We start from the raw sequence: 45,510 nt of genomic DNA, 5'->3' as shown, positions 1-45,510 counted from the left end.
AATTCTTTTGAACTCATTTGATGATCTGTTTGAGTCAACCTATAGCAGGACAAGACAGTGTATTTTCTCATTTTAGACTTTCTGTTCTCAGGTATCGATTCTCAATAAAAGAAGTACTTTCACTTTAACTAATTGGAAACCAATTATAAATATATAAATCGTGATAAGGTGAAGGCGGAGTGAAGTAAATTCTGTTTTAGCACAAAACACCACCGAAATTCATAAAAATCGACCTAGATGTTTTTTTCAAACACCTTGATGTTTTTCAAAAACATCAGGTTGATTGAAAACGAAGATACGGTCGATTGTTTGCAAACGATAGGAGTTTGCAGACAATCGACCGTATGTTAATTTGTATTTGATACTTATTGATTTATCAGAAATAAAAAAACTCCTGTAATTGTTTGGATTACAGGAGTCTACCGATATAAAGTAAATTAAGTTACTTAGCTAAAGCCTGAGCCACATCAACAGCACAAGCCACTGTGCAACCTACCATCGGGTTGTTACCGATTCCTAAGAATCCCATCATTTCCACGTGAGCAGGAACTGATGAAGAACCAGCGAACTGGGCATCAGAGTGCATACGGCCCATAGTATCGGTCATACCATAAGAAGCCGGTCCGGCTGCCATGTTGTCCGGGTGAAGTGTACGACCTGTACCACCACCTGATGCTACTGAGAAATATGGTTTGCCTGCAAGCACGCGCTCTTTTTTATAAGTACCTGCAACCGGATGTTGGAAACGAGTCGGATTAGTAGAATTACCTGTGATAGATACATCTACACCTTCTTTCCACATGATTGCCACACCTTCACGAACGTCGTCAGCACCATAGCATTTTACTTTTGCACGAGCACCGTCAGAGTAGGCTATTTCGCGAACTACTTTCAATTCTCCTGTAAAATAATCAAACTGAGTCTGAACATAAGTAAATCCGTTGATACGAGAAATGATTTGAGCAGCGTCTTTTCCAAGACCGTTCAAGATACAACGGAGAGGTTCTTTGCGTACTTTGTCTGCTTTTGCAGCGATTTTGATAGCACCTTCGGCAGCAGCGAATGATTCGTGACCTGCGAGGAATGCGAAACATTTGGTTTCTTCGCGAAGCAACATAGCAGCAAGATTACCATGACCGATACCTACTTTACGATCGTCGGCTACTGAACCAGGGACACAGAATGCCTGAAGACCGATACCGATAGCTTCGGCAGCTTCGGCAGCATTTTTGCAGCCTTTCTTTAATGCGATAGCAGAACCTACTACATAAGCCCACTTTGCGTTTTCAAAACAGATCGGTTGAGTTTCTTCACAAGTTTTATAAGGATCAAGTCCAGCAGCTTCGCAGATAGCGTTAGCTTCTTCAATGTCTTTGATACCGTTAGCGTTCAAAGCAGCAATAATGCCTTTGATACGACGGTCTTGACTTTCAAATTTTACTTCTCTAATTGCCATATTCTTTCCTCCTTATATTATTCGTGACGTGGATCAATGTGTTTAACTGCACCCTGTTCTGCTGTTACGCGTCCGTAAGTTCCGGTAACTTTTTTCAATGCTTCGTTAGCATCTGTACCTTTCTTGATTTCGTCCATGAATTTGCCCATGTGAACGAATTCGTATCCGCAGATTTCATCATTCTTATCCAGATAGATGTTTTTGATATAGCCTTCTGCCATTTCAAGGTAACGAGGACCTTTAGCCAAAGTTCCATAAAGTGTACCTACCTGACTGCGAAGTCCTTTACCCAGGTCTTCCAATCCGGCTCCGATAATCAAACCACCTTCAGAGAAAGCAGATTGAGTACGTCCGTAAACAATTTGAAGGAACAATTCACGCATTGCTGTATTGATAGCATCGCAAACAAGGTCGGTATTCAAAGCTTCAAGAACAGTTTTTCCCGGAAGAATTTCTGCTGCCATAGCGGCTGAGTGAGTCATACCGGAACATCCGATTGTTTCAACCAATGCTTCTTGAATGATACCATTCTTAACGTTAAGAGTTAGTTTACAAGCGCCCTGTTGAGGAGCACACCAACCGATACCGTGTGTCAAACCGGAAATATCAACGATTTCTTTTGATTTTACCCATTTTCCTTCTTCGGGAATTGGAGCCGGTCCGTGATTAGGACCTTTCTTCACAACACACATGTGTTCTACTTCTTGTGAATAAGTCATATTCGCTTTTTTTTAGTAATAGAATAAAAAACTTTCGTAACCACTTTGCATTTGGAAAAGACGCATCTTTTCTTAAAACGCCCACAAAGGTAGTCGTTTTATTCTTTTGTACAACCAGTAGTCTGTGACTTTTTTATAGAAAAGGCTTAAATAAAGTTGTTAAAATAAGGTTTTGTAAAGTAGAGTTTGCAAATTACTTTAAAGCTGTTTGTCTTATAAATTGTAAATCTTATGAGTGGTCAGTGTAGAAGAAAAGAGTATTAAAAGCCTGTGTCTTCTGATATTATTGACAGCTATATAAGAAGAAAAACTAAGGCTTTTAATACTCTTATTGTATCATCTTTATAAATGAAGAGTAGCTTCTCTGCGTTTTAGAACAATATTTTTTTACTTTTCGTAGTGCCGTCTTTCATGAAGTATCTCACTATATTGAAACCTTTTTGAGGAACTTGGAGTTTTATGCCGGAGATAGAGTAATACTCTGTTTTAATAATCTCTGAATTGTCTGTCTCGGCAGTACTAATACCTGTGCCTGATGAATGACGCTCGATAGAAAATATAAGTAAGCCGCTCGTTGTAGAGAATGTCACGCTTCCGTTTGTTGTTACAGTGAATGTTTGCTTGTCGCGGGTTGTGATTAATGCTCCGGTGGCCGGTGATGCATTATCTACCGTCCATCCTCTTTCTTCCGTATTTGTAGAGCTGAAATCTATTGTAATTTCATCATTTGCATTACATTCCGGGATAGTAATGGTTAGTTTTCCCCCGTTTAGTTGCAGGTTACTGCCATTGCTTGTTTCAGCATGGTTGATCCTGATTTTATCTTTAGCGTAAGATCCAAAAATAAGTCCTTCCGTTTCATAGATAGTAGTGCTATTTGCAGATAGAGTTCCGGACATTGTTATTTCGTTCGAATATCTTGTTTCGCTTATTGTATTCCAATTACTTGCATCCGATGCCAGGTTTGTTAAAGTAGCATCACTCCAAGAAGAAAAATCCCAAATAGCTGATTTTGAACTTTCTTTAATTAATAATGTATATGTGGCAATAGCGCCATTTTCAGCTGTAACAGTAAAAGTGACAGTTGCCGGTAATGCAGTTGGTAATGTAATATTGCTTACGCTGGCTTTGTTGTCATTTGCTGTGGCAATAATAGATGAGACAGTTGCACTTTCTTCAAGTATGACACTGTAAGAGTAGACTCCTTTGCTGACAGGAATATTTATATTGTTAACACTGAGACTGCTTAGTGATGTATCTGTACTTTTACCATCTACGGTTGTTATTACTCCTTCGTTTTCTTTAACAATCAGTGTTGCTCCTGCACCATAATCACCTGTTACCGCATCTTTTACATTGCTTGCGGGAATGGCAGATATTGCAGTTGCATAGTTTGGAGTAAATGCTGTTCCTGTGCCTGTATCGGAAGGTCGGGAACAATTATTGAAAATGCTCCCTGTTTCAGTGACCTTGAATGCTGCACCTTTGGCTGTGTAATCATACCAAGGATTTTGTTTGCCGTCGAACATACAGTTTTCAATATATAAACTGGACTCGTTTCCGCATTGTACAGTGTTTGCTCCTGATTTGGGTTTATAATAGCAGTTGATTAGATGTACTTTCCCAAAGCGTACACGAGGCATACGGCCTGCACAACTTTCCCACATACAAAATTGAAATGTTGTATTTAAATGGTTGCGGTCGCCTGTCGCGTCATCGCTTGATCCCCATAAATTGGAGAAACGGTGATCATTTGAACCACCAGAACCACCGGCCATTGGATCAATAAGATAACGGAAACGGCACCAAGTGACGGCAATATTGTCTGAAGCGTTTTTACAATCGAAATTACCGTCTACGCCATCTTGAAAATCACAATGGTCTACCCAAATATAGGTCGCTTTGTCGATACAGAGATTATCATTGCCATCCACATCATAAGCTCCCGCACTTTTAAAAGTCACATTACGAATAATAACATTGTTAGACCCTTGACTGAGATAGAGTATTCCGGAGCCGGATTGCGTACGGTTATTATTATAAAGGTAGGAACCGGGTAAACCTAAAATGGTTTTATTCTTTGCTACGACTTTCAACATACTGTTGACTTCAATTGCTCCTTTGATATAAATAATGGCTTTATCAGTTGTCTTCAATGCGTTGGATAGTTCTGAACGGGTAGTAACCGTGATGTTTCTTCCTCCTTCTCCTCCTGTTACTTTTTCTCCAAAACCAACAGGCTTATTTAAGTCATATGGTGATAGTTGAGCATACGCTTGTGAGCCGATAAGGCTTAAAATAATTCCTAAGAAGTACGTATAAATGTTTTTCATGTCAATAACTAAAATTTGTTTTCTGCAAATTTACATCTGATGTCTCTAACAAAGTGTTTATATTTTGGTACATGTATGGTATTTTTTGACTGAATAACTTTATCTTTGTCGCTAAACAGAAAATATTGATAGATGGAAACGACAAAGATACAGATCTCGGATGCAGCTTTAAAGGCTGCGGCTGAACAGGGTATGGATGAGTTTATACAAGTTTTTACGGATAAATACCTAGAGGTGCTTGGTGGAGAATTAAAAGCCGAGACTATGGGATTGCTGAATGGCTGTCAACATTCATTGCTTGGCTATCGTTTTTTTCGTGAAGAAGTGATGGATGGAGGGTTCGTTCAGTTAATACAGAATGGTTACGGCCCGTATATTTTTGAGAATCCTTTTGCAAAAGCAATGCGCTTGTTTGGCTTGACTGATTTCTCAAAGTTGATATACGAAGCGAAAGAAATTTATGATAAGAATAAAGAGGATTTGACAAAAGATCGTTCTTATGATGATTTCATGGCTATGTATGAACAATATGAGGCTTTTGATGATTTGGAAGAAAAGTTTCTTGACATGGAGGAATTAGTCACGGCTACTCTTGCTGAATATGTCGATGAACATTTGACAGACTTTGCCGAAATCTTATAGAAAGTTCTTTCTTATTGAGAAAAATAGTGCTTTTCATTGCCTTGATGGATTGAAAATGCCTAAGGGGGTGTTGCCATACACTTAAGGGAGCGTGGGCTTATAGCTACTGGAGTGCAAGGTAACGCTCCCTTGTACGTTTTTTTGTTTGTACGTTTTGCTGTCTTTTGGATGCTATATAGATTTACTTTACTTCAAGAAAGACTATTCAGTCTATAAAATGTCACTATTTTGTTTCATTTGATAAATATATTTTTTATATTTGTGGGGAACGAAGTAAATTATCTCCCTTGTTGATAGATGAATGAAAGATTAATAGTATGAAACATCGTCTACTTTTATTCGGATCTTTGGTAATGGTTATTGTTGTATTGGCCGGATGTAAAACGGTATACAATAGTGATATTTCGTCTCGTCCCAATCTGTCCTATCTGTATTTCGTTTCTGCTAGTAAATATCAGGGTGGGGTAGAGGTCTGTGTGGATAATGAAACGAGATTTAAAGCCGAAGTGGTTAAAGATAGAAAATCTGCTATTAAAAATAATACTTATGAGGTGACTACGGGTAAACGAAATATAGTAGTGATTTACAACGGTAATGTAATATATGAACAGGATGTCTTTTTGGCAACATTGGAAGCCAAGAAGATAGTGCTTCCATGAAAATTATCTTTTATTCATGGTGATAAGGCCCTCCGTTTAGGATTGTCATAGCTCTATAGAGTTGTTCTGCAAAGATAAGGCGTACCATTTGATGTGAAAATGTCATTTTAGACAACGAGATCTTTTCTTGAGCAATTTGATATATTTTAGGAGCGAATCCATAAGGTCCTCCGATAATAAAGACAAGCCGTTTGTTTACATGGTGCATTTTCCTTTCAATCCAATTAGCAAACTCTACTGAACGGAACTCTTTTCCAAACTCATCGAGTAAGACTATGACATCTCCCGGTTGAATAGCTTTTACTATTAATTCACCTTCCTTGTCCTTTTGTTGATCTTCAGTCAAGCTCTTGGTGTTTTTTAACTCCGGAATAACTTCAATGTCAAACGGAATGAAATGTTTCGTACGTTCCAAATAGTCGTTAATCGCAGTTACATAATGTTTCTCGACGGTGCGTCCCACCACAATGAGTGTTATTTTCATGAAATACTTATTCTTGTTTTAAAGAGTTTATCATGCAAAAATAAGAAAAACATTAACTTAAAGTGGAAAACAGTATGGTTATTTCGGAATAATATATACCTTTGCGATACATAAATGCCTAAAGTTATGAAAAAAAGAGTGTCTTTAATGCTCGTCAGCTTCATGATATTTGTGGCTGCTGCAATAGCTCAGGAGGTTCCGGCAGGCTTAACTAACGCTTTTAAACACGGAAGTGCGGATGAGTTATCTTCTTTTATGGGGAGTCATGTCGAGATAATCCAACCGGATGGAACAAAAGATTATGATAAGGATGGAGCAAAGCAATTCATGGCAACTTTTTTTGCAAATAATAAAGTAAAGGGATTTAATATTAATCATCAGGGAAAACGTGATGAATCGGGGTTTATTGTTGGTACACTTGCAACTTCGGAAGGAACCTATCGGATAAACTGTTTCTTTAAAAAAACGGATAATAACTTTTTAATACACCAAATAAGAATAGATAAAACCAATGAATGAGCTAATTGATAAATTAATAGATCTTGCTTTTGCCGAAGATATAGGTGATGGAGATCACACTACCTTATCATGTATCCCTGCTACTGCAATGGGGAAATCCAAACTTTTAATAAAAGAAGCCGGTGTGCTGGCCGGAATTGAGATAGCAAAGGAAATCTTTCATCGTTTTGATCCGATCATGAAAGTGGAGGTTTTTATTAATGATGGCGAGGAAGTAAAGCCGGGTGATGTGGCAATGATTGTAGAGGGAAAAGTTCAATCTTTGCTGCAAACAGAACGTTTGATGCTGAATGTTATGCAGCGAATGAGCGGAATTGCTACCATGACACGTAAATATGTGAAACAATTGGAAGGGACGAAGACGCGCGTGTTGGATACTCGTAAGACTACTCCGGGTATGCGTATGTTGGAAAAAATGGCTGTAAAGATAGGTGGTGGGGTTAATCACCGTATAGGCTTATTTGATATGATTCTTCTAAAGGATAATCATGTGGATTTTGCCGGAGGTATTGATAAAGCGATTAATCGTGCAAAAGAATATTGCAAGAGTAAGGGAAAGGACTTGAAGATTGAAATTGAAGTCCGAAACTTTGATGAAATACAACAAGTCTTAAATATTGGTGGTGTAGACCGCATAATGCTGGATAACTTTACTCTGGAGAATACGAAGAAAGCAGTAGAGATGATTGCCGGTAAGTATGAAATAGAATCTTCAGGCGGTATTACGTTTGATACACTTCGCGATTATGCCGAATGTGGTGTGGATTTCATCTCTGTAGGTGCTTTGACTCACTCAGTAAAAGGCCTTGATATGAGTTTTAAGGCTTGTTAATAAGACTATTTTGTTACTCTGATGTTATTCGGTTAACATCAGAGTGACTACTTCAATAATTTCTTTCCTAATATATGCTTTCTTTAACTGTTGATGAATTTGAATGTCAGTTTAAGATTTTATACCGTCCGCTAAATTTATATGCAATGCGGATGTTGAATAGTGTCGACGATTCCGAAGATATAGTGCAACAGGCTTTTGTGGATGTGTGGGAGAAATCATTGACAGGAGTTGTTATTGAAAATCCTAAAGCTTATCTTTATAGGGCGGTAAGAAATCGTTGCTTAAATTACTTGTCTATTATAAAACAAGAATTGCCGGAAGAAGAATTAGAGGGAGATATTCCGGATACCTCACAAGAAGAAATGATAGAACGTTCTGAAAGGGATGCGAGATTGTGGAAAGTGATAGATGAACTTCCTCTCGAACGCCGTAAGATATTCTTGATGTGTAAACGTGATGGAATGCGTTACCAAGAGATTGCTGCTGAACTCCATATCTCAATAAAAACAGTAGAAAATCAGATGGGAAAAGCTCTTAAAACACTTCGGGAAATGGCCTACCGTATTTATCTTTTCTTTTTTGGATAATTTCTTTTATTAATGATAGGGGTTTTTCTTTTCTTCTTGTCTTAAAGATAGACAAGAGGTAAGGAATACTATTATGAGTAAGATTGACAATTGTATTTTAGCTAAATATCTGAGCGGTGAGGCATCAGAAGAGGAATGTTTATTGGTGGAACATTGGATGGATGAATCTCTTTCTAATAAGAAAGAAGTGGAAAATTTACGTGAAGGCCTTACATTTGTTTCATCCTTTTATGTTGATGGTAAATTAGATAGTGGTAAAGCTTGGAATCGGGTTTATGCCCGTATAGGTAAACCCCGTATTATTCTTTTTTATAGAAAAGCGTATCGTGTGGCTGCGGTGGCTTTAATGTTAATATTAGGTGGCTTTGCTTTATATTGGTTTACTCATCCCTCTTCCGAATGGATCGTTGTAAATTCGATTATAGATAAAGATATTGTTTATCTTCCGGATAGTACAGAGGTTATACTAGCAAGAAATTCGTCTTTGCGGTATGACAAAGCGGTTTACGGCTGTAAATATCGTGCGGTTCAGATGAATGGCAAAGCTTTTTTTCGTGTACGGCGTGACCCTGCTCATCCTTTTACTATAGTCTCGAATCAGACAAATGTGAGGGTACTCGGTACTGCTTTTCAGGTTGAAACGAATATGCAAGAGTCTGAAGTATGGGTAGAATACGGTAAGGTTGCTTTTTCCGCAAAAAAATCCGGTAATAATGTGATACTTACTGCAGGTATGTCAGCCAAATATAGTTCGACGGATAACAAGATTGTGTTGCAAACAAAACCGGATACTAATGAATTATCATGGGTAACAGGTGTTCTTCGTTTTAATGAGACGTCTTTGATACAGGTGGTTAGTACATTGGAGAAACATTATCATGTTCTGTTAAAACCTGTGGGGAATATAGATAAACAATTGACTGCTACATTTAATAATATGCTTTTGCCGGATGTCCTGAAAGTGATAAATGAAACCCTTGATGTAAAATTAGAAATTAAACAGTAATTTATGTATTGGAAATTAGGAAAAGTACTTTGTATGATCGCTATATTTCTTTTGCCTTTCATACGAGTTAATGCGCAAAATCTTTCTAAAACAGTGCATGGAACCATTTCTCTTTCTGTAAGAAATATGCCTTTACGAGAGGTTTTGGTTCTAATAGAGCAACAGTCGGATATTTCTTTTTCTTATGAGTCTTCTCTTTTTAAGAATGTAAAACCGATTACTTTTCGTGCGATACAAGAACCTTTTGATGAATGTTTGGACCGTTTGTTTCGGCCGCTTTCGTTGCAATGGCACAGCAATGGTAAATACATTATTTTAAAGAAAATGCTGAGAACTCATACTTACACAATCAGTGGCTATGTAACCGATGAATCCGGTGAAACTTTATTGGGTGCTACTTTGCAAGACAGATTAACTAATAGAGGTACGGCGACGAATAATTATGGATTTTACAGTCTTAGTCTGCCACAAGGAAACATTGAATTGTTTGCTTCTTATGTAGGCTTTCGGGAGAAAGAAATAACTTTTAATTTAAAACAGGATACGGTAATCTCTTTTTCTTTACCGGAACGAGCAACTTTACAAGAAGTAGTGGTAGAAGGGGAAAACAGACATTCTTCATTATTAAGTGCTCAAACAGGAAAAGTGCAACTTAGCGGTGCAGATATACGGGACGTACCCTCTGTATTCAGTTCTCCGGATTTGGTGAAACGACTACAAATGTTACCCGGAGTTGCTTCCGGTACGGAGTTAATTGCCGGAATGTATGTGCGTGGAGGTAATTCAGATGAAAATTTGTTTCTGATAGATGGTAATCCTGTGTATCAAATAAATCATTTGGCCGGACTTTTTTCTGCTTTCAACAGTGATGCAATTAAGACAGTGGATTTCTATAAAAGTAGTTTTCCGGCACGTTATGGAGGAAGGCTTTCTTCTGTTGTGGATGTTCGTACGAAAGATGGTGATATGAAACATTTTCATGGAGTTTTCTCTGTCGGATTAACAGAAGGGCGTATCCAATTGGAAGGACCGATAATTAAAGATAAAACTTCTTTTAATATAGCATTACGACGTACATGGTTAGATGTGTTGACTGCACCGGTATTTGCTATTTTGAATGCTAAAAGTAAAGAAGATAAATATTTTTTTCGTTATGCTTTTCATGATTTGAATGCAAAGATTACCCATCATTTCTCTTATCGTAGCCATCTTAATCTTAGTGTTTATTCGGGTAATGATGTATTTAAGACGACTGATAAATATGATTTGAATGATGCTGAGAGTGTGAATAATTATAATCAACATACATCTATGAAATGGGGTAATATAATTGCTTCTTTGAATTGGAATTATGAATTCAATAATCATCTTTATGGTAATATTTCTGTCGTTAGTTCGCGTTATCGTTCCCGTATGAATGATTATGAAAAGTTTTTAGATGGAAAGAAAAATGATAGCTCATGGTTGAATACGAAGATTTCTGACCGTGTAAATCAGACAACGATACAAGATTTGGGGTATCGTGCGGATTTTGATTATCGTCCGTCCTCTTTCCATCATATCCGTTTCGGTTCGGATTATTTATATCATATCTTCAGTCCGCAAGAGAATAGGGATGTTACAGTGTCTGTAAACGGAGGAAAAGATAAACAATTGGAATCGAACTCTAATGTACCTTCAATTCATGCGCATGAATTTTCTCTTTATGTTGAAGATGAAATGGATTTGTTTCGTTGGTGGAGGATGAATATCGGTGTACGTGGTACATTGTTTAGTGTGCGGCAACAGACTTATTTATCGGTACAACCTCGTTTTTCTACGCGTTTTCTGCTTTCGAATAGGCTTTCATTGAAAGTTTCTTATTCAAAAATGAATCAATATGTACATATGCTTTCAACTACTTATCTTAACTTACCTTCTGATCTTTGGGTACCGGTTACGAATAATATCCGTCCGATGCTTTCGCGACAAATATCATTAGGCCTGTATTATAAACTTCCATGGAATATTGAAGCCTGTGTAGAAGGGTATTATAAAAATATGCAACATGTGATAGACTATAGGGATTCTCCGCGTTTTTCTCCTGCATACGAGGGATGGGAAAAGAAAGTGGTTGAAGGAACTGCTCGTGGATATGGTCTGGAAGTGTCGTTGAAACATTCGGTCGGACGTATTTCAGCAGAAGCTTCTTATGCGCTTTCATGGGCTGAACGTCGTTTTGCACAGCATAATGAGGGAAATTGGTACCCTTCTAGATTTGATAACAGGCATAAGTTTAATCTTAGTTTGGCATATCGTTTTAATAAGAAATGGGAAGCCTTTGCTGCTTGGACTTATGCGACTGGTAATTGGGTTACTTATCCTTTGGAACAATATAATGGAGGTGCTACTTATGAGCATTTCAATAATATCCGTATGCCGGCTTATCATCGTTTAGATGTTGGTGTAAATCTTTATACTCGTACAAAAAGAGGTAATGAAGGAATCTGGAACTTTAGCCTTTATAATGCTTATTGTCGTTTTAACCCGTTTTTGTTAGATGTGAAAACGTTGGAACATTATGATGAAAAGGGGGGATATCATTGGGATGGAATTAAGTCTCGTACAAAGGGGGTTATTCCTATTATTCCATCATTCAGTTATACACTTAAATTTTGAGAATACATGATGAAAAAGATATATTTATATATTGCAACGCTTTTTGTTTTTGTGTCTTGCTATCAGGATTTTGATTTGGAATCTTATCGTACTGCACCGAAAATAGTAATGAAAGGTAATGTTATATCTGAAACAGATGGAGTGTATATTCATCTTAGTGAAAGTTGGTTTGTCACGGATAAACCGAAAGCAGACTCCTTGATTGGGGCGACGGTGTGTTTATATGTGAATGATTTACCTGGCAAACAAATGCAATATGCAGGAAAAGGAATATATTACGGTCAACATAAGAAGTTTAACCCGGGGGATTGCGTTCGTGTTGTTGCTTCGGCTAAGGGATTCTCTGATATTCAGGCAGAAACGACATTACCATCATTAACTACATTGGAACATGTAAGTTTTGTACCTGAAAATAATACTAATGGTAGTGTAAATATGAATATTTCTGCAACTTTTACGGATATTTCAAATGTGAAAAACTATTATGGATTGCTTGTTTATGCAGAAACTGCATATTGGGATGAAAATGAAGAATTACCCTGCTTTTATCCTTATACTACAACGATTAATAAAGAAAATGAACCACTTTTTACTTCTTCATATTCTATTCTTGATGATATGTTTATGGATGGAAGTGATTCGCAAGCATCCGGTATTATGATTTTTGATGATGAAAAGATAAGCGGACAAACATATACCTTTCATATAAAAGAAAGTAATTTTCTTACCGGAATGATGGAGTCTTGTGATTCTGTAAATATGGTATTACCGAAAATGGATGAAGGTTATTATAGTCATGAATATATCCGGTATGCCATTGAGTTTTATACGTTGTCTGAAGAGTATTATAATTATCTCCGTTCTCTTGAAATGCTACGGGATGATGACCTAGCGAATAGTGGATTTGCTCAACCGGTAAAGCCTTATTCAAATGTGCTTGGAGGATTGGGTTATCTGGGAGCATATAGCCGTTATAAAACGGAATATTTTTATTTTAAAAGAACCTATAATTGGTAAATAGACCGGAAGGTAATGAACCTTTCTGCATTTTTTTTGTTTTATTCCAATAATGTAATGTTGTGAATATATGAATAGAATATGCAGTTTGTTAGGCATTCAATATCCAATTATTCAAGGAGGAATGGCTTGGTGTTCCGGTTGGAGGTTGGCTTCAGCAGTAAGTAATGCTGGAGGATTAGGACTGATAGGTGCAGGAACAATGTATCCGGAGATTCTTCGAGAACATATACAGAAATGTAAGAAGGCGACAAATAAACCATTTGGAGTAAATGTTCCATTAATGTGTCCGAGAGTAGAAGAAATCATGGATGTGATTGTGAAAGAGGGAGTAAATATTGTTTTTACTTCAGCTGGAAATCCCCAAACATGGACTTCTTTTTTGCATGAGAAAGGCGCTAGGGTAGCACATGTTGTTTCAAGTGCTCGTTTTGCAACGAAAAGTGAGGAAGCAGGTGTTGATATTATTGTTGCAGAAGGTTTTGAAGCCGGAGGGCATAATGGATTAGATGAAACGACTACAATGTGTCTTATCCGTGAGGTAAGAGCTGTTACACATTTGCCTTTGTTGGCGGCAGGAGGTATTGCCAGCGGCCAGGCTATGATGGCAGCAATGGCACTTGAAGCTGATGGAGTGCAAATAGGAACTCTTTTTGCTTTAACTGAAGAAAGTTCTGCTCATGAGAACTTTAAGGAAAGATGTTTGCAACTATCTGGTGGAGATACTGGTGTAGGTATACGCCATTTTGCTCCGATACGAATGGTGAAAAATCAATTATATATAGAATTGGATAAGGCGGAAAGCCAAGGTGCAGAAAAGGATGAACTGGATCGTATCATGGGCAAAGGCAAAGCTCGCATGGGTATTTTTGAAGGTAATTTAGATAATGGAGCTTTGGAGATAGGGCAAGCTGCTTCACAATTAAAGAACTTGAAGTCTGTAAATCAAGTTATGAGAGAACTCCTGGATGATTATGTCAATGCCTTTGTGTATATACTTGATAACTCAGGCTTTGTTGAAGGTTTGAAAAAATAAAATGAGTAAGAAATGATTAACCCGATGATTGAATGTCACCGGGTTAATTTATAGTGATTTATAGATTAATCGGTTCATATTTCAGACCGAATGCTTCTGCTACCGCACGGAAAGTAACTTTTCCTTCTACGACATTTAATCCATCTGCTAATCCCGCATCTTCGCGACAAGCTTGCTGCCAACCTTTATCTGCAAGGCGGATGGCATATGGCAAAGTTGCATTAGTTAATGCTAGAGTAGAAGTTTGTGGCACAGCGCCCGGAATATTAGCAACGCAGTAATGTATTACGCCATTGATATCATATATAGGCTCTGAATGGGTTGTAGGACGTGAACTTTCAAAACATCCTCCCTGATCTATTGCTACATCTACTAAGACGGTTCCCCGTTTGATTAATTTTAGCATATCACGTGTAATGAGGTGAGGGGCTTTAGCTCCGGGAACCAATACGGCTCCGATAACCAGATCACTTCTTGATAGTTCTTTTTCAAGGTTGTGAGCTGAAGAGAAAAGAGTCTTTACATTCTTAGGCATTGTTTCAGCCAATTGACGAAGTTTAGGTAGGGAGATATCCATAATCACGACATCAGCTCCCATTCCTGCAGCCATTAGTGCGGCATTTGAACCTACGATACCTCCTCCGAGGACAACTACGCGGGCCGGTTTTACGCCTGGAACGCCTCCAAGCAATCTACCTTTTCCTCCTTGTGGCTTTTCTAAGAAACGTGCGCCCTCTTGAGTTGCCATACGTCCGGCAACTTCTGACATAGGAATAAGTAATGGTAATGTTCCATTCCATGTCACTGTCTCATAGGCCAGGCAAATAGCTTTACTCTTAATCATGGCGTGTGTCAGAACTTCATCAGAGGCAAAATGGAAATAAGTGAAAACCAACTGTCCGGCACGAATAAGGGAATATTCTTGTTCGATAGGCTCTTTCACTTTGATAATCATTTCGGCTGTAGCGTACACATCTTCAATGGAAGGAAGAATTTTAGCTTCGGCATTTTCATATTCTTCGTCTGCGAAGCCTGAGTTAATACCAGCTGTTTTTTGTACAAATACTTGATGTCCTCTTTTTGTTAGTTCTTTTGCGCCGGCGGGAGTAAGCGCCACGCGATTTTCATTGTTTTTAATCTCCTTAGGAATTCCAATTAACATAAGCGTTAAATTTTAAGGTGTTATACGATTCCAAATATACGAATTTGCATGTTAAGTTGTAACACTTTGATGCAGAAATTTTCATATTTATTTTGTAAGTTTGTGCCCATCATGAATAAAACTCCGATGAAAAGATATATAATTGCCATTTTGCTATCATGCTCAGTTTTGCATGCACAAGAAATAATGCATGAAAAGTTTGCTTCACCTTTTGATTTCCCTTTGTCGTTGAGTGCCAATTTTGGCGAATTAAGAGCTAATCATTTACATGGAGGACTTGACTTTAAGACACAGGGAGTAATAGACAAACCAATACATTGTATCGCGGATGGTTATGTCTCAAGAATTACGGTTTCTTCAGGAGGGTATGGTAATGCTTTATATATAAGCCATCCGAATGGATATACATCGGTATATGGACATCTTAATTCTTTTATTCCTGCTATATCTCGTTATGTAGAGCAATATCAATATGATCATGAAACTTTTGCAGTAGATATAGTACCTGATTCTACAATGTTCCATTTTAAATGTGGGGAAATTGTTGCTATGAGTGGGAATACCGGATTCTCGTTTGGACCGCATTTACACATGGAGATAAGAAAAACAGCATCAAATGAACCGGTAGATCCGTTAGCTTTTTATCTTACTAGGATAAAAGATACCCGACCTCCTGTAGCCAATTCCATAACATTCTATCCGCAGGTAGGACGAGGCGTTGTTGAAGGAAGTGTGCAGAAAAAAACTTTTTCTGTTGTTTCCTCATCCGGAGCTTCTTGTCTGGAACATATTATTGAGGCATGGGGAGATATTGGGATTGGATTATCGGCGAATGATTATATGGATGGAACACATAATAATTATGGTGTGCAGTCTGTGGAACTGTTTGTCGATACGATGAAAGTTTTTGAAAGTACGGTGGATTGTTATTCTTTTGATGAAAGCCGTGCTATAAATTCTTGGACGGATTATTCAGCTTATAAGAAGGAGGGAAAGTGGATTATGAAGTCATTCGTAGCACCGGGTAACCCTCTTCGGATTTTACAGACAGATGAAAATAAAGGCATTATACAGATTAATGAGGAGCGGGATTTTCATTTTATGTATGTGCTGAAGGATTTACATGGGAATATTTCCCGGTATTCTTTTATTGTCCGTGGCAGGGAACAATCTATTCCGGAATATTATCCGGATATGCGTCATTATCTGCGGTATGATCGTACCAATGTAGTACAAGAACCCGGTCTCCAATTGATTATTCCTAAAGATATGCTGTATGAGAATGTCGCTTTAGACACAAAAGTGAGAACTGATTCTTCGGCTATTTCTTTTGAATATCAACTTCATAACGAGCTTTTGCCATTGCATGCCGGATGTGAATTGATGCTAGGAGTACGTCACTTAACAGTAAAGGATACTACTAAATACTTTATAGAAAGACGAGACGGAAAGAAACGTTATAGTGTGGGGGGATCTTACGAAAATGGTTGGGTAAAAACAAAAATTCGAGAATTGGGAACTTTTCGCATAGCAGTGGATACAATTGCACCTTGTGTTGTACCGGTGGGAGATTCCTCTTCCCGTGCGCGTATAATATATAAGGTAAGTGATATTGGTACAGGGATAAAATCATATCGTGGAACTGTTGATGGTAAATTTGTACTTGTTGCTTATAGTGCAAAAAATGGAACTTTGACTGCTCGCTTGGAACCGAAACGTGTTTCTGTGGGAAAGCATAAGTTCTCTCTTATCGTAGAGGATTATTGTGGTAATAAAACCTGTGTTGAAAGAATATTAAGTTATTAAATAAAATCAAGAATGTATGAAGAAGTTATTTTTATTACTTACAGCTTTTGTCGGAACATGGACAATGGCTTTGGCATGCACTAATTTAATTGTAGGTAAGAATGCCTCTACAGATGGCTCTACCATTGTCTCTTATTCTGCTGATTCGTATGGACTTTATGGATATCTTTGCCATTATCCTGCAGCTAATTATCCGAAAGGGACAATGATGGATGTATATGAGTGGGATACAGGTAAATATTTGGGTCAGATAGAACAAGCACGTAAAACATATAATGTTATTGGTAATATTAATGAATATCAGCTGACAATTGGTGAAACAACTTTTGGGGGGCGTCCTGAATTGGTTGATACTACAGGGGTTATTGATTATGGCAGCTTGATATATATTACTCTGCAACGTGCCCGTACGGCAAGGGAGGCAATTGATGTAATGACTAATTTGGTGAAGGAATATGGTTATTATAGTAGTGGTGAGTCATTTACGGTTGCGGATCCGAATGAGATATGGATCTTGGAAATGATAGGTAAGGGACCGGGTATACGTGGTGCTGTATGGGTTGCTGTACGTGTTCCTGATGATTGTATTTCTGCACACGCTAATCAAAGTCGCATTCGAAAATTTGATATGAGTGACAAAGAAAATTGTATTTATTCACCGGATGTAGTTTCTTTTGCAAGAGAAAAAGGATATTTCAGTGGAGTGAACAAAGATTTCAGTTTTGCGGATGCTTATGCTCCTCTTGATTTTGGTGCTTTAAGATATTGTGAAGCGCGTGTATGGAGTTACTTCCATCGTTATGCTCCGGGTATGGATGCTTATCTTTCTTACGTACAGGGCGATACGAAAAGTGAGCCTATGCCTCTTTTTATAAAGCCATCGAGGAAATTGTCGGTACAGGATGTGATGTCTGCCATGCGTGATCATTATGAAGGAACTCCTTTGGATATTACAAATGATCCGGGTGCCGGACCATATCATATGCCTTATCGCCCTTCTCCGCTTTCTTTTAAGGTAGATGGAAAAGAATATTTCAATGAACGTCCTATTTCGACACAGCAAACGGGCTTCTCATTTGTATCACAAATGCGTGCTGATTTGCCTGATGCGGTAGGAGGAGTGTTCTGGTTTGGAACGGATGATGCTAATATGACTGTTTATACTCCGGTATATTGTTGTGCGGATCGTGTGCCTGATTGCTATGAATATGGAAAAGGGGATTATGTGACGTTCTCTTGGGATTCATCTTTCTGGATATTTAATTGGGTGGCAAATATGGTTTATCCTCGTTATAGCTTAATGATAGGAGATGTACGTGAAGTGCAGCAAAATTTGGAGAATACGTATTTTGATGGACAAGAAGGCATTGAAAGTTCAGCTTTGAAATTGTATAATACTTCTCCGGCTAAGGCAAAAGAGTTTCTTACGAATTATACTTCCATGACCGCAAATTCTGCTTTTGACAGTTGGAAACATTTAGGTGAATTCCTTGTTGTAAAATATAACGATATGGTTGTGAGAAGAATGAAAGACGGAAAATTTGAAAGGACAGAAACAGGGCTTGCAGCTCCGGTGGTACGTCCGTGTTATCCAGAAGAATTTTTAAGGGAAGTTGTAAAGGCTACCGGTGATCGTTATTTAATTCCTACAACCGAAAATAAATAGTACACCTGCATTTCATTGAGTGTGGATGGCTAACCTCTAAAAATATTTTTTGGCAAAATATATTTATAATATTAGGATATATGAGGTAATATCTCTAAATTTGTGAGACAAGTATCAGATATAACTAAAACTTAAAACAGTAATAATATGGATAATAAGGAACTGATTGCGGAAGTAACCGCAAAAGCAGAAAAATGGTTGACTTCGGCTTATGATACCGAAACCCAAGCAGAAGTAAGAAGAATGCTTGATAATCCCGATAAAACAGAATTAATAGAAGCATTTTATAAAGATTTGGAATTCGGAACGGGTGGTCTGCGAGGAATTATGGGAGTAGGTAGTAATCGTATGAATATCTATACGGTTGGTGCTGCTACTCAAGGATTGTCTAACTATCTGAATAAAAACTTTAAGGATTTAAAACAAATTTCCGTTGTGGTAGGACATGACTGTCGTAATAACAGTCGTAAGTTTGCAGAAATATCAGCCGATATTTTCTCAGCAAACGGTATTAAAGTCTATTTGTTTGAAGATATGCGTCCTACTCCGGAAATGTCTTTTGCGATTCGTTATTTGGGTTGCCAGAGCGGTATTATCTTGACTGCTTCGCATAATCCTAAGGAATATAATGGGTATAAAGCATATTGGGATGATGGTGCACAAGTGTTGGCTCCACATGATACAGGCATTATTGATGAAGTAAATAAAATAACTTCTGCTGCTGATATTAAATTCAAGGGAAATCCAGACTTGATAGAAATCGTTGGTGAAAACATTGATAAACCATATTTGGATGCTGTTAAAACAGTTTCTATTGATCCGGAGGCTATTGCACGTCATAAAGATATGAAAATAGTATATACTCCGATTCATGGTACAGGTATGATGCTCATTCCGCGTGCATTGAAAATGTGGGGCTTTGATAATGTAACATGTGTGCCCGAGCAGATGGTTAAGGATGGTAATTTCCCGACGGTTGTATCTCCTAATCCGGAGAATGCGGAAGCATTGACGATGGCTGTAAACCTGGCGAAGAAAATAGACGCTGATCTTGTGATGGCTTCAGATCCGGATGCTGATCGCGTTGGTATTGCTTGTAAGGATGATAAAGGTGAATGGGTACTTATTAATGGTAATCAGACTTGTTTGATGTATCTTTATTATATCATTACTCAATATAAAAAATTGGGTAAGATGACAGGTAAAGAGTTTGTTGTAAAAACAATTGTGACTACTGAGTTAATCAAAGAGATTGCCGATAGAAATAATATTGAAATGCTTGACTGTTATACCGGTTTCAAATGGATTGCACGTGAAATCCGGATCAGAGAAGGTGTAAAGAAATATATTGGCGGCGGTGAAGAAAGTTATGGTTTCTTAGCTGAAGATTTTGTTCGTGATAAAGATGCTGTATCTGCTTGTTGCTTAATTGCGGAGATTGCTGCTTGGGCAAAAGACAACGGCAAGACTTTATTTGAATTATTGCAAGATATTTATGTAGAATACGGATTTTCAAAGGAGAAAGGAATTAGTGTTGTAAAACCGGGGAAGAGCGGTGCAGAAGAGATAAAGAAGATGATGACTGATTTCCGTAGTAATCCTCCTAAGGAACTTGCAGGTTCGAAAGTTATTCTTTGGAAAGATTTCCAAACATTAAAGCAGACTGATGCAAATGGCAAGGTTACAGATATTGATATGCCGGATACTTCTAATGTCCTTCAATATTTTACAGAGGATGGCAGCAAGGTTTCTGTTCGTCCTTCAGGTACTGAGCCAAAGATTAAGTTCTATATTGAAGTGAAAGGTGAAATGGGATGTCGTAAATGCTATGATTCTGCTAATGCGGCTGCCGACGAAAAGATAAAGAGTGTAATGACTTCTCTAAAAATCTAATCTGAGTAGAAATACATAGATTAAGTTATTACGATATTTTGTTGAAAGGTACTGTTCTTGTTCTGAGAATAGTACCTTTTTGATTGTTTAATAATAAAATATTTTATAATATAGACCCGAATTTATTATGCTATTCGTATATTTGTGAATAGATCAATAATATGAACTATGAACTGAAATATAGATTTATCACTTTCTTGTTATTGAAAGAGGTGCAAGACTTTTTTATGAACTTAGTTTAGTGATATCTATTATTGAGAAAGGTTACTTTTCATAGAATTTCTTTTGTTTGTTAATCTATATAAACCTATTTATTATGAGAAATGTAAATAAAACACTTTTTATTTTGAGTTTGGTGGGAGCTTCTTTTATGTCGTGTACGACAGAACTGGAGAATGCGGATTACCAAGTAATTCCAGCTCCTCAAGAGCTGGTCATAGACCAGAATGAGCCGTTTATAATGAATAATAAAACTAAGATTATTATTTATCCGGCAGATAATGACGGAATGCAGCGTAATGCCGGTTTTCTTGCCGAATATGTAAAAGAGGCTACAGGTAAGAGTCTGAAAACAGTATTGACTGACAAAACAAAAAATGCTATTATTCTGCAATTAGGTTTATCTTCTGAGAATCCGGAAGCTTATCAATTGAATGTAAATAAAGATAATATCATTATTTCCGGTGCTTCCGAAGCTGGAGTATTTTATGGAATTCAGACTTTACGTAAATCTTTGCCTATAACTAAAACTGCTAACGTTTCTTTCCCGGCAGTTAAGATTCAGGATTATCCTCGTTTTGCTTATCGTGGTATGATGCTCGATGTTTCCCGTCATTTCTTTACGCTTGATTCAATAAAACGTTATATAGATATGTTGGCATTACATAATATAAATCGTTTTCATTGGCATCTTTCGGAAGATCAGGGTTGGCGCATTGAAATAAAGAAATATCCGGAACTGACAAAGGTGGGCTCCATGCGTAGTGAAACTGTGATAGGACATAATACGGATGAATATGATGGGAAACCTTATGGTGGTTTTTATACACAGGAAGAAGCAAAAGAAATTGTAGCTTATGCCCGGGATCGGTATATTACGGTAATTCCTGAAATAGATTTGCCGGGACATATGCAGGCAGCACTTGCTTCGTATCCGGAACTAGGTTGCACGGGTGGCCCGTATGAAGTTTGGAAACGTTGGGGAATTTCTGAGGATGTACTTTGTGCTGGTAATCCTAAGACTATAGAGTTTATAGAGGGAGTGTTGGATGAAATAACGGAAATATTTCCTTCAGAGTATATTCATATAGGAGGTGATGAATGTCCGAAAGTTCGTTGGAAGAATTGTCCTAAATGTCAGGCTATGATAAAGAAATTAGGCTTGAAGTCTGATAAAAAACATTCTGCAGAAGATCGGTTGCAAAGTTATGTGATGTCTTGTGCCGAGAAGTTTTTGGATGGTAAAGGACGTCGTATCATTGGTTGGGATGAGATATTGGAAGGTGATTTAATACCGGAAGCTACTGTTATGTCATGGCGTGGAACTAAAGGGGGGATTGAGGCTGCAAAACGAGGTCATGATGTGATTATGGCACCAAATGTCTATGCTTATTTTGATTATTATCAAACAAAAGATACGGAGAATGAACCATTGGCTATCGGTGGCTTTGTTCCTGTGGATAAGGTCTATAGCTTGGAACCTGTACCGGCTTCTTTGACTAATGATGAAAAGAAATTTATTGTTGGGGTACAGGCTAATCTTTGGACGGAATATATTCCCACTTTTTCTCATGTGGAGTACATGGTATTACCTCGTATGGCTGCTTTGTCTGAAGTACAATGGACAATGCCGGAAAAGAAAGACTATCAGGACTTTTTGAATCGTTTGTCTCGCTTTAGGGGATTGTATGATTTGAACGGCTACAATTATGCGAAGCATGTATTTGAACCGCAACGTAAACCTAGGTCGTTTGACGATTTGCCACAGTAGTTTATACTGAAACGATATTGGTGGTAAAGATATTCTTGATGGGTAGTATGGATATTATTTGAATAAGCTATTTATAGAATCGTTCAGCCAAGGGCAGCCTGTCGTTTGGGCACGGTAAAACGAGTGGTTGTCCGTGGTGAAACGCAAGGATGACCTTGGTTGAACGATTGGAAGATACGCTTTATTTTCTCTCCTTTATAAAACCGTTCCGGTAAGCTACTAAGAGTTTTTTCAAATCGCTGATTTGCGTTTGCAATTCTTTGCCTTTATCGGTATCTTTCACCATCATACGTTGGGAATTCAATTCAACGACGAAAGTAGTGGATTTAATGTCCTGTCCTTCTTCAATCGCTTTTTGAGTTGAGGTGAACGGTTCATGCTGTACCAACTGCATTCCTCTTGAATGATACACCAAGGTATATCCGGCAATTCCGGTTTCCGGTTGATATGCCTTAGAGAATCCCCCGTCAATAACCAATAGTTTACCGTTTGCCTTTATCGGGTTCTCTCCTTTAATCGTTTTAACAGGAACGTGTCCGTTAATGATATGCATATGTTGGTCTTTCACTCCAAATTCTTCTAAGAGCATATCACATGTTTTTTCCTCATTGCGCAGTGAGTAATAGTGTCCTTTTACTTCTTTATGCAATTCCTTTTCATTTAGGAAGTAACGTTCGAAAGTTGCCATCTTATCTTTATCGAATGGAGGTGCATCTTTACCGCACCACAGATACCAGATGTAATCCATAGCGAAAAGCTTTTCTTCGCCTTCTTCGTCGAAATAAGCCGTTCGGATCAGTTGGTCTATCTTATCGAGTAATTTCTTGCCCCAGTATTCTTTCTTGCCGATACGCACATGTTTCATACTACCGTCGGCATTTAACGGAATGGAGGCGTGGAATAAAAGATTCGAATTAGTTACCATATACATTCCTCCGTAGGTAAAGAGACAACGCATATGCTTTTTCAGTTTTTCACTACTTACAAACGAATGGTGCAGTTTCTTGATCAATTCTTCTTCCTCATCCGTCAGCTTATAAGGATTCTTCGGATCGATAGTTGGGAAATTATTGTCTTTCATAACGTATTCTTTGCCTTTATACATGAATACGCCACGTTCATAATCTACTTTTTCAAGAAGATTACGGTCTTTCATATCAAACTCCGGACGACGGTTTATAATCTCGGCTTCCAGTTTGAACTGTATAATACTGATTGCCTTATGCATTTGCGTGATAAGACGTATTGTCTTTTCGTTATATGCACTGTCGGCGAAAGTTGTTTTCGGAACAAAGACAGAACAGGGATCATTGGCATAAGTGTCCATTGCGAACGTAGCCAGTGGCAAAAGGTTGATTCCGTAACCATCTTCAAGTGTTGCCAGATTGGCGTAACGCATCGACATACGGATTACGTTGGCAATACAGCAAAGGTTTCCTGCCGCAGCGCCCATCCAAAGAATATCATGGTTACCCCATTGGATATCGAAGTTATGGTAATTGCAAAGCGTATCCATAATGATATGCGCTCCGGGACCACGATCATAAATATCGCCAACAATATGAAGTGAATCGATTGTCAGCCGTTGGATAAGATTACACATTGCGATGATGAAATCGTCTGCACGCTTCGTACTGATAATTGTGCTGATTACTACATCGATATAAGCATGTTTATTGGGCTCGATAGATGATTCATGCAGTAATTCCTGAATGATATATGAGAAATCGGGCGGTAATGACTTGCGTACTTTCGAACGTGTATATTTGGACGACACGTTCTGGCAAACTTTTACTAACTGGTTTAATGTAATAAGATACCAGTCATCAATATCTTCTTCCGTAGTTTTGACCAGTTCCAGCTTTTGTTCCGGATAATAAATCAATGTACAAAGTTCCTTTTTCTCGACTTCACGCAAAGTATTTCCGAATATCTCGTTTACTTTACGCTTAACGGCGCCGGATGCATTTTTCAATACATGTTGGAATGCTTCATATTCCCCGTGCAGGTCGGTTAGAAAATGTTCCGTTCCTTTCGGTAAGTTCAAGATTGCCTCTAAATTGATGATTTCCGTACTGGCATCGGCAATTGTTGGAAAGCTGCGTGATAAGAGTTCTAGATAACGCAAATCGTTCAAAATACTTTCCGGAGTTATTTGACTGAATCCGCTCATAGAGTTGGTGTTTTATGGTTTATAAAAAGAACATTAATATTACTTGTGCGATGATTACTCTCAGAAACATACAGAGAGGATAAACAGTAGCATAAGATACGGAAGGATTATCTCCCGGTATGGTATCATTAACATACGTAAGTGCCATTGGGTTCGCCATACTTCCACATATCATGCCGGATACGGAACCAAAATCGACTTTCATTATTTTGAAGGCTATTATAGCCATAATTAATACCGGAATAAGAGTGATGGCAAAACCGAGCCCTATCCATAATAAACCTTCGGGACGGAATACGGTTTCGAAGAAATGTTTTCCGGCATCCAGCCCCAAACAAGCTAAATACATGGATAAACCTAAGGCGCGAAGCATCAGGTTAGCACTTCGGGTGGTGTAGGTTACCATATGCAGACGTGGGCCGAAAGTACCGATTAATATTCCTACGACAATGGGACCTCCGGCTAGTCCGAGTTTCACGGGAGCACTGATACCGGGAAAACTGATAGGTATTGCCCCTAAAGCCAATCCTAATATGATACCTATAAATATGGTGATGAGATTCGGCTCTTTCAAGCTTTTTACCGCATTTCCCAATACCTTTTCCACGTTATGAATAGCGGCGGCTTCTCCCACAACGGTCAGACGGTCGCCCATTTGAAGGGTTAATTCCGGCGTGGCAAGTAATTGTACTCCAGAGCGATAGACACGGCTGATGTTGATACCGTAATGGTTGCGTAACCGTAATGAGCCGAGTTTCTTTCCGTTAATTTCAGAACGTGTTACAACAATGCGCTGTGATACCAACTGACTGTCAATCGCATTCCAGTCTATATCCTCTTTATTCCAGTCCGTATTTTCCTGCTCTCCGAATAAGACGGTCAGTGCCAAGGCATCTTTTTCGGAAGTGATGACCAATAGTCGGTCTCCTTCTTTCAGCACCTTTTCAGAAGTCGGGATACTTACATTACCATCCCGCCATAAACGGGAAATAATGAATTTATGATGGCTTATGTGAGCGATGTCTTTTATACTTTTATCAAAGATACCAGGGTTATGCACCTGAAATGCCGCAATGTATGTTTTGTTGTTATCGTCTTTTTCCTTTATCTCCAAATCACTCTTCTTGACGAATAGTTTCCTGACAAAGATAATTCCGAGAATTACGCCTATTACTCCTAGCGGATAACTGACAGCACAACTCAGTGCCGGACTGTTGCTATCCATCCCCATCTGCTTCAATGTTTGTTGTGCTGCTCCCAGTGCCGGTGTGTTTGTTGTAGCTCCGCAGAGTATGCCTACCATGTCGGGTAGTGAAACTCCTGTCATTGTGTGGAATACAACTGTCATGGCAGTTCCCAGTAATACAACCCCTAAAGCCAGCATATTGAGTTCTACACCACCTTTTCTGAATGAACTGAAAAAACCGGGACCGACTTGAAGTCCTAGAGCATAAACGAACAGGATAAGGCCGAAACTTTCCGCATAGTTCAACATTTGCGGATCAACGGACAGGCCAAAATGACCGGCTAGAATTCCGGCGAAGAAAACGACTGTCACTCCTAAAGAAACCCCCATGATATGTATCTTTCCCAATCCCAGTCCTATCGCCGAGATAAGGGAAATTATCACTACTGCCTGCAATGCGGTCTGCTCTATAAATAAACTGTTAAGCCACTCCATAGGTATAGGTCATTCCGATGTTTGTTTCTTTAATATTTTGCAAAGATATGACTATTTGCTAAAAAACAGTTGCTCGTGGCGGAATAATTAAAAAAATGAGGTGTGCTGTGCAGTATTTGCCTTAATTCATCATTTATTTATTAAATAACAAAAAAAAGGGACAAGGATAGTGCACACCTCTTTTCCTTTTTATATTTTTGCAATTCCTAAACTTATAAACAATTTAATTTAAGATGAAAAATTTCAAGTTATTGTCTTTGGGAGCAGTTTTGGCTGTAGTGGTTACTATGTTTTCTTCTTGTTTGGAAAGTGATGATTACCAACAGGGAGGAGCTTTCTATTTTACCGTTGTGGATGATTATACGACAGCTTCAGGCAAAAGTCTAATACAAGATTTTACGGGTATGAAATTTATTCCTTCTGCTTCTTCCGTACAGGCTTTGGGAGGTTTAAAAGGTATAGAGAGAGCTGCCCTTCAATATACATTTCCAAAAGATACGGAGATTACGGAAAACACCAAAGAAGTGCATGTAGATCTTGTTGCCGGTTGGAATTCTTTTTCGATTCAGACAAAAGATATGTTGACTATTCCTGATGCGGGAGAGAAAGGGGATACCTTGCGCAATGATTCTGTGCTTTCTTATGATACGATGTGGGCGTATGGAGGTTATGTAAATACATCGGTGACCTTTGACGCAGCAAATACTGGAGTTTATATGGACATGATAAAACAGAAAGTTAGTGCAGATACATTATATCTTCATTTGAATTTGAATGCATCTCAAGGTATGGTAAGATGGTCGGACAAATATACATTACGCAGCTTCCGTATGCCTCCTGTGTATTCTTTGATTTCAGACGGTATAAAAACGGTTTCCGACTCTATTGTAGTAGCTGTTTCCGTGAAAGTTAAAGATGAAAGTTTGAGAAATAATAAGCTGCAATATAAGTATGCTAAATATAAACTGAAATAATATTGAATTATAAAGGATTATTTAAACGGGCAATCATGTTAATTTCCTCTCCTGCCAAGGCATGGGAGGAAATTAGTTTAGAGGATAGGCGGGCGGTTTTTTCTGCTTTTGTCTATCCTATGATCGGTTTATGCGGTATATCCGTCTTCATTGGGATACTTATTGAAGGTGGAGGTGAGGGAAATATTATTTTCCAACGGGCTATGACGGCGTGTTGTGCTGTTTTCGTGGCTCTTTTCGGAGGATACTTTCTGGCAGCTTACGGCATCAACCAGTTGGGAGTAAAGATGTTCGGACTTAAAAATAATCTTTCCTTAATACAACAGTTTGCGGGCTATGCCATGGTGGTAACTTTTCTGCTGGATATTATTACGGGAATACTTCCCGGCTTTTTCATCTTGAGTTGGATATTCCAGTTCTACATTATATATATAGTATGGGAAGGTACCCGCGTCCTGATTCAGGTAGAAGAGAAAAAGCAGATGTCGTATACCATTATGGCGTCTTTGCTCCTTATTGCCTGTCCGGCTATACTGGAATTGATCTTTAATAAATTGACTGTTATTTTAAATTGAACATGAAACTTGCTCCGGTAAATATAAAGAATAAGCGTGCTACATTTGATTATGAATTTATAGACACTTATACGGCGGGAATTGTACTTACGGGTACAGAAATCAAATCCATCCGCTTAGGTAAGGCGAGTCTGGTAGATACTTATTGCTTTTTCTCAAGAGGCGAACTTTGGGTGAAAGGTATGCATATAGCGGAGTATTTTTATGGTTCGTACAATAATCATATTGCTCGCCGTGACCGTAAACTGCTTTTGAGCAAGAAAGAGTTGAGGAAGTTGGAGCGGGCAACCAAAGAAACGGGATTTACCATAGTCCCTGCCCGTATGTATATCAATGAAAAAGGATTGGCTAAAGTGGTTATAGCGTTAGCTAAGGGTAAGAAGCAATATGATAAACGTGAATCGTTGAAGGAAAAAGACGATAAGCGTGAAATGGACAGGATGTTTAAATACTAACACAATAGCTTGATGACTTATTCTATTCCACAAGTGATCCGCGAGCGTATTCTTATCCTCGACGGAGCGATGGGTACGATGATTCAACGGTACAATCTGAGAGAGGAAGATTTTCGTGGTGAACGGTTTGTTGATCTACCCGGTCAGATGAAAGGCAATAATGATTTGCTGTGCCTTACACGCCCGGACGTTATCCGTGATATTCATCGTAAATACTTGGAAGCCGGAGCGGATATCATCGAAACAAATACTTTCAATGCTACAAGTGTGTCTATGGCAGATTATCATGTGCAGGATTTGGTGTCGGAAATTAATCTGGCAGGAGCTAGGATAGCACGTGAGATAGCAGATGAATATACTGCAAAGAATCCCGATAAACCCCGTTTTGTAGCAGGCTCGGTTGGGCCTACCAATAAAACCTGCTCCATGTCTCCGGATGTGAATAATCCGGCTGCACGTGCGTTGACGTTTGACGAACTTGCCGAATCTTATCAAGAGCAGATGGAAGCACTTCTGACAGGTGGTGTGGATGCCTTTTTAATAGAAACTATTTTTGATACGCTGAATGCAAAGGCGGCTCTCTTCGCTGCGGAAAAGGCAATGAAGAAAGTCGGGAGAAATGTTCCAGTCATGCTGTCGGTAACGGTCTCTGATACCGGAGGGCGTACTTTGTCCGGACAAACCTTGGATGCGTTTCTTGCTTCTGTACAGCATGCGAATATATTTTCAATCGGATTGAATTGTTCTTTTGGTGCCAAACAGTTGAAACCTTTTTTGGCAGGGTTGTCTTCCCGTGCACCTTATTATATAAGCGCTTATCCTAATGCAGGCTTGCCGAACAGCTTGGGAGAATATGATCAGACTCCGGATGAAATGGCGAGTGAAGTGGGAGAGTACATTCGGGAGGGCTTGGTGAATATCATTGGTGGCTGTTGTGGTACAACGGATACTTATATTGCTAAATACAATGATTGGGTGAAAGACGCCCAACCTCACGTACTGGCTTCCAAACCGGAACATTTATGGCTTTCGGGGCTGGAATTGCTTGAAGTTAAACCTGAAATTAACTTTGTCAACGTCGGTGAACGTTGCAATGTGGCAGGTTCGCGTAAGTTCTTGCGTCTTATTCAGGAAAAGAAATATGAAGAAGCCTTGTCCATTGCCCGCACACAGGTAGAAGACGGTGCATTGGTTATCGATATAAATATGGATGACGGTCTGCTGGATGCAAAAGAAGAAATGGTTACTTTCCTTAACCTGATAGCTTCCGAGCCGGAGATAGCCCGCGTTCCGGTGATGATTGATTCTTCGAAATGGGAAGTGATCACAGCCGGACTGAAATGTTTGCAAGGTAAATCGATTGTCAACTCCATTTCCTTGAAGGAGGGAGAAGAAGTATTTTTAACTCATGCCCGTCAGGTAAAACAATATGGCGCGGCGGCTGTGGTGATGGCTTTTGATGAAAAAGGACAGGCCGATACTTTCGAACGTAAGATAGAAGTTTGCGAGCGTGCTTATCGTCTGCTGACAGAGAAAGCGGACTTTAATCCGAATGATATCATCTTTGACCCGAACGTGCTTGCCGTGGCTACGGGGATGGAAGAACACAATAATTATGCGGTCGATTTTATCAAGGCAACCGGTTGGATAAAGAAGAATCTTCCCGGAGCGCATGTCAGCGGTGGTGTAAGCAATCTTTCTTTCTCTTTTCGTGGCAACAATTATATCCGTGAGGCGATGCATGCCGTGTTCCTTTACCATGCCATAAGTCAGGGAATGGATTTCGGTATCGTTAATCCGGCTACTTCTGTTATTTATACGGATATACCGGCGGATGTTTTGGAAAAGATAGAAGATGTCGTTTTAAATCGTCGTCCGGATGCAGCCGAGAGATTGATAGAACTTGCCGAGAAACTGAAAGCCTCTGCTACGGAGACTTCTCAGGCAGTGCGCCATGATGAATGGCGAAACGGCACGGTGGAAGAACGTTTGAAATATGCCTTGGTAAAGGGAATTGCCGATTATCTGGAAGAAGACTTGGCTGAGGCTGTTCCGCAATATGCAAGGGCGGTGGATATCATTGAAGGTCCGTTGATGAACGGGATGAACCATGTCGGTGAGCTGTTCGGAACGGGAAAAATGTTTCTTCCCCAGGTAGTAAAGACTGCCCGCACGATGAAGAAAGCCGTAGCCATACTTCAGCCACTCATTGAAGCGGAAAAGACGGAAGGTACATCTTCGGCAGGAAAGGTTTTGCTTGCCACGGTGAAAGGGGATGTACATGATATCGGAAAGAATATTGTCTCCGTAGTGATGGCGTGCAACAATTATGAGATTGTAGATCTGGGAGTTATGGTTCCGGCAGAAGCAATCGTGCAGAAAGCTCTTGAAGAAAAGGTGGACGCTATCGGTTTAAGCGGATTAATCACGCCGTCGCTGGAAGAAATGGTACACGTGGCAATAGAGTTGAAAAAGGCCGGATTGCACATCCCTTTACTGATAGGGGGAGCTACTACGTCCAAACTTCACACGGCTTTGAAGATTGCTCCGGTTTATAATGCTCCTGTGGTGTACACGCGCGATGCTTCGCAGATAGTGCCTGTCGTGGGGAAACTGCTGAATCCGGAGGTAAAAGACGAATTTGTCAGTGAAGTGACGGAGGAATATGAAAAGTTGAGAGAGAATAATCAAGCGAAGAAGGTAGAGACCGTACCGTTGGAAGAGGCACAGAAGCATCGCTTGAAACTGAAATGGTAATCGTATATAAAGAAGATATGAAAAGACGCTTTGACATTGAACATTGGAATCGTAAGACTGCCTATTTTTATTTCCTGGATTTCAGTAATCCTTTTGCCCATTTGGGAGCAGACATAGATGTAACGGAACTTTATGCTTATGTGAAAGCTAACGGATATTCTTTGAATCTTGCGAATACTTATATTGCCGCACGTTTGTGCAATGAGATTGAAAACTTCCGACTTCGTATAGAGGACGGCGAGGTTTATATTTATGACAAGGTTCATGCTGCACAAACGATAGGGTATGAAGACGGCACTTATACCAATATTAATACCCGGATGAAAAGTACGCTTCGTGAATTTGATACTTGTGAACGTGCGCACATCGTGGAACATAAAAAGATACGTCAACACGAATCCGGTCCGTATGACGGTGACCTGATTTTTATGACAACTATCCCGTGGGTGTCTTTTACCTCTTTTCAACAACCCAATAACGGTACTCAATCGTCCAATCCCAAAGTAGCTTTCGGGAAAATGAAAGAAGCAGCCGGACGAAAGCTGTTGCCTTTATGTGTAGAGGGACATCATTCCCTAATGGATGGCTACCAGTTATCTCTGTTTATCAAAGGGTTTGAACACTATGCAGCTCACCCTGAACTATTGGACGAACCGATGTAAATCAACATACGGTCGATTGCCGACAAACGATAGGAGTTTGCAAACAAACGACCGTATCTTTGTTCACAAACGACCTGATGTTTTTTTCAATCATCGGGATGTTTTTTAAATTCACCTCGATGTTTTTTTCAATCAACCTGATGATTATTTCAAAACCTGCGGAAGCTAAAAATGCTGCATTTTGCTGCCGTATATTCCTGTTAAAACAGAATTATCCTCATTTATCCTTCAATCCTTCAGTCTTTTGATAATATACATGATTACCAGTTTATTATACTGAACCTTTCTTAGGAAAAAGATTCAGCCGATAGTACGTACAAGGTACATCCTTTTGGGTTTATATCTTTCAGCTGAAGGATAGCATCATTCAGGTTAACGTGCTATTAATCAATCGTAGATTTGCTAAATGAAGGATGAAAGAGGTTGGGATAAATAGGAGGGAGGGATTAAAAAAAGTTGCCCGAATGATTTCAGGCAACTTTCTTGATTGAAACTACTATATAAAGGTTTATTCTTTATCGTCGTCCCAGAAGTTTCTGCGTTTTGAACGGGCAGTTCCGCTTGTCTCGTTGTCACTGACTCCGACAGATGTACCCGAAGAAGTAGTAACAACACTCGTGTTTTCTTCAACTTCCAGTTTTATTGTTTCTATAGTCGGTTTGATATAATAATCTTTTGTTTTCATAATTATATTCAGTTTAGTTTATTATTTAATAATGGCTTTTTGATTATTTATCAGATAAATACCTTTGGCTAATCCTGTAACTGTATTTTCTCCTTCCGAAACTTGGATATTCTTAACCATGCGTCCGTCTAATCCATAAATTTGAACTGATTGTGTCTTGTCGGCATTGATAATCAGTGTTCCGTTTATAGAATAAATCTTGATACCCTCTATATCTGTATTATTGATACCGGTAGCTCCGCCGTCATGAGAAATGCTGTATTGTACGCCCGAAGCTGTCGGTAAATCCAAATATCCACGGAATGCATGCATCTGTGCTTCTGCATTAGCGCGGGCAAATACTTCTACGCCTTCTTCCATCACTAAAATATATTTGCCTGCTATATCATCTCCCGTCATGTGTAAGAAATTACTTTTATAAGTATCACCGGTTGTGGCTGTTACAGGGACTGTTACATTATTTGCAGCGAATGATATTTCTCCACCGGCTTGAACGTTGATAAGATAAGCCGTGTTGGCTTCAATAGACGTTGCTTCTGTGAACAGAATTTGATTTCCATCTTTCTTATCAAATGCTTCAACTTGAACACCGTTAGGAATTGCCGTATTGAATGGTAATGCAAAGGTATTCCAGCCGGAAGCAAATGTACGGGAATAAGTTATATCACCTGTAAATGATTTAGTATTATAAAAATCATAACCATCATGTAGCTCTATACCGATTATGGCGCTATTACCTGCGATAACATTAAAATCTTCAAGTGTTGAATTTTCCTTCACGTAAAACAGACAATTCGGGTTTCCGATCGTTGTCGGCAATACATCTACATTTATAGCTGTCATATCCACAGAAGTTACATTGGCAGGTATTTCTAATGCTTTAACTGCTTCTGCCGTCCATGCGCCTGTTAGGGTCATTGCGCCGGTAGTTGGGTTGATAGTAGATTTAGGTTCTTCTGGAGTAGCTACTGATAGTATGTAGATGTTGAGAACATATCCATTAGCATTTAAATAACCTCCGAATTTCTTTTGATTCTCTGCTGTTCCATATGCGAGATAACGATTAGAACCAGTAGTTGCTTTTATATAATAGCTTCCATCATTTTGTTTTTGAAGTATCCATTCATAAGCAGTTTCTACTAGATTAATATCAGTTCCACTACCTTTGTAAGCTAAAAATGTTTCATTTTCAGCTTTTAGGTATTTATCCTCTTCTATTGTCCAAAGGAGACCTGTTATATCAGATATTACTTTTTGGTCATTGTTAACCTCAATACCCTTAGCCTCTGCTTTACCATCGACTTCTTGGCTAATGGCATACCATTGATTTCCATAATTTATGGCTAAAACAAAACGTGCATTTGGGTCAATAACTTTTAAAACATAAGTAGCTTCTGCCGCTTCATAATCATCCGTAGCGCTTACGGACGCTGTAATTGTTGTTTTTCCGGCAGTACCAAGTGTTACTACTCCTTCTGCATTAATAGTTGCAACATTTGTATCCGAACTTGTATATGAGATTGTTAATCCTGATAGGTCAGAGTTTCCATTATAGCTTAGAGTAGGAGCAGTGAATGTTTCTCCTAAATTAGCACTAGCGTTTTCACTGCTATATTTGAATTCTGGAGTAGCCAGAACTTTTGTATAGGTAGCCGTTGCGACTTCACTGTCCTCTTTTCCTGCTAGTATAGCTATTGCTTTAATTGTACTTGTTTCAGTAATTGTGATGCCTTCATTCGCATCATATAAAGTTGATGCAGAAGTAGGATTGCTTTCTTCATTTATATTATAATATATCTTTGCCTCTTCTGTACTACAAGATAATCTAACTGTTTTTGTTATTTCAAAGTCACCGCTTGCTTCATCGAAAATAGGAGTATTAACTTTATTTGCAGGGGCTTGCTTGGTATATATCCTTGCTTCTGCTTCGTCACTTTCTACACCATTTTTAATAGCAATAGCTCTTACTGTTGTTGTTTCATTAATGGTAAAAGGATTTGTGTACTTTAGAGAACCGCTTGTAGGCTTATTGTCGTCTGTTGTATAATAAATATCTGCTCCTTCGCTTTGAGTAATAGTTACTTCTTGGCTTTCTGCAAATTCACAAGATTCAGGAGAGATGGTTGGAGCTGCTACTATGGTAGGCACATTGCTCGTCCATTTGAAATCATCAATACAGGTTTGTGCATTAGTCGTACCTGAACCTCTTAATTTGATTTTTACGGAAAAATCTCCAGATATATTAAGGTTGTTTACAATTAAAGTACGTTCTGTATCATCATCTTTGCATTCTTCTCCGGAACCAACTAAGATGTCATTGATATATACTTCTACAATTCTGGAGGGCTTTGTTCCTGTATATGCACGTTTGTATTTTAGTGAGAAAGATGATATACCTCCTTCTATCTTGTCAGCCTTCATATAGGCATTAGGATGTCTGAGTATAGGAGTAATCCCATCTATTATATATTTGGGGTTTTGTTTATTTCCATCTTGGCAATGTAGAAATTTCCATTCAATATTATTCACTCCTGTAAAAGATGCTTCTGTTCCATTGTAAGCTTGACTACCACTTAAATTGGTTGCATTTGTAAATGTTTCTGTCGTCTCCTGTCCCCAAACACTCCCACTGACGAAACATACTAATGCCATTATCAGTAGATTCCTAAATCTTGTAATTTTTGTACTCATAAACTTGTTTTTTAGTATTTATTATAGGATAATTATAGAATTTCTTATGCTCGTGTCACAAAGTTACAAGTTTCGCATGGAATAATTGCCAAGTTTCGTTACATTTCTTCATTTAAGTTTAAAGAAAAACTCTTAAAATTACGATTGCGTAACATTTCGGTTACTTTTGCAAAGTGGAAACGACAACTGGAAACAATTTATCGACGAATATGTGTCTTTTGCCGACGAATGGAAATGACGGATTTACTGTCGTGACGTTTTGGCCTATCAAAGATAATATAGTAATAACCATGAATATACTTGAGAGCGAAGTTTACTTGGTGTCTTTCCAGTTCATCAGTAACTTTCGCAGTTCCGGGTACTTATCCTCGTGCTCGAAGATGAATTCGAAGATGTTTATGTTCTCGTAGAGGTCGTCTATTTGTTCGGAGAAGATGTTTAGGAATAAATTGTTCAGGTCTTTGTCTCTTGCGAGTATAACGGCTACTTGCTCGAACAGGGCAAGATAACAGAGCAGGGTATCGAAGGTGCAGATGTTGAGGTACTTGTCCTCGTCGTCGGTGGGGACGCCGTAGAGCAATTCGCTGGGTAGCTTGTTGCTGTGAGGGTCTTTATGCAGTTCGCTTTCCAGCATGACCAGCTCTTTCTGGTCTAATAATGTTTGAAGCAGATGCAATACTATCCGGGTATTTCTATCTACTTTCCAGCATCGTTTTTCGTGCCTTTTTATCAATAGGTATCCTGTTATCAATAGGATGATCGAGAGTATCCCCATGATACCCGTCAACAATAGTTCGTCCATATTCCTTTTCTGTTTGAGGAAGCGGGAGTTCGTAATAGAAAAGCGTCCTCACGAAAGGATACAAAAAAGACGTGAGGACAGCTAATCTACTACAGAACTTAGGCATCGCCAGAAACCCTCCATCGATAATAGACAACTGTACCCCACGCCATATCATTATATTGATTAGGAATATAACAATAAACGTGAGGTAACTGTTGCTATCATCCCCGATGAATAAAACTGGCGATTTTAAGTTCTGGGACAATAACTCGTTACTTCAATATTATAAAATGTATCTTCCACTTCAGGAAGACACGACAAATATAAGCTAAATTTTATATAAATCAGGAGTTTTACCTATTTAATTGTTGCATTTTTTACCTTTATCTCCGAATCCCCGTTTCTCTTTTGTGGCTGGTCGTATTTCCTCTGATAAGCATCGGCCGGAAACTAAAATAGGATGTCCTTGTTCTTTTTTCAGGCTAAATTTGTGAACTGTATCTATAAATATATTATATTTGCCGTATCAAAACAATATCGGGGCATTAGCTCATCTGGCTAGAGTGCGACACTGGCAGTGTCGAGGTGATCGGTTCGAGTCCGATATGCTCCACGAAATATTTAAGTTTAAAACACAGTAATACAGAGGTATATAACTGATTTCTTCTTGTTGTTGCTCTAATCATTTTAGATAAGAAAAGGATGTTTTGTTCCAATTTGGACTTAATAACGAATCTAAAACGAATCCCAAATTATTATGACAACATTAAAGACAGCAATAGTTCCCGCAAAAGTATCCATAGACGGAACTCATAAAATCAGAATAGCGATAGCTTCCAACTTCCTTTTTTTCTTTGTTTTTAGTTTCGGATGATGTGAAAGGCCGTGCCTTGTCCTGTTGTTTCCCGGAATGTTTTGGCTATTTATACGGAAGGGGAAAACTAATGGAATAGGTCAGACTTTTATTGTGTACGTCGGATTAAAGTAGTATCTTTGTCTTGAAGAATTAATCTTTTCACGGCTGTGGGGCGATTGTTCCATTATTGTGGAGCATTCGTCCCACAGATATGGAACGATTGCTCCACGTATGTGAAAAGATTAGTCGATGCAAAGAAAAATAGTAGTTGATACGAAGAAAAGAATTAATTCATGCTTTAATACATACGAATATGGCAGTAATCTATGATTTCTATGAAACACCTGTTCCGGACGGACAAGAGAAGAAGGGAGAACTTCACGTGCGGGTATTGCCGAGACAGACGGTAAACAGTGAAGAATTGGCAAAGACAATCCATCAGCGGAGCACTTTCATGGAGAGTGAAGTAGGGGCGGTTATAAATCTTTTGCGGAATCTCATCGTGGAGAAACTCAAGGATGGCGACAGGGTTCATCTGGACGGTCTCGGCTTTTTTCAAATGACGGCCACCTGTCCGCCTGTACGTTCGGAAAAAGAGATCAGAGCGGAATCCGTAAAGTTCAAATCCGTCTCGTTTCGTCCTGAAAAGGATTTGAAGCGGGAGTTGTACGCTTCTACGCATTTTGTACGCGTGGACATAAAGAATCATTCCAAGGATACATCTTTGGCGGAGATAGACGCGATTCTGACAGACTATTTCAAAAACAATAACTATATAACCCGTGCGGATTTCGAGCGTATTTGCCGTTTAACGAAAACTACTGCCAATCGCCGTTTGAAGACATTGGTAGACGACGGACACCTTCGGAAAGAGGGAATCTATCATTTCCCGATTTATACGCCGGGACCGGGATATTATGGAAATCTATAAATACCTTTAATTTCTTGCTCTCTACCTTACTTTTATTTAGATTTGCAGTCTATAATAGAATTATAATGATTAATCTTATGATGAACAACATTTTGCTTTGGAACTTGGGCGGTATGGAAATCCTGCTGATTGTTTTATTAATCGTATTGCTTTTTGGCGGAAAGAAGATTCCCGAACTGATGAAAGGACTGGGAAAAGGGATGAAGAGCTTCAAACAAGGGGTTGCTGAAGCCGAGGCCGAGATAAAGAAAACAAAAGAGGATATAGACAAGCCGGTGGAAACGAAGAAGCCGACGACCGACAACGAACAGAAAAAAGAGGAATAAGCATGGCCGAAATGACATTCTGGGATCACCTGGATGTGCTTCGTCGTGTGCTTTTCAGAGTTATCGGGGTATGGATGGTCTTTGCCATAGGCTTTTTCATTGCCATGCCTTATCTCTTCGACAACGTAATTCTGGCTCCCTGCCATAATGATTTTGTTTTTTATCATTTTCTCCATAAGATAGGTGACTGGCTTCATCTGTCGGGAGACTTCTTTACCCAGCAGTTTGAGGTGAAGCTGATTAATATTAATCTGGCATCACCGTTCTTTATACATATCTCTACTGCTTTCTGGATGTCTGTCGTCATGTCCGTACCCTACCTTTTATTTGAAATATGGCTGTTTATCAAGCCTGCCCTCTATCCGAATGAAGAAAAAAACGTGAAGATGGCATTGAGCGTGGGTACAATCATGTTTTTTCTGGGAGTGTTGCTGGGCTATTTCATGGTATATCCGTTGACGTTGCGCTTTCTGGCTACGTATGAACTGAGTACGCAGATAGAGAATCAGATATCGTTGAACTCATATATCGACAACTTTATGATGCTGGTGCTGATGATGGGGTTGGTGTTCGAGCTTCCTTTGGTGACGTGGTTGCTATCGTTGATGGGATTGGTTACCAAGTCTTTCCTCCGTAAGTATCGCCGTCATGCCATCGTACTGATATTTATCGTTGCGGCTATCATCACGCCTACCGGAGATCCGTTTACCTTGTCTGTGGTGGCTATCCCGTTGTGCCTGCTCTACGAAATGAGCATCCTGCTGATAAAGGATAAACCGAGAGAAGATAAAGAGGAATTGACTGACGATGATGTCTGAACGGTTAATATAGATATGATTTAGGCGCGGATTACGCGGATTATTTCTTTACTCTTTTCCGTGTAATCCGCGTAATCCGCGCCTGAAAAAAAGAATAGAAGGGCTTTTCGGGTTCCCTCTTATGCCTGAGTAAGTTCGTTATTCTTTTCAGGCGGTTTCATCAAAGAGCGGTTTCAGTATTTCCGGTATCTCTATCGTATTGCATTTCATATCCGAAAGGCATTTCTTACCACTATCGGTTAATGAAAAATACATCTGACGTTTGTCTTTCTCTCCTAATGCACGTCCGATCATCTTCTTTTCTTCTATGGAACGGATTACCTTGGAAAGGTGTGAGGCCTTTATTCCGGTCTGCTCGGAGATGGCGCTTGCCGTCAACGTTTGGTCATTGATGCAGCAGAGCACCATCGCTTCATTGAGCGAAACGCCGTGTACCTGTTCGAGTGAACTTTCAAATTCGTTGAGAGCCTTGTAGATGTCTCTCATTATACAGATTGATTTCATACTGGTTTTAAATAAATAGGTTTACATTCGCATTATCCGCACGGTTCATATAAGTAGCAACCCCTCCGATGGTGACTTCATCGAGCAGTTCTTCACGCTTGACGCCCATTACATCCATAGACATCTGGCAGGCGATGAACTCCACTCCATTCTCCAAAGCCTGCCGGCGAAGCGATTCTAAAGAATCTATGCCCTTGTTTTTCATGATATAACGCATCATCCGGCTGCCTATGCCACCCATGTTCATCTTGGATAGTTTCAGCTTCTGTGAACTGGACGGCAACATCATACCGAACATCTTTCCGAATATGTCTTTCTCTACTTTCGGCTTATCGAGCTTCTTGATGGCGTTCAGTCCCCAGAAAGTGAAGAAGATAGTAACTTTTTCTCCGGTTGCGGCAGCACCGTTGGCAAGGACGAAAGTGGCGAGCGCTTTGTCTAAGTCGTCACTGAACATGATAAATGTTTTTCCTTTGCTTTCGCATGAACTGATTGTGTGACATGCTTTGGCTCCTCCTTTTTCTATGACAACGCTGAACTTACCGCCTTTATCCTCTTTGGAAATGAAACGGTTGCCGGTGGTATTGCACCAAGCTTCCGCATCTCTTGGGAATCCTGCGTCCGTAGCTTCCATCTCCATCCGTTCTCCTTCCAACAGCTCTTCTATACTTTTCTTCATTTTAAGGATAGGGCCGGGACATTGCAGTCCGCAAGCATCCACTTTTATGGTTTTTATCGAGGTTTTCATATTTCTTTCTTCCGAATAATCCGTCGTATCCGCTTTTCCCTTACAGTCGTCGGGATTGTCGCAGAGCGTAACGGGAGTAGTTGCCGCCAGATAAGTTTTGTACCCTCCTACAAGGTTTTTCACATTGGCGAATCCATGTTGCAGAAGTATCCTTGATGCCAAGTAGCCCCGCAGGCCGACGGCACAGTATAGATATACAGGCTTGTCGGAAGGAATTTCGCTCATTCGCTCTCTCAAATCATCCAAAGGGATGTTGATAGAGCCTTTGATGGAGTTTAAGCTGTGTTCGTCCGGAGTACGCACGTCTATAAGGGTGATCTCCTGCATATCGGCATCTCTTAATTCTCTCCAGTATAACGGATGGACTTTTGCTTTCAGAATATTTTCGGCGGCATATCCGGCAATTGCTGCGGGATCTTTGGCAGAAGAGTAAGGAGGTGCATAGGCATGTTCCAGACGGATTAAGTCGTAGATCGTGCCTTTATGTTTGATAATCAGGGCAATTTCGTCGATACGCTTGTCCACGCCCGTGTAGCCCACTATCTGTCCGCCATATAGTGTGCCATCTTTCTTGTCGAAAGTGATTTTTATGCTCATCGGCAAAGCGTCCGGATAGTATCCCGCATGAGAACCGGAATGTGTGGTAGAGGACAAATATTCTATGTTGGCTTGCTTCAGGCGTTTGGCAGGCAGTCCGGTAGAAGCAACCGTCATATCGAAGACTTTTGCGATAGAAGTGCCGATAGCTCCTTCATAAGAAATAGTATTGCCATACACCATATTGTCGGCAACGATTCTTCCCTGACGGTTGGCCGGGACGGCAAGATAGTTCAGCCAAGACTTTCCGGTGATAGGATGTTTGTACTCTATGGCATCACCTACGGCGTAGATATTCTCATCCGAAGTTTGCAGGTACTCGTTGACAGCTATTCCCCCGGCTTCCCCGATAGCCAGTCCGGCTTCTCTTGCCAGCTTCGTTTCCGGTCTTACTCCGATTGAGAGGATCACGATGTCGGCAGTAATTGTTTTACCGCTTTTGAACGTTACCTTTATTTCGTCGTTGTCTTTCTCAAATGAAGAAACAGCTTCGCTCAGATAGAGGTTCACCCCCTTTTGCATCAGGTGTTGGTGCACGAGTGAAGCCATTGAGAAATCAATCGGTGTCATCACCTGATCCGCCATTTCTACAATGGATACTTTTGCGCCGTTGGCATGCAGGTTCTCCGCCATTTCCAATCCGATAAAGCCTGCACCGATGACCACAGCCCTTTTTATGGAACGGTCGTTGAGATAACTCTTTATATTATCGGTGTCGGCTACATTTCTCAAAGTAAAGATACCTTCCGAATCAATTCCCGGCAAAGGGGGACGTACGGGAGAAGCTCCCGGAGAAAGAAGCAATTTGTCATAGCTTTCCGTATATTCTTCCCCGTCGGCTTTGCGAACGGTCACCTTTTGGTTTTCACGGTCGATACCGGTAACTTCCGATTGAATCCGTACATCTATGTTGAAACGTCTGCCGAAAGACTCGGGTGTTTGCAAGAAAAGTTTTTCCCGGTCGGTAATCACATCACCTATATAATAAGGTAGGCCGCAATTGGCGTAGGATATATACTTCCCTTTCTCAAATAAGATCATTTCCGCGGATTCGTCGTTTCTTCTGATTCTGGCTGCGGTGGTTGCACCCCCGGCTACGCCTCCTATAATAATGTATTTCATAATGATATGTTTTAATCGTTTGATTGTTTCCAATGGAAAATATATGCAAATATATTGAATGTTTTATAGAATACAAATTTTCCAATGGAAAATATCTAAGGAGTGTTGATCGAAACTTGTGCGAGACAGGAAAGCGTTTGCTTGTTTATAAGTTTGGTTTTGTAAAGTGAAACGTTTATTTTTGTATCATTATAGTAATAATAATCGGATGAGTTGATGAAAAACATCTATTTAATAGGTTTACTATTGTTCTTTTTGTCTACATCGTTTTTTTCTTGTAAAGAGAATAACGCTTCTGCCTTATTTACTGATCTGGATTACAATACTGACACTTTAGCTTTGGCCTATTATCATCTGGGAAGGAATTATGCGAAGCTAAATAATGATTCCGCTGCTTTTTTGTGCTATATGCGAGCCAAAGATGAAGCATTAAAAGACGGTAATGTGGATTTGTTGGCGGACATTTACAATCGGGTAGGCTTTATTCATTTACTTCAGGATTTACCGGAGGAGGCTTTATCGGAACTTCAAATAGCTTATCGTTTTGCAGACGGCAAACCGGAATTGCATTATTATCGGACAGAGATTTTAAGAAATATGGCCCGTGCATATCAGTTAAGGTCTATTTTAATGCCGGGAAGAAAAGACAGGCAGGATATGGACAGTGCTATTATGATGTTTGAGAAAGCACTTGATGTAACGACGGACAAGACTTCCGAAAAAGTTATCTCATCCGTGCGCAGGGAACTTGCCAGTATTTATACGGATAGAAAAGATTTCCAAAAAGCTCTGATTTATTTGGGGGCAGAATCGGATTCGTGTGTACCGAGCGTTCTTTTTAGCATAAAAGCCGATATGTATAAAAGAATGGGAATGTTGGATTCTGCTTGTTATTATCTGCGACAGTGTTTGCCGGCTTCGGAAATATATTTTAAGCGTTCTGTGTTTTATCGCTTATTTGAAATGGAAAAGCAGAAAGGAGATATGAAGCAGGCGGTGGTCTATGCGGATTCTTTTCTGATTTTGCATGATAGCATTACTAAATTTGTCATTCCTGAAAAGATTGCGGAAATTCAGCAGAAATATGAAAGTGAGAAGTTAAGATCAGAAAAAGCTGAGCTGAAACTAAAAAATGAGCGGAGTAAGTTTACTTTGTTTGTTGTGCTGGTTTGTTTTGTCTTGCTGTTGGTTGGCAGTTATATTCTGATACAGAGGTTACGGGCAAAGCAACGTACACTGAAGATAAAGATGCTGGAAAAGGAAAATGAATTGCTGTTGAATAAAGAAACGATTGATTCTTTGAAAAAACAGATATTGGAGAATCAGGAGAGGATAAAGCAATTGTATGTAGAGCGGGATGCAAGCTATTTGTCGGAAGTAAGTGATATAGCATTGAAGTTACAGGAATATAAAGAAATGAACGGGGCTTTAGGGAAATGCCTGTTTCAGAAAATGCCGATATCTAAACTCATTCCGGCATTCCAGATGAAGAAGAAAAATGTCACGGAACTTTCTGCGGAAGAAAAGGATGCTTTAATTGAAGCCGTGGACTTGGCATACCCTGATTTCTCAGCACGTTTGGTAGCCGGCTTCGGTAAGTTCTCCCAAACTAATTTATGCATTTGCTGTTTGTTGAAACTGGAAGTTTCTGCTAGGAATATCCAAAGACTTTGTGCTTTGGAAGAAGATAATTATTATAAATCACGTCAGCGCCTTGCTGTTAAATTAGGACTGGATAATACAAAGTCTTTGGATAGCTTCCTCATTGAATTTTAAGTGAAAAGAAGGGTGTATATAGGGCAACTGTCCGTTTTTTCTTTCCTTTATATTTGTTTCGCTATTGATAATCAGTAGATTAATGTTTTGGATGATATGGTTAATGTCAGTATAAGAATACTGTTCATTTTGTATATTTGCATATAGTCGAACATAAAATTTATTGGTTATGAAGAAGAACTTTTTACTTTTTGTTTTATTGGTGTTAGCCGGACGAATGTCAGCGGAAGAGTTTGAAGTAGATCGGTTCACCTATAAGGTATTGACGGATAATACGGTGGAAGTGAGCAGTTATAATTCGGGGGCTCTGCTTGATATAGAGATACCGTCATCGGTCACCAACAATGGAACTAAATACAGTGTGACGTCTATTGGAGATTATGCCTTTTCCGGGTGTGGCAGTTTAACTTCCATTACTGTTCCCAATTCGATAGTTTCTATTGGTAATGGTACTTTCAATTATTGTAACGGGCTGACCTTTTTTAGTTTACCTGAATCTGTGACCAGTATAGCCGGTAATGCGTTCGCGGGTTGTTCAAAACTAGCCTCCTTTGAGTTGGACGGCACAAATACGGAGTTTTCAGTTGTGGACGGTGTATTATTTAATAAGGAGAAAGATATATTGCTGATTTATCCTGCAGGAAAAGGTACCGGTTATACTATTCCTGAAGGAACTGTGGAGATTGGCGAATTCGCTTTCTCTGAAAGTGCAATGCTGACGGATATAGAATTTGCCGGTACGTTGGTTAAAATAGGTGATGCGGCATTCTCAAAATGTGCAGGACTAACGGAAGTGAATTTGCCTGTTTCTTTGATTTCTATCGGTGATAAGGCTTTTAACGGGTGTAAAGGTATTGTGTCTGTCTCTATTTCAAAGGCTGTCAGCTCGATAGGAAAAAGTGCTTTTATCAATTGTTCTCAGTTAATGGCGGTTACGGTTGATCCTGAAAATATGGATTATAGTTCATTAAATGGAGTCTTATATGATAAACAGCAAACTACATTATTATTATACCCTAAAGGGAAAGGTGATAATTATGACATCCCGGTTTCTGTGAACGCAATTGGCGATTATGCTTTTTATGGAACTAATCTGACTTCCGTGACCTTCTCTAAATCTATTGTCAGTATTGGTGCTTATGCTTTTGCGGATTGTAGTGACCTTTCCGAACTCAATTTACCGGAGGATTTGGAAATTATTGGCGATGATGCGTTTGAGTATTGTACAGGATTGGAGAAGTTGGTTCTTCCTGATAAAGTAAGGATAATAGGAAAGTATGCTTTTATGAGTTGCCAAAGTTTGAAAGAAGTAACTATATCAGAGAATGCGGAAGAAGTAGGACGAAATGCCTTTTGGGGATGTAAGAAGCTGGAAAGTATTGTAATCCCGGATAAAGTGACGATGATAGGCGATGCTGCTTTTGGCAGTTGTAGAGGATTGATAGAGGTGACGTTGGGGGTAAAGGTCGATACTATAGGTAGCATGGCATTTTCCAGTTGTTCGGATTTGATGGTGGTAAATAGCCGGAATCCGGAACCTCCGGTCTGTGCGGCGGAAGATATCTTTGATGGAAATGAGTCTGTTATGACTTTGCATATTCCTGAGGACTCCGACGAACAATATAAGGATGCTTTGGTCTGGAAAAACTTTAAAGAGATAATTGCGGATTTGGAAAAGCCGGCTCCTGATTCTATGGTTGGGTTGGAAACTAGAGCTTCTTTGATAGTGGATAGCAGTAAAAATGGATGCGTTGTGTTGATTTCCAATAAGGAACAAACGGTTTGTGTCTATGATGTGAATGGAAAAATGGTCAGAAGTCAAATGTTAGGTAAAGGAATGAATGAACTGGCTTTGGCTGACGGCATCTATATTATAAAAGGGGACTCTGATTCTTTAAAAGTAATAGTCAGATAAAAGTATTAATCT

General features: G+C 39.3%; 33 protein-coding genes, 1 tRNA gene and 3 pseudogenes. 24 read left to right on the top strand and 13 right to left on the bottom strand.

Annotated features, from left to right (window positions below):
- Positions 1–442: 442 nt before the first annotated feature.
- The 3 genes from DXB63_RS10505 to DXB63_RS10495 all read right to left on the bottom strand — a co-directional run bounded on the left by DXB63_RS10505 (position 443) and on the right by DXB63_RS10495 (position 4,508).
- Positions 443–1,456 (bottom strand): GGGtGRT protein, encoded by a 1,014-nt coding sequence (locus DXB63_RS10505; RefSeq protein ID WP_122126370.1) that lies wholly within the window; start codon positions 1,454–1,456, stop codon positions 443–445.
- A gap of 17 nt (positions 1,457–1,473) precedes the next feature.
- A complete protein-coding gene (locus tag DXB63_RS10500; RefSeq protein WP_122126369.1) occupies positions 1,474–2,175 on the bottom strand; it encodes an iron-sulfur cluster assembly scaffold protein in 702 nt (233 codons plus the stop codon).
- 371 nt (positions 2,176–2,546) lie between these two features.
- Entirely contained in the window at positions 2,547–4,508 is a 1,962-nt protein-coding gene (locus tag DXB63_RS10495; RefSeq protein WP_122126368.1) for a polysaccharide lyase family 1 protein, read from the bottom strand.
- Between the two features lie 132 nt (positions 4,509–4,640).
- Here DXB63_RS10495 and DXB63_RS10490 point away from each other — a divergent pair, with 132 nt between their 5' ends.
- Positions 4,641–5,150, top strand: a complete 510-nt coding sequence (locus DXB63_RS10490) for a DMP19 family protein (protein WP_122126367.1) — start codon at positions 4,641–4,643, stop codon at positions 5,148–5,150.
- A gap of 317 nt (positions 5,151–5,467) precedes the next feature.
- Positions 5,468–5,809, top strand: coding sequence for a hypothetical protein (locus tag DXB63_RS10485; RefSeq protein WP_122126366.1), 342 nt, complete (start codon positions 5,468–5,470; stop codon positions 5,807–5,809).
- 10 nt (positions 5,810–5,819) lie between these two features.
- Here the strand turns inward: DXB63_RS10485 and rlmH are convergent, their stop codons facing one another.
- Complete coding sequence (rlmH, locus tag DXB63_RS10480) at positions 5,820–6,293, bottom strand: 23S rRNA (pseudouridine(1915)-N(3))-methyltransferase RlmH (protein WP_122126365.1); 474 nt, start codon at positions 6,291–6,293, stop codon at positions 5,820–5,822.
- A gap of 126 nt (positions 6,294–6,419) precedes the next feature.
- Between rlmH and DXB63_RS10475 the strand changes: the two genes are divergently transcribed.
- The 7 genes from DXB63_RS10475 (at position 6,420) to DXB63_RS10445 (ending at position 13,951) form a co-directional block, all read left to right on the top strand.
- On the top strand, positions 6,420–6,812 hold the full coding sequence (locus DXB63_RS10475; protein ID WP_122126364.1) for a DUF4783 domain-containing protein: 393 nt from the start codon (positions 6,420–6,422) through the stop codon (positions 6,810–6,812).
- On the top strand, positions 6,805–7,644 hold the full coding sequence (nadC, locus tag DXB63_RS10470; protein WP_122126363.1) for a carboxylating nicotinate-nucleotide diphosphorylase: 840 nt from the start codon (positions 6,805–6,807) through the stop codon (positions 7,642–7,644). The genes DXB63_RS10475 and nadC overlap by 8 nt, the downstream gene beginning before the upstream one ends.
- A gap of 74 nt (positions 7,645–7,718) precedes the next feature.
- Positions 7,719–8,234 carry an RNA polymerase sigma-70 factor gene (locus DXB63_RS10465; RefSeq protein ID WP_122126362.1) on the top strand — a complete coding sequence of 172 codons (516 nt, stop codon included), beginning with the start codon at positions 7,719–7,721 and terminating at the stop codon, positions 8,232–8,234.
- A gap of 73 nt (positions 8,235–8,307) precedes the next feature.
- Positions 8,308–9,240: a FecR family protein gene (locus DXB63_RS10460; RefSeq protein WP_122126361.1), complete on the top strand. Its 933-nt coding sequence runs from the start codon at positions 8,308–8,310 to the stop codon at positions 9,238–9,240.
- Between the two features lie 3 nt (positions 9,241–9,243).
- Complete coding sequence (locus DXB63_RS10455; protein ID WP_122126360.1) at positions 9,244–11,898, top strand: TonB-dependent receptor; 2,655 nt, start codon at positions 9,244–9,246, stop codon at positions 11,896–11,898.
- A gap of 6 nt (positions 11,899–11,904) precedes the next feature.
- Complete coding sequence (locus tag DXB63_RS10450; protein ID WP_122126359.1) at positions 11,905–12,915, top strand: DUF4249 domain-containing protein; 1,011 nt, start codon at positions 11,905–11,907, stop codon at positions 12,913–12,915.
- 70 nt (positions 12,916–12,985) lie between these two features.
- Positions 12,986–13,951: a nitronate monooxygenase family protein gene (locus DXB63_RS10445; RefSeq protein ID WP_122126358.1), complete on the top strand. Its 966-nt coding sequence runs from the start codon at positions 12,986–12,988 to the stop codon at positions 13,949–13,951.
- 58 nt (positions 13,952–14,009) lie between these two features.
- Here DXB63_RS10445 and ald read toward each other — a convergent pair whose 3' ends face one another.
- Positions 14,010–15,113: an alanine dehydrogenase gene (gene ald, locus DXB63_RS10440; RefSeq protein WP_122126357.1), complete on the bottom strand. Its 1,104-nt coding sequence runs from the start codon at positions 15,111–15,113 to the stop codon at positions 14,010–14,012.
- A gap of 126 nt (positions 15,114–15,239) precedes the next feature.
- On the opposite strand from ald, the gene DXB63_RS10435 reads away from it, so the two are divergent.
- The 4 genes and pseudogenes from DXB63_RS10435 to DXB63_RS10420 all read left to right on the top strand — a co-directional run.
- Positions 15,240–16,919, top strand: a complete 1,680-nt coding sequence (locus DXB63_RS10435) for a M23 family metallopeptidase (protein WP_122126377.1) — start codon at positions 15,240–15,242, stop codon at positions 16,917–16,919.
- Between the two features lie 16 nt (positions 16,920–16,935).
- Entirely contained in the window at positions 16,936–18,585 is a 1,650-nt protein-coding gene (locus DXB63_RS10430) for a C69 family dipeptidase (RefSeq protein WP_122126356.1), read from the top strand.
- A 147-nt stretch (positions 18,586–18,732) separates the two neighbouring features.
- A complete protein-coding gene (locus DXB63_RS10425) occupies positions 18,733–20,478 on the top strand; it encodes a phospho-sugar mutase (protein ID WP_122126355.1) in 1,746 nt (581 codons plus the stop codon).
- A gap of 316 nt (positions 20,479–20,794) precedes the next feature.
- Positions 20,795–22,426, top strand: a pseudogene (locus DXB63_RS10420) (beta-N-acetylhexosaminidase); the annotation flags it as partial.
- A 223-nt stretch (positions 22,427–22,649) separates the two neighbouring features.
- Here the strand turns inward: DXB63_RS10420 and DXB63_RS10415 are convergent.
- Together DXB63_RS10415 and DXB63_RS10410 are read right to left on the bottom strand one after the other, a co-directional pair.
- Positions 22,650–24,641 carry a fructose-1,6-bisphosphatase gene (locus tag DXB63_RS10415; RefSeq protein WP_122126353.1) on the bottom strand — a complete coding sequence of 664 codons (1,992 nt, stop codon included), beginning with the start codon at positions 24,639–24,641 and terminating at the stop codon, positions 22,650–22,652.
- A gap of 19 nt (positions 24,642–24,660) precedes the next feature.
- Complete coding sequence (locus tag DXB63_RS10410; RefSeq protein ID WP_122126352.1) at positions 24,661–26,322, bottom strand: putative transporter; 1,662 nt, start codon at positions 26,320–26,322, stop codon at positions 24,661–24,663.
- Between the two features lie 233 nt (positions 26,323–26,555).
- Here DXB63_RS10410 and DXB63_RS10405 point away from each other — a divergent pair, with 233 nt between their 5' ends.
- Genes DXB63_RS10405 through DXB63_RS10385 form a run of 5 tightly spaced genes read left to right on the top strand, consistent with a single transcriptional unit; the run spans position 26,556 to position 31,745 of the window.
- Complete coding sequence (locus DXB63_RS10405; protein ID WP_122126351.1) at positions 26,556–27,296, top strand: hypothetical protein; 741 nt, start codon at positions 26,556–26,558, stop codon at positions 27,294–27,296.
- A 32-nt stretch (positions 27,297–27,328) separates the two neighbouring features.
- A complete protein-coding gene (locus DXB63_RS10400; RefSeq protein WP_178300664.1) occupies positions 27,329–27,871 on the top strand; it encodes a Yip1 family protein in 543 nt (180 codons plus the stop codon).
- 2 nt (positions 27,872–27,873) lie between these two features.
- Positions 27,874–28,326, top strand: a complete 453-nt coding sequence (smpB, locus tag DXB63_RS10395; RefSeq protein ID WP_122126349.1) for an SsrA-binding protein — start codon at positions 27,874–27,876, stop codon at positions 28,324–28,326.
- A gap of 12 nt (positions 28,327–28,338) precedes the next feature.
- Positions 28,339–31,083 (top strand): methionine synthase, encoded by a 2,745-nt coding sequence (gene metH / locus DXB63_RS10390; protein ID WP_122126348.1) that lies wholly within the window; start codon positions 28,339–28,341, stop codon positions 31,081–31,083.
- Positions 31,084–31,100: 17 nt separating this feature from the next.
- Entirely contained in the window at positions 31,101–31,745 is a 645-nt protein-coding gene (locus DXB63_RS10385; protein ID WP_158563669.1) for a CatA-like O-acetyltransferase, read from the top strand.
- 508 nt (positions 31,746–32,253) lie between these two features.
- Here DXB63_RS10385 and DXB63_RS17955 read toward each other — a convergent pair.
- The 3 genes from DXB63_RS17955 to DXB63_RS10375 form a co-directional block, all read right to left on the bottom strand.
- The gene (locus tag DXB63_RS17955) at positions 32,254–32,430 is read right to left on the bottom strand and encodes a hypothetical protein (protein ID WP_158563668.1); all 177 of its coding nucleotides are present in this window, start codon (positions 32,428–32,430) and stop codon (positions 32,254–32,256) included.
- Positions 32,431–32,451: 21 nt separating this feature from the next.
- Positions 32,452–35,121, bottom strand: a complete 2,670-nt coding sequence (locus tag DXB63_RS10380; protein ID WP_122126346.1) for a chitobiase/beta-hexosaminidase C-terminal domain-containing protein — start codon at positions 35,119–35,121, stop codon at positions 32,452–32,454.
- 313 nt (positions 35,122–35,434) lie between these two features.
- Positions 35,435–35,923, bottom strand: a complete 489-nt coding sequence (locus DXB63_RS10375; RefSeq protein ID WP_122126345.1) for a hypothetical protein — start codon at positions 35,921–35,923, stop codon at positions 35,435–35,437.
- Positions 35,924–36,444: 521 nt separating this feature from the next.
- Here DXB63_RS10375 and DXB63_RS10370 point away from each other — a divergent pair.
- From DXB63_RS10370 to tatC, 4 genes are all read left to right on the top strand, one after another.
- Positions 36,445–36,518 (top strand) — tRNA-Ala (locus DXB63_RS10370).
- A gap of 556 nt (positions 36,519–37,074) precedes the next feature.
- Positions 37,075–37,692: an HU family DNA-binding protein gene (locus tag DXB63_RS10365; RefSeq protein WP_122126344.1), complete on the top strand. Its 618-nt coding sequence runs from the start codon at positions 37,075–37,077 to the stop codon at positions 37,690–37,692.
- 80 nt (positions 37,693–37,772) lie between these two features.
- Entirely contained in the window at positions 37,773–38,018 is a 246-nt protein-coding gene (locus DXB63_RS10360) for a twin-arginine translocase TatA/TatE family subunit (RefSeq protein ID WP_369869602.1), read from the top strand.
- 2 nt (positions 38,019–38,020) lie between these two features.
- Positions 38,021–38,836, top strand: coding sequence for a twin-arginine translocase subunit TatC (gene tatC, locus DXB63_RS10355; protein WP_122126343.1), 816 nt, complete (start codon positions 38,021–38,023; stop codon positions 38,834–38,836).
- Positions 38,837–38,983: 147 nt separating this feature from the next.
- On the opposite strand, the gene DXB63_RS10350 is transcribed toward tatC, so the two are convergent.
- The 3 genes and pseudogenes from DXB63_RS10350 to DXB63_RS10345 form a co-directional block, all read right to left on the bottom strand.
- Positions 38,984–39,322 carry a MarR family winged helix-turn-helix transcriptional regulator gene (locus tag DXB63_RS10350; RefSeq protein ID WP_122126342.1) on the bottom strand — a complete coding sequence of 113 codons (339 nt, stop codon included), beginning with the start codon at positions 39,320–39,322 and terminating at the stop codon, positions 38,984–38,986.
- Positions 39,323–39,347: 25 nt separating this feature from the next.
- A pseudogene (locus DXB63_RS18420) lies at positions 39,348–40,076 on the bottom strand (DsrE/DsrF/DrsH-like family protein); the annotation flags it as partial.
- Positions 40,077–40,159: 83 nt separating this feature from the next.
- Positions 40,160–41,807: pseudogene (locus DXB63_RS10345) on the bottom strand (FAD-dependent oxidoreductase); the annotation flags it as partial.
- Positions 41,808–42,023: 216 nt separating this feature from the next.
- Between DXB63_RS10345 and DXB63_RS10340 the strand changes: the two are divergent.
- Together DXB63_RS10340 and DXB63_RS10335 are read left to right on the top strand one after the other, a co-directional pair.
- On the top strand, positions 42,024–43,583 hold the full coding sequence (locus DXB63_RS10340; RefSeq protein ID WP_122126340.1) for a hypothetical protein: 1,560 nt from the start codon (positions 42,024–42,026) through the stop codon (positions 43,581–43,583).
- 169 nt (positions 43,584–43,752) lie between these two features.
- On the top strand, positions 43,753–45,498 hold the full coding sequence (locus DXB63_RS10335) for a leucine-rich repeat domain-containing protein (protein ID WP_122126339.1): 1,746 nt from the start codon (positions 43,753–43,755) through the stop codon (positions 45,496–45,498).
- The last annotated feature ends 12 nt before the right edge of the window (positions 45,499–45,510 follow it).

The organism is Bacteroides sp. OM05-12, from assembly GCF_003438995.1.
Classification (GTDB): Bacteria; Bacteroidota; Bacteroidia; order Bacteroidales; family Bacteroidaceae; genus Bacteroides.
Note: the sequence above shows the minus strand (reverse complement) of the source record. Positions and strands in the feature narration are given on the sequence as shown.

Coding starts and splice junctions, on each gene's coding strand:
- DXB63_RS10445 (WP_122126358.1), top strand. CDS start 12,986: ATGAATAGAATATGCAGTTTGTTAGGCATTCAATATCCAATTATTCAA.
- DXB63_RS10340 (WP_122126340.1), top strand. CDS start 42,024: ATGAAAAACATCTATTTAATAGGTTTACTATTGTTCTTTTTGTCTACA.
- ald (WP_122126357.1), bottom strand. CDS start 15,113: ATGTTAATTGGAATTCCTAAGGAGATTAAAAACAATGAAAATCGCGTG.
- DXB63_RS10350 (WP_122126342.1), bottom strand. CDS start 39,322: ATGAGAGACATCTACAAGGCTCTCAACGAATTTGAAAGTTCACTCGAA.
- DXB63_RS10380 (WP_122126346.1), bottom strand. CDS start 35,121: ATGAGTACAAAAATTACAAGATTTAGGAATCTACTGATAATGGCATTA.
- DXB63_RS10455 (WP_122126360.1), top strand. CDS start 9,244: ATGTATTGGAAATTAGGAAAAGTACTTTGTATGATCGCTATATTTCTT.
- metH (WP_122126348.1), top strand. CDS start 28,339: ATGACTTATTCTATTCCACAAGTGATCCGCGAGCGTATTCTTATCCTC.
- DXB63_RS10375 (WP_122126345.1), bottom strand. CDS start 35,923: ATGGACGAACTATTGTTGACGGGTATCATGGGGATACTCTCGATCATC.
- DXB63_RS10485 (WP_122126366.1), top strand. CDS start 5,468: ATGAAACATCGTCTACTTTTATTCGGATCTTTGGTAATGGTTATTGTT.
- DXB63_RS10465 (WP_122126362.1), top strand. CDS start 7,719: ATGCTTTCTTTAACTGTTGATGAATTTGAATGTCAGTTTAAGATTTTA.
- DXB63_RS10435 (WP_122126377.1), top strand. CDS start 15,240: ATGAAAAGATATATAATTGCCATTTTGCTATCATGCTCAGTTTTGCAT.
- DXB63_RS17955 (WP_158563668.1), bottom strand. CDS start 32,430: ATGAAAACAAAAGATTATTATATCAAACCGACTATAGAAACAATAAAA.
- DXB63_RS10430 (WP_122126356.1), top strand. CDS start 16,936: ATGAAGAAGTTATTTTTATTACTTACAGCTTTTGTCGGAACATGGACA.
- smpB (WP_122126349.1), top strand. CDS start 27,874: ATGAAACTTGCTCCGGTAAATATAAAGAATAAGCGTGCTACATTTGAT.
- DXB63_RS10335 (WP_122126339.1), top strand. CDS start 43,753: ATGAAGAAGAACTTTTTACTTTTTGTTTTATTGGTGTTAGCCGGACGA.
- DXB63_RS10495 (WP_122126368.1), bottom strand. CDS start 4,508: ATGAAAAACATTTATACGTACTTCTTAGGAATTATTTTAAGCCTTATC.
- DXB63_RS10500 (WP_122126369.1), bottom strand. CDS start 2,175: ATGACTTATTCACAAGAAGTAGAACACATGTGTGTTGTGAAGAAAGGT.
- DXB63_RS10365 (WP_122126344.1), top strand. CDS start 37,075: ATGGCAGTAATCTATGATTTCTATGAAACACCTGTTCCGGACGGACAA.
- DXB63_RS10360 (WP_369869602.1), top strand. CDS start 37,773: ATGAACAACATTTTGCTTTGGAACTTGGGCGGTATGGAAATCCTGCTG.
- DXB63_RS10425 (WP_122126355.1), top strand. CDS start 18,733: ATGGATAATAAGGAACTGATTGCGGAAGTAACCGCAAAAGCAGAAAAA.
- DXB63_RS10385 (WP_158563669.1), top strand. CDS start 31,101: ATGAAAAGACGCTTTGACATTGAACATTGGAATCGTAAGACTGCCTAT.
- tatC (WP_122126343.1), top strand. CDS start 38,021: ATGGCCGAAATGACATTCTGGGATCACCTGGATGTGCTTCGTCGTGTG.
- DXB63_RS10460 (WP_122126361.1), top strand. CDS start 8,308: ATGAGTAAGATTGACAATTGTATTTTAGCTAAATATCTGAGCGGTGAG.
- DXB63_RS10490 (WP_122126367.1), top strand. CDS start 4,641: ATGGAAACGACAAAGATACAGATCTCGGATGCAGCTTTAAAGGCTGCG.
- DXB63_RS10475 (WP_122126364.1), top strand. CDS start 6,420: ATGAAAAAAAGAGTGTCTTTAATGCTCGTCAGCTTCATGATATTTGTG.
- DXB63_RS10450 (WP_122126359.1), top strand. CDS start 11,905: ATGATGAAAAAGATATATTTATATATTGCAACGCTTTTTGTTTTTGTG.
- DXB63_RS10410 (WP_122126352.1), bottom strand. CDS start 26,322: ATGGAGTGGCTTAACAGTTTATTTATAGAGCAGACCGCATTGCAGGCA.
- nadC (WP_122126363.1), top strand. CDS start 6,805: ATGAATGAGCTAATTGATAAATTAATAGATCTTGCTTTTGCCGAAGAT.
- rlmH (WP_122126365.1), bottom strand. CDS start 6,293: ATGAAAATAACACTCATTGTGGTGGGACGCACCGTCGAGAAACATTAT.
- DXB63_RS10405 (WP_122126351.1), top strand. CDS start 26,556: ATGAAAAATTTCAAGTTATTGTCTTTGGGAGCAGTTTTGGCTGTAGTG.
- DXB63_RS10505 (WP_122126370.1), bottom strand. CDS start 1,456: ATGGCAATTAGAGAAGTAAAATTTGAAAGTCAAGACCGTCGTATCAAA.
- DXB63_RS10415 (WP_122126353.1), bottom strand. CDS start 24,641: ATGAGCGGATTCAGTCAAATAACTCCGGAAAGTATTTTGAACGATTTG.